The organism is Chthoniobacterales bacterium, from assembly GCA_035274845.1.
In the GTDB taxonomy this organism is placed as follows: Bacteria; Verrucomicrobiota; Verrucomicrobiia; order Chthoniobacterales; family UBA10450; genus AV80.
On the sequence record DATENU010000021.1, the window covers coordinates 1 to 57,671 of the forward strand.

48 protein-coding genes and 1 tRNA gene (1 of these 49 running past the window's edge) are annotated in these 57,671 nt (G+C 59.5%); 16 read left to right on the plus strand and 33 right to left on the minus strand.

Translation table 11 applies throughout. The features are described from left to right. The 3 genes from VJU77_15225 to VJU77_15235 form a co-directional block, all read right to left on the minus strand. The coding region (locus VJU77_15225) for a choice-of-anchor Q domain-containing protein (GenBank protein HKP04703.1) at nt 1-5,139 on the minus strand (5,139 nt) is incomplete at its 3' end. Nucleotides 5,140-5,421: 282 nt separating this feature from the next. Next, nucleotides 5,422-8,796 carry a hypothetical protein gene (locus VJU77_15230; protein ID HKP04704.1) on the minus strand — a complete coding sequence of 1,125 codons (3,375 nt, stop codon included), beginning with the start codon at nt 8,794-8,796 and terminating at the stop codon, nt 5,422-5,424. Between the two features lie 211 nt (nt 8,797-9,007). Beyond that, on the minus strand, nt 9,008-11,512 hold the full coding sequence (locus VJU77_15235) for a hypothetical protein (GenBank protein HKP04705.1): 2,505 nt from the start codon (nt 11,510-11,512) through the stop codon (nt 9,008-9,010). Nucleotides 11,513-11,643: 131 nt separating this feature from the next. Between VJU77_15235 and VJU77_15240 the strand changes: the two genes are divergently transcribed. Further along, the gene (locus VJU77_15240; GenBank protein HKP04706.1) at nt 11,644-12,039 is read left to right on the plus strand and encodes a carboxypeptidase-like regulatory domain-containing protein; all 396 of its coding nucleotides are present in this window, start codon (nt 11,644-11,646) and stop codon (nt 12,037-12,039) included. A gap of 23 nt (nt 12,040-12,062) precedes the next feature. Here the strand turns inward: VJU77_15240 and VJU77_15245 are convergent, their stop codons facing one another. After that, nucleotides 12,063-13,670, minus strand: coding sequence for an ATP-binding protein (locus VJU77_15245; protein HKP04707.1), 1,608 nt, complete (start codon nt 13,668-13,670; stop codon nt 12,063-12,065). A gap of 209 nt (nt 13,671-13,879) precedes the next feature. Between VJU77_15245 and VJU77_15250 the strand changes: the two genes are divergently transcribed. Further along, a complete protein-coding gene (locus VJU77_15250) occupies nt 13,880-16,114 on the plus strand; it encodes a M3 family metallopeptidase (protein HKP04708.1) in 2,235 nt (744 codons plus the stop codon). 146 nt (nt 16,115-16,260) lie between these two features. On the opposite strand, the gene VJU77_15255 is transcribed toward VJU77_15250, so the two are convergent. From VJU77_15255 to VJU77_15285, 7 genes are all read right to left on the minus strand, one after another. Beyond that, nucleotides 16,261-17,157 (minus strand): alpha/beta hydrolase, encoded by an 897-nt coding sequence (locus VJU77_15255; GenBank protein ID HKP04709.1) that lies wholly within the window; start codon nt 17,155-17,157, stop codon nt 16,261-16,263. 6 nt (nt 17,158-17,163) lie between these two features. Next, on the minus strand, nt 17,164-18,549 hold the full coding sequence (locus VJU77_15260; GenBank protein HKP04710.1) for an MATE family efflux transporter: 1,386 nt from the start codon (nt 18,547-18,549) through the stop codon (nt 17,164-17,166). Between the two features lie 26 nt (nt 18,550-18,575). Beyond that, nucleotides 18,576-18,962, minus strand: a complete 387-nt coding sequence (locus VJU77_15265) for a hypothetical protein (protein ID HKP04711.1) — start codon at nt 18,960-18,962, stop codon at nt 18,576-18,578. Further along, nucleotides 18,959-19,921 carry a pyridoxal-phosphate dependent enzyme gene (locus VJU77_15270; protein ID HKP04712.1) on the minus strand — a complete coding sequence of 321 codons (963 nt, stop codon included), beginning with the start codon at nt 19,919-19,921 and terminating at the stop codon, nt 18,959-18,961. The genes VJU77_15265 and VJU77_15270 overlap by 4 nt, the downstream gene beginning before the upstream one ends. A gap of 76 nt (nt 19,922-19,997) precedes the next feature. Further along, nucleotides 19,998-20,906, minus strand: coding sequence for an ornithine cyclodeaminase family protein (locus VJU77_15275; GenBank protein ID HKP04713.1), 909 nt, complete (start codon nt 20,904-20,906; stop codon nt 19,998-20,000). Beyond that, nucleotides 20,906-21,244: a hypothetical protein gene (locus VJU77_15280; GenBank protein HKP04714.1), complete on the minus strand. Its 339-nt coding sequence runs from the start codon at nt 21,242-21,244 to the stop codon at nt 20,906-20,908. Before VJU77_15280 ends, VJU77_15275 begins: the two co-directional genes overlap by 1 nt. A gap of 127 nt (nt 21,245-21,371) precedes the next feature. Continuing rightward, nucleotides 21,372-21,617, minus strand: coding sequence for a hypothetical protein (locus tag VJU77_15285; protein HKP04715.1), 246 nt, complete (start codon nt 21,615-21,617; stop codon nt 21,372-21,374). A 168-nt stretch (nt 21,618-21,785) separates the two neighbouring features. Between VJU77_15285 and hflK the strand changes: the two genes are divergently transcribed. Both hflK and hflC read left to right on the plus strand, forming a co-directional pair. After that, entirely contained in the window at nt 21,786-22,766 is a 981-nt protein-coding gene (gene hflK, locus VJU77_15290) for an FtsH protease activity modulator HflK (GenBank protein HKP04716.1), read from the plus strand. Continuing rightward, the gene (gene hflC / locus VJU77_15295) at nt 22,763-23,773 is read left to right on the plus strand and encodes a protease modulator HflC (protein HKP04717.1); all 1,011 of its coding nucleotides are present in this window, start codon (nt 22,763-22,765) and stop codon (nt 23,771-23,773) included. Before hflK ends, hflC begins: the two co-directional genes overlap by 4 nt. Nucleotides 23,774-24,066: 293 nt before the next feature. On the opposite strand, the gene VJU77_15300 is transcribed toward hflC, so the two are convergent. After that, complete coding sequence (locus tag VJU77_15300) at nt 24,067-24,567, minus strand: hypothetical protein (GenBank protein ID HKP04718.1); 501 nt, start codon at nt 24,565-24,567, stop codon at nt 24,067-24,069. A 406-nt stretch (nt 24,568-24,973) separates the two neighbouring features. Here VJU77_15300 and VJU77_15305 point away from each other — a divergent pair, with 406 nt between their 5' ends. Then, the gene (locus VJU77_15305) at nt 24,974-25,717 is read left to right on the plus strand and encodes a hypothetical protein (GenBank protein HKP04719.1); all 744 of its coding nucleotides are present in this window, start codon (nt 24,974-24,976) and stop codon (nt 25,715-25,717) included. Nucleotides 25,718-25,797: 80 nt separating this feature from the next. On the opposite strand, the gene VJU77_15310 is transcribed toward VJU77_15305, so the two are convergent. The 9 genes from VJU77_15310 to VJU77_15350 form a co-directional block, all read right to left on the minus strand. Then, complete coding sequence (locus VJU77_15310; protein ID HKP04720.1) at nt 25,798-26,160, minus strand: DUF1801 domain-containing protein; 363 nt, start codon at nt 26,158-26,160, stop codon at nt 25,798-25,800. Nucleotides 26,161-26,299: 139 nt separating this feature from the next. Continuing rightward, nucleotides 26,300-26,551, minus strand: a complete 252-nt coding sequence (locus VJU77_15315; GenBank protein HKP04721.1) for a hypothetical protein — start codon at nt 26,549-26,551, stop codon at nt 26,300-26,302. Between the two features lie 120 nt (nt 26,552-26,671). Then, nucleotides 26,672-26,902, minus strand: a complete 231-nt coding sequence (locus VJU77_15320; protein ID HKP04722.1) for a hypothetical protein — start codon at nt 26,900-26,902, stop codon at nt 26,672-26,674. Nucleotides 26,903-27,330: 428 nt separating this feature from the next. Further along, nucleotides 27,331-27,561, minus strand: a complete 231-nt coding sequence (locus tag VJU77_15325) for a hypothetical protein (GenBank protein ID HKP04723.1) — start codon at nt 27,559-27,561, stop codon at nt 27,331-27,333. Between the two features lie 157 nt (nt 27,562-27,718). Beyond that, entirely contained in the window at nt 27,719-28,081 is a 363-nt protein-coding gene (locus tag VJU77_15330; GenBank protein ID HKP04724.1) for a hypothetical protein, read from the minus strand. A gap of 159 nt (nt 28,082-28,240) precedes the next feature. After that, complete coding sequence (locus tag VJU77_15335) at nt 28,241-28,690, minus strand: hypothetical protein (GenBank protein ID HKP04725.1); 450 nt, start codon at nt 28,688-28,690, stop codon at nt 28,241-28,243. A gap of 137 nt (nt 28,691-28,827) precedes the next feature. Beyond that, a complete protein-coding gene (locus VJU77_15340) occupies nt 28,828-29,283 on the minus strand; it encodes a hypothetical protein (protein ID HKP04726.1) in 456 nt (151 codons plus the stop codon). A 370-nt stretch (nt 29,284-29,653) separates the two neighbouring features. Then, complete coding sequence (locus VJU77_15345) at nt 29,654-30,523, minus strand: hypothetical protein (protein HKP04727.1); 870 nt, start codon at nt 30,521-30,523, stop codon at nt 29,654-29,656. Nucleotides 30,524-30,612: 89 nt separating this feature from the next. Further along, nucleotides 30,613-32,322 carry a hypothetical protein gene (locus VJU77_15350; GenBank protein ID HKP04728.1) on the minus strand — a complete coding sequence of 570 codons (1,710 nt, stop codon included), beginning with the start codon at nt 32,320-32,322 and terminating at the stop codon, nt 30,613-30,615. A gap of 160 nt (nt 32,323-32,482) precedes the next feature. Between VJU77_15350 and VJU77_15355 the strand changes: the two genes are divergently transcribed. Further along, nucleotides 32,483-34,042 (plus strand): exosortase/archaeosortase family protein, encoded by a 1,560-nt coding sequence (locus VJU77_15355; protein ID HKP04729.1) that lies wholly within the window; start codon nt 32,483-32,485, stop codon nt 34,040-34,042. A 253-nt stretch (nt 34,043-34,295) separates the two neighbouring features. After that, nucleotides 34,296-35,180 carry an endonuclease/exonuclease/phosphatase family protein gene (locus VJU77_15360; GenBank protein ID HKP04730.1) on the plus strand — a complete coding sequence of 295 codons (885 nt, stop codon included), beginning with the start codon at nt 34,296-34,298 and terminating at the stop codon, nt 35,178-35,180. Between the two features lie 358 nt (nt 35,181-35,538). On the opposite strand, the gene VJU77_15365 is transcribed toward VJU77_15360, so the two are convergent. Next, entirely contained in the window at nt 35,539-37,035 is a 1,497-nt protein-coding gene (locus tag VJU77_15365) for an FAD-linked oxidase C-terminal domain-containing protein (GenBank protein HKP04731.1), read from the minus strand. Then, the gene (locus VJU77_15370; protein ID HKP04732.1) at nt 37,007-37,783 is read right to left on the minus strand and encodes an enoyl-ACP reductase; all 777 of its coding nucleotides are present in this window, start codon (nt 37,781-37,783) and stop codon (nt 37,007-37,009) included. The genes VJU77_15365 and VJU77_15370 overlap by 29 nt, the downstream gene beginning before the upstream one ends. A gap of 115 nt (nt 37,784-37,898) precedes the next feature. On the opposite strand from VJU77_15370, the gene VJU77_15375 reads away from it, so the two are divergent. After that, entirely contained in the window at nt 37,899-39,017 is a 1,119-nt protein-coding gene (locus VJU77_15375) for a DUF1698 domain-containing protein (GenBank protein HKP04733.1), read from the plus strand. 291 nt (nt 39,018-39,308) lie between these two features. Further along, on the plus strand, nt 39,309-39,656 hold the full coding sequence (locus tag VJU77_15380) for a hypothetical protein (protein HKP04734.1): 348 nt from the start codon (nt 39,309-39,311) through the stop codon (nt 39,654-39,656). A 339-nt stretch (nt 39,657-39,995) separates the two neighbouring features. On the opposite strand, the gene VJU77_15385 is transcribed toward VJU77_15380, so the two are convergent. Continuing rightward, nucleotides 39,996-40,547, minus strand: a complete 552-nt coding sequence (locus VJU77_15385) for a DUF2911 domain-containing protein (GenBank protein ID HKP04735.1) — start codon at nt 40,545-40,547, stop codon at nt 39,996-39,998. Nucleotides 40,548-40,631: 84 nt separating this feature from the next. Between VJU77_15385 and VJU77_15390 the strand changes: the two genes are divergently transcribed. Further along, the gene (locus VJU77_15390) at nt 40,632-42,146 is read left to right on the plus strand and encodes a M20/M25/M40 family metallo-hydrolase (protein HKP04736.1); all 1,515 of its coding nucleotides are present in this window, start codon (nt 40,632-40,634) and stop codon (nt 42,144-42,146) included. Between the two features lie 123 nt (nt 42,147-42,269). Here the strand turns inward: VJU77_15390 and VJU77_15395 are convergent, their stop codons facing one another. Then, nucleotides 42,270-42,941: a CADD family putative folate metabolism protein gene (locus tag VJU77_15395; protein ID HKP04737.1), complete on the minus strand. Its 672-nt coding sequence runs from the start codon at nt 42,939-42,941 to the stop codon at nt 42,270-42,272. Between the two features lie 111 nt (nt 42,942-43,052). On the opposite strand from VJU77_15395, the gene VJU77_15400 reads away from it, so the two are divergent. From VJU77_15400 to VJU77_15415, 4 genes are all read left to right on the plus strand, one after another. Continuing rightward, nucleotides 43,053-44,006, plus strand: a complete 954-nt coding sequence (locus VJU77_15400; protein ID HKP04738.1) for a TerC family protein — start codon at nt 43,053-43,055, stop codon at nt 44,004-44,006. Between the two features lie 45 nt (nt 44,007-44,051). Beyond that, on the plus strand, nt 44,052-44,456 hold the full coding sequence (locus VJU77_15405) for an exosortase system-associated protein, TIGR04073 family (GenBank protein ID HKP04739.1): 405 nt from the start codon (nt 44,052-44,054) through the stop codon (nt 44,454-44,456). 103 nt (nt 44,457-44,559) lie between these two features. Continuing rightward, nucleotides 44,560-45,633, plus strand: coding sequence for a class I SAM-dependent RNA methyltransferase (locus tag VJU77_15410; GenBank protein ID HKP04740.1), 1,074 nt, complete (start codon nt 44,560-44,562; stop codon nt 45,631-45,633). Between the two features lie 580 nt (nt 45,634-46,213). After that, nucleotides 46,214-46,471 (plus strand): hypothetical protein, encoded by a 258-nt coding sequence (locus tag VJU77_15415; GenBank protein HKP04741.1) that lies wholly within the window; start codon nt 46,214-46,216, stop codon nt 46,469-46,471. Between the two features lie 442 nt (nt 46,472-46,913). Here VJU77_15415 and VJU77_15420 read toward each other — a convergent pair whose 3' ends face one another. The 8 genes from VJU77_15420 to VJU77_15455 form a co-directional block, all read right to left on the minus strand. Beyond that, nucleotides 46,914-49,331, minus strand: a complete 2,418-nt coding sequence (locus tag VJU77_15420; protein ID HKP04742.1) for an ABC transporter permease — start codon at nt 49,329-49,331, stop codon at nt 46,914-46,916. Between the two features lie 222 nt (nt 49,332-49,553). Further along, entirely contained in the window at nt 49,554-49,736 is a 183-nt protein-coding gene (locus VJU77_15425; GenBank protein HKP04743.1) for a hypothetical protein, read from the minus strand. After that, nucleotides 49,736-50,215: a redoxin domain-containing protein gene (locus tag VJU77_15430; GenBank protein ID HKP04744.1), complete on the minus strand. Its 480-nt coding sequence runs from the start codon at nt 50,213-50,215 to the stop codon at nt 49,736-49,738. Before VJU77_15430 ends, VJU77_15425 begins: the two co-directional genes overlap by 1 nt. A 487-nt stretch (nt 50,216-50,702) precedes the next feature. After that, nucleotides 50,703-50,909: a type II toxin-antitoxin system HicB family antitoxin gene (locus VJU77_15435; protein HKP04745.1), complete on the minus strand. Its 207-nt coding sequence runs from the start codon at nt 50,907-50,909 to the stop codon at nt 50,703-50,705. Nucleotides 50,910-51,091: 182 nt separating this feature from the next. Beyond that, the gene (locus tag VJU77_15440; GenBank protein HKP04746.1) at nt 51,092-51,751 is read right to left on the minus strand and encodes a peroxiredoxin; all 660 of its coding nucleotides are present in this window, start codon (nt 51,749-51,751) and stop codon (nt 51,092-51,094) included. Between the two features lie 89 nt (nt 51,752-51,840). After that, nucleotides 51,841-52,761, minus strand: a complete 921-nt coding sequence (locus VJU77_15445) for an MBL fold metallo-hydrolase (GenBank protein ID HKP04747.1) — start codon at nt 52,759-52,761, stop codon at nt 51,841-51,843. Further along, on the minus strand, nt 52,758-53,231 hold the full coding sequence (locus VJU77_15450; protein ID HKP04748.1) for an MgtC/SapB family protein: 474 nt from the start codon (nt 53,229-53,231) through the stop codon (nt 52,758-52,760). The genes VJU77_15445 and VJU77_15450 overlap by 4 nt, the downstream gene beginning before the upstream one ends. Before the next feature lie 144 nt (nt 53,232-53,375). After that, nucleotides 53,376-53,448, minus strand: a tRNA-Lys gene (locus tag VJU77_15455). A 179-nt stretch (nt 53,449-53,627) separates the two neighbouring features. Here VJU77_15455 and VJU77_15460 point away from each other — a divergent pair. After that, nucleotides 53,628-56,372, plus strand: coding sequence for a DEAD/DEAH box helicase family protein (locus tag VJU77_15460; GenBank protein ID HKP04749.1), 2,745 nt, complete (start codon nt 53,628-53,630; stop codon nt 56,370-56,372). 9 nt (nt 56,373-56,381) lie between these two features. Continuing rightward, nucleotides 56,382-57,671 carry the 5' portion of a class I SAM-dependent DNA methyltransferase gene (locus VJU77_15465; protein ID HKP04750.1) on the plus strand. 441 nt of this gene lie beyond the right edge of the window, so only the first 1,290 of its 1,731 coding nucleotides appear in the window; the start codon lies at nt 56,382-56,384; the stop codon falls past the right edge of the window.

Consider the following 57,671-nt stretch of genomic DNA (forward strand, 5'->3'; position numbering starts at 1 on the left):
GATGTTGGGCGAGGATACTTCCAACACCCCTCCATCCCAATACGTCCCGCTGCTGAATTCCGTGTTGAAGTTGTTGCGGAAGGTCAACTGCGCACTGGCCGAGCTCACGATGATGTTGCGCGACACAAGATACTTGTCCGTCACCCCGTTCTGGTCGTCGACAAAGGCGTTGTTCGGCGGCGTGTCCGAGACGCTGGTCACCGTGATCCACTTCACCCCGTTATCCGGCGGATCACCCTGATTGGTCGCTGTCCAGCCTGCCGGCAGAGCCGGTGCCGTCACGCCATCGAAGCTCTCCACGCACGGAGGCGCCGGGGTCGGCGTAGCCGTGGGCACTGGAGTTGGTGTCGGTGTGGTCGGGCCAGGAGTCGGTGTCGGTGTGGTCGGGCCAGGAGTTGGTGTCGGTGTGGTCGGGCCAGGAGTCGGTGTCGGACCGGGTGTCGGCCCAGGCGCCGCGTTGCGGTCATACACTTCAACCATGCCGATCCCAGTGGTGTTACCCAGTCCGGCCAGCAACGCTGTGTAGGCATCCGGCGGCAAGGTCGCGGCGATCGCTGACTCCTTCGTATTGGTCGGGGCCAATCCGGCCGCGGTGATCAGCGCCGCTTGCGCCGCGTTATCCTGCCAATCGTTGTTTGAGATCAGCAGCGCTCCATTGGCATCGCGCAGTTCGAGGGTTGGGTTGGCCAGCGCCGGATTAACTCCAAAGGCTGCCAGGCTTGGTCCCAGACCGCGGATGATGACATTTCCATCGCCGTTGTTGCTTCCCAGCATGAAGCCCGCGATGACGATATTGCCACCCGTGCTAACAAAGGCGCGCGTGCTGATATTGGCCAGCTTCGCGCTAGTTCCCTGACTGATGTCGTAGACTTCGAAGAGCGCCACTCCCGTGGTGTTGTTCTTGCCCCGCACAATCCCGGTGTAGCTTCCCGGCATCAGGGTGGCGTCAATGGCCGACTCGAGGTCGTCAGTTGGCGGAAGGCCCGTAGCCGCAATCGCAGCCTCCTGGGTATCTCTCCAGTTGTCGTTGATCACCGTGGTGAAGCCACTTGGTCCGTGCAATTCCAGAGTTGGATTCGCCATCGCATTCGGAATGCCGAACCGTGTCAGCGATGGCCCAAGGGCCCGGAGCAGCACATGCTTGGCCCCGCTTCCGGTTATGATAAACCCACCAATGCCGACGCTATCGCCAGTCTGGACCAGCATTCTCGTCGAGAGATTGACGGCCTGTGAGGCTGCGCCGCTCGGAGTCGGTGTGGCGGTTGCGGACGGCACAGGTGTTGTCGTTGGGGATGGCCCAGGGGTGCCCGTTCCGGTCGCTGTCGCAGTCGGAGTCGGTGGCGGTACCGTCGCCGTCGCCGTCGGCGTTGCCGTCATTACCGGTGTGGCCGTTGGAGTCGGTGTCGGGCAAGCCTGACTCAATTTCAGGTTCGCCGCGGTCACACTTCCTGTATCAACGGCGGCGCCGTCGCGAATCGTCAGCGTCCACGTTCCGTTGATCTGCGCTGTGGTCAGCCCGCCAAACGTCGTGTTGAGCGAGGTCACCGGTGGCGGATTAGTCTGCCCGGTGGCTCCGGCCTGCGTCGTCCGGTAATCTCCCACCGTTATTGCGCAGGTGTCTCCGCACGCTGCCGCTGTCCCCACTGTCCAGATATTCATTCCAGCCGCGGCATCGGTGAAGTTATACAACCCGGCGTAGTTGGAGCTGTCGCCAAACGAGCCCGCGCTGGTTACTCCGATCCGGCTCACTGTCACCAGGCTCGATGTGCCTCCGGGCGAAGTCAGGATCATGTCCAGGTCACCCACGAAGCTGTGGGTCAGAGTCAGGTCCACTGCGACCGCGGTCAGCGGAGCAGTCCGGCCCGAAACCGCGAAGCTGATCACCAGCGGTGTCGTGAAGACGGGCGGCGTTCCACTGCCTCCATCCGGAATCGCTCCCACCCCGGTCCCCGCGAAGCTGAACGGCGTGCATCCAGGTGTCGGAGTCGGTGTAGCGGTCGGCGTGACGGATGGTCCAGGTGTTCCGGTCGCAGTCGGTGTCGGGCTTCCACCACCACACGGTATTCCTGAGGCTGTCACGGTGTAGCCTGGGCAAGCCCCGGCGGCACCGGCCGTGACTGCGTTAACCACAACCACCACCGTCTGGCCAGCGGGCAGGGTAAAGGAGAAGCTCTTCGGGTTTGTCGTCGCGTCCTGGCTGGCGCCAATATCGGCCAGATAATTCGTGCCGAGGCTGTTCGGATCAAAGCTGTTCAGATAAGCCGACGCGTGAATGAAAGGAGTTCCCTGACAAGCCGTATCGACAGTTATCGTTACGCATTGAGCTGACGCAGTCGTGTTCACGAACGGGATCGTGTCAAAAAAGAATGGACCGGTTCCACTGGGTCCTGGGAATGCATGTGGCGCCGCACAGGTGCTCGGAGGATCAGCGCGGAAGAGTCGCGCAGCCTCAGTTTGATCACCGGAGGCGAGACTTCCCATGACCGTGCAACTACCTCCCGGTGTGCCGGTAGGAGTTGCGGTCGCGGTCGCTGTTGGCGTCGTCGACGGTCCAGGCGTTCCCGTAGCAGTTGGGCTCGGTGTCACGCACGGTCCTGCCAGCGACAAAGTCCATCCACCTGCGATGGTCCCTGAGTCGCCACCCACAAAGTCCACCACATACAGGTTCCACGTCCCGTTGGGATTGGTCCCCGCGAAGGTCGAGGCGAAGGTCGCGGTCCCTCCGGCTACCGGTCCCGGCGTGTTGTAGGCCGTTCCAGGTCCAGGCGCAGGGAAGCTGTCTCCCGTGAAATAGGAGGTCGGTAGATACGTTCCCGGTCCCCACGCGGTCGTGCCCGGTAGGTTGGTCGCGCCCGTATCGCTCAAGGTGTAGGTCACATTCACCATGTCCGGATCGTCTCCGGCCCCGTCCTGAATGAGGAGCGCCGCGCCGGTAGGTCCGACCAGCACGATTCCCACGTCATCGGGGAAGGTGTGGCTAAAGCCATTGATCGTTACCTGCACACTTCCCGCTGTCGCCGGGATCGTGCCCAGGCCTGCAACCGTGACGCTCGATGGATAAGGCGTAGCCGTGGAGGCGTCATTAATTACGATGGGCGTCGCGTTCGTAAAGGTAGTAAGACCGCCGGAACAAGGTGTGGCGGTCGCCGTCGGCGACGCAGACGGTCCAGGTGTTCCCGTCGCCGTTGCCGTCGCCGTAGCTGTCGCGGTTGGCGTCGGTGTCGCGCCTCCTTGAACTTCCACGGAACCTTTTTCGCAAGCAGCCGCCACGGGACGCACAAACGCTGCTCCGCGTTGATCCCGGTTGATCGGCGAGCCGCAGTCGTTCGTTCCATTTGGGATTGTATTTAGAACAAGGCTTCCTCCCCCGGGAAGATGGGTAAGAGTCGGGCCGCCGTTGTTGGCCAACGCCCCGAGAGCGGGATCGCCCGCGATAACGTCATTGGCCATCGGGACGAAGGTGCCGCCGGTTGGATTCTCGATGTGATTGTAATTCTGCGAAGTGATGGTGCCGGAAATATCGGGACCCGCGCCGGCCGTGTTATCGGCCACGATCGTGTTCTTGATGTTGATAGTGCCCGCCGTGGAGCGGAAAAGACCGCCGCCGGCTGTGGTCGCAGTATTGTTATCAACCGTGACGAAATTAAGGTTCGCGGCAATCACCCCGGCCGTGGGCTGTTCGACAAAAAGACCGCCACCGTTGCCCGTAGCAGCGTTACCGCTGAGCGTGCTGTTGGTCACATTGAGCGTAATTGGCGAAGTCAGGGTCGAGAGGGTGTTCGAGAGAGCAATGCCGCCGCCATTAGTCGCTCCTGTATTGTTGGAGATCGTGCTGTTCAGAATATTCACGGTTAACTGCCCGCCATTCGCTGTGGCATTAATTCCGGAGCCAACGCTATTTCCCACGTTGCCGTTCATGGTAACGGTGTCGAGGGTAGCCGTCAGAGTGGCCGCGACGGTAGTGACGGTGAAGAATTGAATCCCCTGTCCTTGATGGGCGCCGCCGCCCGCGACATTGCCCGAATTGGTATTAAAGGTGCAGTTTGTCGCGCTAAAGGTAGCCGCCCCGACCGCCGATAAGGCACGGACGCCGTTTCCATTACTGCCACTCGTGCCCGAGCCGATATTGCTGTCAAAGGCGGTGTTATTGGCAACGACGTTGAAAACATTTTCCAGGTAAAGACCGGCGCCAAAACCAAACCCGCCTGCCTGGCTGGTGGCGCTGTTCCCGTTAATGCTGCTGTTGGTGAAAGTGAGGGTCGCGGCCACGATTGAGTCAATACCGCCGCCGAACACACTGCCGCCGCTCACCCGGACATTGGAGTTAGCCGTGACGGTCGTGTTGGTCAGGGTCAGGGCAGGACCGGCATTATGAATACCGGCGCCAATCGAGTTGCCAGACGTGGAATTCAGCTGGTTATCCCGAACGATACAATTGTTCAGGGTAAGGGTGCCGAGGTTTTCAATACCCGCGCCACGCGTATTTGCAGCCATGACGCCGGTAAATCTCCCGTTCCGAATAGTGCAATTATTGATGATAACCGTGCCGGAACGGATATTGAGGACGCGTTCGGTCGCGGCCCCCGCAGCAACATTGGCCTGCAAAATCGTCGTGGCAGCAGACACGCCGTTGATCGTGATATTGCTCGCGATGTCCCAGTCGCCGCCGGCGTTAGCGTCTTCGTTCGCCGCCACCAGGGTCTGCGTATACGGCACAGCGCCCAAGGTGATGATGTCGTCCCCCGCCAGGGCGTTTGCTTCCATGAGGGCGGCGCGAAACGAACATTGGGCGCTCGAATCGGCGCACGTTCCATCGCCGGGGTTCACGTCCACGGTGTCGTTTGTGGTATTCACCACGAACGTCGCGCCAGGCACTCTCGGCTGCGGAGGCTGCGCCGCCGCCTCCAGAGCGGCTTGATTCAGCATCGCCGCCTCTTCTGGGGAGATCGCGGACTCCATGGCCTCAATCGCTTGGCTGGATTGGGCGACCTGAAGCTCCGGTTTGGTCACGCTCTTGACCGGGCTGTCGGGCCGCGCAAGCGCGAACAACGCCAGGAAAAGGGCTGTGGAAAAAACACCAAAGCCGAACAAGACGCGAAGAGTAAAAAAGGCTGATTTAGAGGCGGGTTTCTTTTTCATTATTTTCCTCGATGTAGATTGCGTGATTGGCTCCAAGGAGAGATTCCTGGCCTGATGCCATCGACCTCACCTTTGGCAGCGTTTGTCCGTTTTAGAGATCGGACACAAATGCGGCAAGATTAATTTTTCGTTGGCGTAAAAATTTTTTTACAAATCTTTTGGCGGAAAATCCTGACGTTCGATGGCCGGCTCACGCGCGAGGCACGCGCGACGAGACCAAATCGGCGCACTCTCGGGCGCTCAGCGCGAGAAGGCATTCACCGCCGCGGCCGCGCGACGTCCTTACCTGAGGTCGTACAATTCGACCAGGCCGATGCCGATGTTGCCGTTCTTTCCGGCCAGGATCGCAGTGAAAGCGCCTGGCGGCAGCGAGGTGAAGATGCCCGACTCTTTCGGATCTGAGAGACCGAGGCCGGCAGCGGTCAGTTGCGCGGCGGAAACCGGATCGCTCAGCCAATCGTCGTTCGCGACGAGAGTTGTCCCATTACTATCGTGCAATTCCAGGGTGGGATCGGCCAAGACGGGACTGAGCCCGAATTGAGCGAGCGAGGGACCAATGCCTCGCAAGACCACTCGCGTGTTGTTCGGGTTCCCGCCCAAAATAAACCCGCCGATCATCACGTTGTTGCCGGTCTGGACGAAACCGCGAGTGCTGATATTGGACAGTTGAGAATCTGCGGCCTGGTTATTGTCGTAAATTTCCACCAGGCCCACGCCGGTAGTCTGGCCCTTCCCGACGAGGATGGCCGTGTAGGCGCCCGGGGGGAGGGTCGCCACGATCACGGCCTCGCGATCGTCACCCGGTTGGAAGACGCTGCCCTCGATCTGGCCTCGTTGCGGGCTGTCTTTCCAATTGTCGTTAGACGTGATCAACGACCCGTCAGCCCCGCGCAATTCCAAAACGGGATCATTGAGCACCGTGCCGGGAGGAATGCCGGCGTTCGCCAGAGACGGTCCCATTCCCCGCAGGATAACGGGCTTCCCTGTATTTCCGTGGATGATGAACCCGCCAATCATGACCAGGTCGCCGGTCTCCACCCGAAGCCGGGTTGAGATGTTAAGGGGCTGAACCGGTATCGCCGTCGGTGACGGCGTCGCGGTTGGTGAAGCGGTCGGATTCGGGGTCGGCGTTGAAGTCGCGGTGGGATTTGGTGTCGGCGTCGGTGTAAGCGGTGCCGGTGTCGGGGTCGGTGTTGCCGGTGTTGGAGTTGGTGTAGTCGGTGTCGGAGTTGGCGTAGCTGGTGTCGGAGTCGGGGTAGCCGGGGTCGGCGTCGGTGTTGCGGGTGTCGGAGTTGGCGTAGCTGGTGTCGGAGTCGGTGTCGCTGGCGTCGGCGTCGGTGTTGCCGGAGTCGGAGTTGGTGTAGCCGGAGTTGGAGTTGGCGTAGCTGGTGTCGGAGTCGGGGTAGCCGGAGTCGGCGTCGGTGTTGCCGGTGTTGGAGTCGGTGTCGCCGGCGTTGGCGTCGGCGTGGGAGTGGCGGTCGGCGTCGGCGTTGCTGGTGTTGCGGTTGGAGTAGCGGTTGGCGTCGGGGTGGGCGTTGCGGTTGGCGTCGCAGTCGGAGTGGCGGTCGGCGTCGGGGTTGGCGTTGCGGTTGGTGTCGCAGTTGGAGTGGCGGTCGGCGTCGGGGTGGGTGTTGCGGTTGGCGTCGCAGTTGGAGTGGCGGTCGGCGTCGGGGTGGGGGTTGCCGTTGGTGTCGCAGTGGGAGTCGCGGTTGGCGTCGCAGTCGGAGTGGCGGTCGGCGTCGGGGCGGGAGTTGCCGTTGGTGTCGCAGTGGGAGTCGCGGTCGGCGTCGGGGTGGGAGTTGCCGGCGTCGGGGTCGCGGTTGCCGTCGGGGTCGGTGTCGCGGTTGGAGTGGCTGTTGGAGTAGCGGTCGGTGTTGCCGTCGGAGTTGGCGTAGGCGTGGGAGTCGGGGTTCCACCCGCGATACAAGTTGGGAACTTGAATGAGCCTATTCGCGTTCGCCAATTGGCCGCATCGGCTTGCGCCTGGGTATCGTAGTACTGCGACGTGAACCAGAAGGTGCAATCATCGGAAGGATCCACGCTGAGCGAAGAATAATCGCCCCAGCGATGGCAGGCGGCGCCGCCACAATTGAAGAGCTGCGAGCCGCCGCCGGCCACCAGCTGTGTCTCGGTCTGCGGCAGGGTATTGAGCGGATCGCCCACCAGTCTTCCGGCGTAGGCAATGCTCGGAAAATTCGGGGCAGTCGCGTTCGATGTGCTGTAGCCCATGGCCATGTTGCCGTCCTTGTCCACGGCGAGGCCACCCATCCAGCGAAACAAAGTCGCGTCCGGCGCGTGGATTCCTTGCTGAACCGGAGTCGTGACGATCGTCCCGCCGGTTACGTTGATCTGGGCCCATTGCGGCGCGGTGGGAGCGCCGGTCGGCCGGACGGTGTGGACCACCCAAAGTGATTCCGCGGCGCCGACCTTGCGATACTGCACCTTTTGCATAATGCGATCGCCCAGGCTGTCGAGATTGTGAGCCGAGCCCGCGTCGTTTGGTTGCGTGACTATGTTAGTGCCAGGGGTCGGACCCGAGGCATGGGTGACCGTAGTGCCCGCGCTCATCGACCCGCCGCCCCCACAGTTCGCGCCCGGGGTAAACTTTCTGACTGAAAAAGCGGTGGTCGAGGAATTCGTAACGAAATAGGCCGGGGTCCCCGCCGCCGGTAACTGGCCGGGCTGTTTCCCCAATAAATCGGCCGGAAACAAAGAGAATGGCCCGTTCGCAGTGAAGCCCACGGAGGAAGTGAGGGCTTGCCCATTGTACATATTATTCTTGTTGAACGAGGCAAAGATATTGCCGACGTAGGTGCCGGTGGCCCCGCTGAAGCCGTTGGCTCCCATATATAAACAGCCGTCGTTCCAGCTCCCAAACTTGCCGTAGTCCGGCAGCGTGTTGGCGGGAACTACTCCCGTGTCCATCTGCACCGCATAAAGCCACCAACCGCCGGTAACCGGGTTGGAGGTTTTCGATGCCGCGAAGCATTGATACAGAGGGGGATTCCAGAGCCCGGTGGCCCCGTTGGCGACAAAAGCGAAGTTGGTCAGGATCCAGCGGTCCGCGATCTCGTCGTAAATTACGACGGGATCACCGAATGAATTGGTGTCGCAGAGGGTCCCGGTGGGGCCTCCCGAGAAAAGTGAATTCTCGGTGAACGCCGCCAAACGGGCGCCGGTGGCTTTGTCGTAGATGGCGTAAGCGTCGTTGACCGATTGGATGTAATGGTTCGGCCCGACGTCGCCGTTCGTATCCGGCGGAAACCCGGCCCCGGCGGTCCCGCCGGTGACGCTGTCCAATCTCGACAAGCCGAAAAAGTTTTGGATCGGCGCAGGCATCGGCGCCATGAGAATCGGGCCGAGAGGCGGCTTGGCCTCGGCTTTGTTCGGAACTCCGACTGGCGTCTCCGGGTATTTTAGCTCCTCCTCAAAATCAATCTCCCGTTGCGCAAAATTTATCTTAACCGGAGGCAGATTGCGGACGTCTCCATCGAACGACGCCGGCATGATTTTCGGGAGGGCGACCGTCCTGGCCGCCCCGACGACTCGATTGTCGTCCTTGCTCGCCGCGCCCGCTTGTGGCGCCAGGCTCCAGGCGAAGAAAATTACCGAGATGGAAACGAAAGCGAAAGCGAGGGCGAACCTAAAGCGCAGCATGGAAAGCGATCTCCTTAATCGAATCTGGAAAAGTGTCTAGGATATTTGCCCATTGATTTGGAATGCGGGAGACAGACCACCGGAGCGGGAATGATGCCGGTATGAAATTTTTTTGACGGCTTTGTCAAGAAACGGGCCGGCAGCTCCCGCGACGCTGCAAGACTTGCCTCGAAGCGCGAAGGTTGGGACGCGGAGCTAGTCGGTTCTCGTCCTACGGACATGTCGCACTGGTGAAGACGAGTGTGTCGACACGCCATCCCGGCGCCGCCGTGAACAGATCCGTCCCCATCCGCCAGCGCAGCGTGATGGTTTGTCCGTTCACGTTCGGTCCCAGGTTTGCCACCGTGGTGATGTATCCAGCCGAATTGCCGCTCCAGGCCAACCGTCCCGCCAGCGGGTTGCTCGCGGTGGTGTCAATCTCTCCAGTATAACCTCCGGAGGCAAAGCTTCCCCCAACCGCGGGATCGGTGATGTCGGTGAAGGCGCCCCCATTGATATTAGGCGAGGACACCTCCAGCACTCCTCCATCCCAGAACACCCCGCTGCTCATCTCTGTGTTGAAGTTGTTGCGGAAAGTCAGCTGCGCACTGGCTGAGCTCACCACGATGCTGCGCGAGATCAGATACTTGTCACTCACTCCGTTCTGGTCGTCGACAAAGGCGTCGTTAGGCGCCGTGTCGGGAACCGTTGCCACGGTCTTCCACTTGACCCCGTTATCCGGCGGAGCGCCTTGATTGCTCGCTGTCCAGCCCGGCGGCAGCGCCGGCGCCGTCACTCCATCGAAATTCTGGGTGCATTGCACGCCCGGATCCGGTGTGGGCGTAGGCGTGGCAACAGGAGTCGGTGTCGGCGTGGCTGTGGGAACAGGCGTCGGTGTAACCGAGGGCGTGGCAGTCGGAACAGGAGTCGGTGTGACCGAGGGCGTGGCCGTCGGAGCAGGCGTAGGCGTGGGTGAGACCGTGGAACAGGACGCGCCGATGACGACGAGCGTGTCGATGCGCCATCCCGGCGCCGCCACGAAAATATCCGACCCCATCCGCCAGCGCAGCTTGATGGTTTGTCCATTCATGTTCTGTCCCAGGTTTGCCACCGTGGTGATGTATCCAGCCGAATTGCCGCTCCAGGCCAACCGTCCCGCCAGCGGGTTGCTCGCCGTGACGTCAATCTCTCCAGTGTAACCTCCGGAGGCAAAGCTCCCCCCAACCGCGGGATCGATGATGTCGGTGAAGGCGCCCCCATTGATATTAGGCGAGGACACCTCCAGCACTCCTCCATCCCAGAACACCCCGCTGCTCATCTCCGTGTTGAAGCTGTTGCGGAAAGTCAGCTGCGGACCGGCGGAGCCCACCACGATGCTGGTCGAGATCAGATATTTGTCGCTCACTCCGTTCTGGTCGTCGACAAAGGCATCATTAGGCGCCGTGTCCGGCACGCTCGCCGTGGTTATCCACTTGATCCCGTTATCCGGCGGATCGCCTTGATTACTCGCTGTCCAGCCCGGCGGCAGCGCCGGGGCGGTAACTCCATCGAAATTCTGGGTGCATTGTAGGCCCGGATCCGGTGTAGGTGTGGGAGGAGGAGTCGGGGTAGGAACGGGCGTCGCCGTGGGAACAGGGGTGGCAGTGGCTGTGGCGGTGGGCATTGGGGTCGCCGTTGCCGTTGCCATTGCGGTGGCTGTCGCAGTCGCGGTAGCTGTGGGAACAGGAGTCGAGGTGGGAGCGGGAGTTGGTGTAGCCGAACCCCCCGGCGTCGGTGTCGGTGTCGCGGTCGGAGTTGGCGTCGGCGCGGGCGCCGCGTTGCGGTCATACACTTCGATGATGCCGATTCCAGTCGTGTTCCCGAATCCTGCCAGCAACGCGGTGTAGGCGTCCGGCGGCAGCGACACGGCGATGGCCGCCTCTTTCGCGTTGCTCGGCGCCAATCCAGCTGCACTTATCTCCGCTGCCTGGGCCGCGTTATCCTGCCAATCGTTATCCGAAATCAGCAGCGCTCCATTGGCGTTGCGAACCTCAAGGGTTGGATCAGCCAGCACGGGAGACAAGCCAAATGGGCTCAAGCTTGGTCCCAGCCCACGGACGATAATATCCCCATCGCCACCGCTGTTGCCGAGCGTGAATCCGGCGATCACAATATTGTTGCCGGTGCTAACAAAGGCGCGCGTGCTGATGTTCCCCAGCTTCGAGATAATTCCCTGACTGATGTCATAGACTTCAACGAGGCCGACGCCCGTGCCGTTGTTCTTGCCCCGGATGATTGCGGTATAGCTTCCCGGCACCAGATTTGCCTCGATGAGTGATTCGAGGTCGTTGGTGGGCCGCAGCACAAAGGGGGGATTCTGGGTATCTCTCCAGTTGTCATTGATAACCGTCGTAAATCCGCTCGGCCCATGCAGCTCGAGGATGGGATCCGCCAGCACGTCCGTGAGGCCGAACTGGGTCAGGGAGGGGCCGATCGCCCGAAGGATAACATGCTTGTTGCCTCCCGTGATAATGAAGCCGCCGATGCCGACGTTATCACCGGTCTGGACCCGCATTCTGGTCGAGAGATTAATGTTCTGTGAGGGTGCGCCGCTCGGAGTCAAAGTCGCTGTGACTGCTTCCCGCGATTCAGCCGCGGTGTTGGCTATCCCGACCCCAGCGATTAGAAATACGAGCGGAACCGCGCTCAGAAAAAGGAACCACTTCCGGTTCGACAACGATCGGTAGATTCGTTTCATGGTGTGCGCTTGGGGAAGGATGGGGTTGCGAGCGAATTTGCCGCGACGTGCGGGCCGGATGGCATTTTTATTGAGACCGCGGATTGGTGTCGAGGATATTTCGTGATAACGGGGAAATGTTAGATTCGCCGATGAACAAGATTAATTGCTTCGCGGCGAGCGTCGTCGGGTTGGGCATTTTTTGCTCTGTCGCGCTCGCGGAACCGACGCCTTCGCCGGCGGCACGCAGCGGCCTCGAAGGCGTCATCGTTATCTCTCCTGCGCGTCCCGGCCCGACCAGAGAAGGCGGTTCCGACTCCGCTCCGCTCGCGCACACCACTTTCATCGTGCAGAAGGCAGACGCGACGATCGCCTCCTTCACCACAGACGAGAAAGGCGCCTTTCGCGTTTCACTGCCGCCCGGCCATTACACCGTCTCCGTGAACTCGCCCGCCCGGAAAATCGGGCACTATGGTCCATTCGAGGTCGACGTTGTCGAGGGCCAGATGACGAAGGTGAACTGGACCTGCGACTCCGGTATGCGCTGACGCCGGGACGTCCCGCACCAAAATCAGGCCGCGGCCGCTTCGTTTCCGGAGGCCGCGCGGTAAAGCGCTTCCTCGATCACGCGGTAAAATTCCGCGATGTCCAGGGGCTTGGTGAGATAAGCACGGGCGCCGGAAGAGAGGAGACGTTTGATCTGCGGAGCGGTCGCATCGGCGCTGATGACAATGACGGGAATGTCCCGCGTGACCGGATCGGCTTTCAACTGGCCAAGCACCTGCCAACCGGGCAGGTCGGGCAAATGAAGGTCGAGCAGCACCAGGTCGGGTGAATGTTTACGCGCCAGCTCGAGACCGACCCGGCCTTGCATGGCGGTGATCAGTTCGATGTTCGGACGTTCCGCGAGCATTTGCTCGACGAGCGTGACGTTCGAGAAATTGTCTTCAATATAGAGAACGCGCCGCCCCGCATCAGGAGCAGGGTCTTCGGCGGCCACCGCGATTTTCTGGGCGGCAAGTTTCTGGAAAGGAGATTCAGCCTGGGGAAGTTCCAGCCAGAAAGTGCTGCCGTTGCCCAGCGTGCTGTTCACGCCGATGCAGCCATGCATTGCCTGGACGAGACGCTGACAAAGGGCGAGGCCAAGGCCAGTGCCTTCGACGGTGGATTGCTCCGCGCCGAGGCGATCGAACGGCGTAAAAAGCCGCGCTAATTTTTCCACCGGAATGCCGGCGCCTGTATCCCGGACCTGGACCCGAATCGAATTCCGACCGGATTCCGTGAAGGACAGAGTGACGCTGCCTTGCACCGCTGTGTATTTGACGGCGTTGGAGAGCAAATTCAGCAGCACTTGTTTGAGCCGTTGGCGATCGGCCAGGACATAGGTGGAGGTTTCCAGCGAAGACGAGGCGATGAGGCCAATGGCCCGTTCCGCGGCCAGCGGGCGCATGAGATCGACGGCTTCCGCGATCGCTTCCTCCACGCAGACCGGCTCCAGCGACAACTGCAAATTGCCCGCTTCGATCCGGCTGATGTCGAGGACTTCATTGATCAGGTTCAGGAGATGCCGGCCCGCGCTCAGGATGTAGCGAACGCGGCTTCGCTGGATTTCGCTGGACGATTGCCGGTCGAGCAATTGGCTGAAACCAAGGATCGAATTGAGCGGAGTCCGCAGCTCATGACTCATCCGGGAAAGGAATTCGCTCTTGGCGTGGTTGGCCCGGTCGGCTTCTTCTTTCGCCTGACGCAAAGCGGCTTCCGTCGCTTTTCGCTCGGAGATGTCTTCGACCATCAACAGAAAATGCTGCGGCTCGCCTTTTTCGTCGCGAACGATGCTGGCGGTGCGGCTAACCCAGAGGATTTCGCCGTTTTTGTGGACGTATCGCTTATCGCCGGTGGAGCGAGTCATTCCACCCAACAGGGTTTGGGCCAGCTGTCGGCCCGTCTCGATGTCGTCGACAAAGGTAATGTCCTCGGCCGTGCGCTGCGCCAGCTCCTCCTTGGAATAGCCAACCATGTTGCAGAAAGAGGCGTTGACCCGCAGAAAGCGCTCATCGAGCGCGAGCAACGCCATCCCAATGGGGGCGCCTTCGAACAATTCGCGGAAAATCGCGTCTCCGGGTGCCAGATCCTGGGTGCCGGTAGAATCGGATTCGGGGAGGGGGCCTAATGAAGTCATTCAGATGGAGAAGCCGTTTACGTGTGGAATGATTTTGTCCGCCTTTTGTTTAGCAAGCGGCGTTCCATAGCCGTGGCCAGGGCCGGATACATCGGCGTTGAACCCCCGGAAGGCCAAACGAGGCCGCTTGCACCGAGCGCTGCGATTGCTTTAGTGGAACACTTCGCTTCGCGGCCCCGAGGCGATTCACTTCAATCGCCGTCTATCCTATGCATCAAAACACTTCATCATTCGCTTCGGGTCTCGTCCGCTTCACCGCCATCGCCGGGCTCGTTCTGGGCGTCGCCTTCATCACCCCTTGTCGCGCGGCCAACCCTTCGCCATCGTCCTCGCCAGATCCAGCACAGAAAAAAAACGACGTGACCGCCAACCCGCTCCTTACCGAAAGCACCCTCCCGTTCCAGCTCCCGCCGTTCGACAAAATCAAGGACGAGCATTTCCAACCGGCCCTCGAACAGGGGATGGCGGAGGAGCTGAAGGACGCTGAAGCGATCGCGAGGCAAACCGACAAGCCGACCTTCGAGAACACCGTGGTTTCGCTGGAAAAATCGGGCCTGCTCTACGCCCGGGCCCGGCGCGTTTTCTCGAACCTGAACGCCTGCAATACCAATCCGAACCTGCAGAAGCTCGACAAGGAAATGGCGCCGAAGTTTTCCGCCCACGCGGACGCCATTCATCTCAACAGCGCGCTCTTCGCCCGGATCGAGACGCTCTTCAACGCCCGCGAATCGAGCAACCTTGACGCGGAATCAAAATGGCTGCTCGAGCGCTACTACAAGGATTTCGTCCGCGCCGGCGCGAAGTTGAACGAGGAACAAAAGACGCGTCTGAAAGCGATCAACGCCGAGCTGGCCAAGCTCTCGACCGATTTCGAACAGAACGTTCTCAAGGAAAAGAACGCCTCCTCGATCGTGATCGATAAAAAGGAAGATCTCGCCGGATTGTCCGACAACCAGATCGCGGCGGCGGCTTCCGCGGCCAAGGATGAAGGCAAGGAAGGTAAATGGGTGATTCGTTTGCTGAACACGACTGGCCAGCCTTCCCTGGCTGCGCTCCAGAATCGCGCCCTGCGGGAAAAGATCATGCAGACCTCGCTGGCGCGGAACAGCCACGGCGGCGAGTTCGACAACAAGGAAGTAGTCAGCCGCACGGCGAAGTTACGGGCCGAACGCGCCACCCTGCTCGGCTACGCGAATCACGCTGCCTATCAACTCGAGGACCAGACGGCGAAAGATGTTGGCACGGTCAATAAACTTCTCTCCGATCTCGCGCCGGCCGCAGTCGCCAACGCGAAGAAGGAAGCCGCCGACATGCAGGAGATCATCGACCAGGAAAAAGGCGGTTTTCAACTAAGCGCCTGCGACTGGGATTTTTATTCCGAGAAAGTGCGCAAAGCGCGTTACGCGTTCGATGAATCGCAGCTCAAGCCTTATTACGAACTGAACCACGTCCTGGTCGATGGAGTATTTTACGCCGCGACGAAACTCTACGGCATCACGTTCAAGGAACGGAAAGATCTCCCGGCCTACCTGCCTGAAGTCCGGATCTGGGAAGTGAGCGACAAGGATGGGAAACCGCTCGCGCTCTTCATCGGGGATTACTATGCGCGTCCTTCCAAGCGGGGCGGCGCCTGGATGAATCAATACGTCGGGCAAAATGGATTGCTCGGGACGAAACCGGTCGTGGCCAACCACCTCAATATTCCGAAGCCGCCCGCGGGCGAGCCGACCCTGCTGACCTACGACGAAACCCGGACCGCATTTCACGAATTCGGTCACGCCCTGCACGGGATGTTCTCGAATGTGAAGTATCCGCGTTTCAGCGGCACGAGTGTCCCGCGCGATTTCGTGGAGTATCCTTCGCAGGTGAATGAAATGTGGGCGACCTGGCCGGAGATTTTGAAGAACTACGCGAAGCATTATAAGACCGGCGAGCCAATGCCGCAGGAGCTGCTCGACAAGGTGATGGCCGCGGAGCAATTCAACCAGGGATTCAAGACGACGGAATACCTCGCCGCCTCGCTCCTCGATCAGGCCTGGCATCAGCTCAGCCCAGACCAGGTGCCGAAGGACACGCTCGCTTTTGAAGCCGAAGCGCTGAAGAAGGCCGGCGTCGATTATCCGCCGGTCCCGCCGCGCTATCGTTCGACCTATTTCTCGCACGCTTTCGCCGGCGGCTATTCAGCGGGGTATTACTCGTATCTCTGGAGCGAAGTGCTTGATGCCCAGAGCGTCGACTGGATGAAAGCGCACGGCGGTTTGAAGCGCGAAAATGGCGATCATTTCCGTGAGACGCTGCTCTCCCGCGGCGGCAGCAACGACGCCATGGTGTTGTTCAAGAACTTCACCGGCGCCGCTCCCGACGTGGCCCCGCTCCTGAAACGCCGTGGCCTAACGAAGACCGCGCCCGCCGAAGTTCCCGCGCCGCCAGTGCCGCCGAAGTAAAACTGTAGCGGCGGTCTCGGACCGCCGAGGGATTCGCGTTAGATGCTCGACGGTCAGAGACCGACGCTACAGCAGGATTCGCGTTAAATGTTCGACGGTCAGAGACCGCCGCTACAGAAACGTTCTTCCCCAAGCGCGTTCAGCGCTTAGTGCCGTCTAATAAACTCCGCGATCTCTCGCAACGCTTCGTTGGTCTCGGGCACGAACGGCGCGCCAAAATGCCAGCCGTGGGGAACGGCGTCATAAACGTGGAGCTGACTCGAGCCGCCGCTCGCGCGCACTTTTTCGTCCAGCGAGCGCGCATCATCGAGCAGGACTTCGTCGCGTCCTACCTGGAGCAGCATCGGCGGCAAGCCCGTGACATCGCCGAGCAACGGCGAGGCGAGGGGATCGAGGCGCGAATGTTCGCCCAGATACGCGCTCGAATAACGAAGGCAGTCTTCCGCGACAAACATCGGGTCGCGCTCCGCGTTCGCTTTGATGGACGCGCTGTTCCCAGTCATGTCCGTCCAGGGCGAAAGACAAACGAGACCCGCAGGCAACGGCATCCGCGAATCCCGCAGCTTCATGGCCAGGGCCAGGGTCAGGCCGCCGCCGGCGGAATCGCCCATTACGGAAATATTTCGGGGCTCGATCCCGGTTTCCAGAAGCCAGCGATAACCGGCCACGACATCCTCGAGCCCGGCTGGGAAACGATGTTCCGGGGCGAGCCGGTAATCGATTGTGAAAATGCGGACGCCCATTTGTCTGGCCAGCGGAGCGGTCAACGGCCGCCCGGTTTTCGCCGACCCCGAGATATATCCGCCGCCATGAAGATAGTAGATGATCCGATTGCTTGCCGCGGCCTTCGGGTCGGAGATCCATTCGCCTTTCACCGGCGAGTCAACGCGCTCGATCTTCATGCCTAACGAGTGCATCGAGACAATCCAACCGGGCGGATTGAACCGCCGCCGGGTAAAATCGACCAGGGCCGCTTCGCCGGGCGGCTTCCGTTTCATCGTCAGCCGGATCCACCAGCAGCCGAGCCGGCTTTGCAGGCTCATTGCTCCTCAGGCAGCGCTCGCTGACCCGGTCACCGCCCCGATATTTTCCTCGGCGGGAAAGACCAGTTTCTTTTGAAACTCGCGGCGGAGAAGCAGGAGATTCACGGCCGCCTGGAAGAGAACCGACCCAACCGACAGATACCAGACTTGTTTAATGTGGAAGTCGGGAAGCCGCGAGAGCAGCACGGCCGGCAGAATGAAAAGCAATAAGCGCGTGGCGGAAGCGATCAGCGGCGGCCAGGTATTGCCAATGCCCTGGAACACGCTCGATGAAGTGAAGATCAGTCCCATCGCGACGAAGTTAAGGGAGATGAGCTGCAAATATTCGGCGCCGACTGCGATCACATCCGGGTCTTTGGTGAACGCGCGAATGAAAACGCCGGCTTCGATCTGGGCAAAAATTGTCAGCAAAATCATGATGGCGGTGGTGATCCACGCCGCCGAATAAAACGTCTGCTTCACCCGATCGGCCCGGCGGCCGCCGAAGTTTTGCCCGACGACGGGCGCGACCGAGAACGCGACTGCGATCACCGGCAGGAACATGGATTGCATGACGCGGGCGCCGACTCCGAAGCCGGCCTGCGCGGCGGCGCCGAACGGGCGGATGATGGCGTAAACGACAACGATGTAGACCGCCATCAAGGCAAACTCGGCTCCCGCCGGAATCCCAATCCGCAGCATCGACCACCAGATCTTCATCTGCGGACGCCACTGCGAAACGCGAAAACGCAGATAACGAAAGCTGCGTTCGAAATAGACGACCATCAGAACGACCGCGATCAGGATGGACACAAACGTCGCGAAGGCAGCTCCCGCGACGCCCATTTTCGGAAACGGCCCGACGCCGAAAATAAAGAGCGGCGCCAGGATCATGTTGAGAATCACGCTCAACACCTGCAATCCCACGGCCGGCTTGATGATGCCCGTGGCCCGGAGGGCGGAGCCTAACGCGACCAGCGAGAATTGCAGCATCAACGAAGGGATGAACCACGAGAGATAGCTTTCCGCCAGGCTCGCCGTCAGGGCATCGGCGCTCATCGCGACGCTGTATTGATGGCGCAGGAAAAATGAGCAAAGCCCAAAGATCAGCGCTGCCGTCGCGGAGAGCACGAAGGATTGGTTAAAGCACAACTCCGCATGCGCCTGGTCCTTGCGGCCGGCCGCGTGCGAAATGACCGTGGTCGTTCCCACGCCCAGCATCTGGGTCAGCGCGACGACGAACATCATCAGGTTGCCGGAAAGCCCGACGGCCGCGATCGCTTCCTTGCCGAGGCGGCCGACCCAGTAAAGATCGGCCAGGAGATACAGGGTCTGGACCACCATGCTCACCGCCATGAAGGAGGCCATGTGCAGCAGGTGACGCGTCACCGAACCCTGGGTCATGTCTTTCATCGTGCTTATCCGGGTAAAACTGGGCGTTACGGTTTTTTTCGAAAGAAGGTTATGCCGCCGAGAAAAAGTCCGACCGCCAGCGGCAGGCACGCGACCATCCGGAGGCGATCTTCCCCATTGTCGAAAAACCAGGCCGCCATGCGCTGGGCGGTTTCGACACTAAGCAACGCGGTCAATGTTCCCGCGACGAAAATGATGGCGCCGATCACTCGCACCGTTTTCGGCATGGCGGTCGCGCCGGCGGCGACAATGAGCAGCGCGCCAATCAGCACCCGGACTCCCGCGCCGGTGTAAAGGCCCTGGGGCGAGAAGGTCCATCTCGCCAGGCCCGTCAAACCCGCCGGCCAGAGCACCCCGGTGAGACCGAGCGCGAGTAACAGAACTGCGATCAATAACACGATGGTTCTTTTCATATGGTTGTTCCGATTAGTTCGAAGAACTTCTGCAAATCGATGTTGCCGCCGGAAACAATCGCGACGATCGGGCCGTTCCCAGCCTTTCCAGTCAGGGCGGCGGCCAGCGGCAACGCGCCGGCGCCTTCGGCGATCACCCGTGCTTTCTCCGCCATCATCCGCATGGCTGCTTTTGTTTCATCGAGGGTGACCACAATGTAGCCGTCCACCAGCGGCTTCATTCTGTCCCACATCCGCGGAAACATGCTCTGCCCGCCGGCGCCGTCGACGAACGACGATTGCCATCCTTTGAAAACCTGCGGCGAACCTTTTTCGAACGACAACGCGGCCGGCGCCGCCGTCTCCGGTTCCGCGCCGAACACTTTCACCTCCGGGTTCAACGCTTTGATCGCGCTCGCCACGCCGGTGATGAGCCCGCCGCCGCCGATGCCGCCGATCACCGCCGCGGTTTCTGGTTCGTCCTCAAGAATCTCCAGGCCCATCGTGGCGTGGCCCGCGATGAAATTATCGTCGTCGAAGGGATGCACGAACGTCCCTTCCGCGCCGGGATAAGCACGGTCGTCGAGCGCGCGCCAGGCCACTTCGTACGGCACCGTGATCAATTTTGCTCCGAGCGCGCGCATCCGCTCGAGCTTCGCTTTCGGCGCGGTCTCGATGGCGACAACAGTGCTCGGGACGCCCGCTTTTCTCGCTGCGTAAGCCACGCCCTGGCCGGCGTTACCCGCGCTGATGGTCCAGACGCCGCGTTTGCGTTCTTCGTCCGAGAGCATCGCCACCGCGTTTGCCGCGCCGCGCAATTTGTAGGCGTTGATGGGCTGGAGGTTTTCGAGCTTCAGCCGGATATCGGGGAAGCCCGGCCCCAGCTCGAGCTTTACCAGCGGCGTCCGAACAATGGTTCCAGCAATTCGTTTCCGTGCTTCCTGGATTTCGGAAAGCTCGATGCGCCGCACAGCGTCCATTTCTCAGCTTATCGTAGAATCGCGTGCGACTTCAAGGAGCGGCGATTTGAAATCGCCGATTACGGCTAATCCGACGTTAGGACGGCGGTTTCAAACCGCCGCTCCTTGAAGCTTGCTCAGCTTCGTAAACCAATCTCGCCGCCGCCACATCTTCTACCGCCATCCCGAGCGACTTGAAAACCGTTGTCACACCCGGCTCGATCCGCTTCGTTCCGTTTAGAATTTCGCCCAATTCAGCGAAAGGCGTCGCGCCGGAAAGAATCACGTCGCCGGATTCCTTTCGCGCGCCTTCGTACGAATCCACGATCAGCACATTCTTCATCGCGTCATCATCCAATTCCCGCCAGTCCGGCCGCGACGCGCCGACGGCATTGACGTGCGTTCCCGGGTTGAGCCATTCGCCTTTCAGGATCGGTGTGCGCGCACTCGTCGCTGTGACGACGACATGCGCCCCGCGGACGGCCTCCTCGATTTCCATCGCCTTGATCCCATGCTCGGCCGCGAACGCCTCGGCTTTCTCCCGGTGATGATTCCAGACCCGCACTTCCTCGAACGGCCGCACATGCCGCAGTACCTCCAGATGCGCGCCGGCCTGCACCCCTGCGCCGAGCAGTGTCAGTACTTTCGCATCCGATGCGGCCAGCGCATCCGTCGCCACGGCCGACACCGCTGCCGTCCGCATCTCCGTAATGTAACGCCCATCCATGAGCGCGAGCGGTTCCCCCGTTTTCGGATCGAACAACGCGATGACCGCCATGTGCGTCGGCAGGTCGGTATTGCCGGGATAAAATGTAACCATCTTGATCCCCATCGACTCACCCGACGCCGGCATCACGCCGAAAAAGCCGCCATTCTGGGCGAGCACACCGCGTAAAGGTTGTTGCCACTTTCCCGCCGAGAACTCGGCCAGGACCTGACGCATCGCCGAGATCAACGCGTCGATCCCGAGAAGCTGCCGGACTTTATCTTCGTCGAAGTAATCCATCAGCCCGGCTTTTTAGCATCTTGTTCGAAGAACCGGAAGGCCGACCGGAGGAGGAGCATCCAGAGCACGGTGTAAACCGCGAACACAAGGTAATAGCCGGGCGACAAAAACATGTCGTCGCTCACGAGTCGGGTGCAGAAAAGTTTAACGGGATAACCGTAAACCAGGGCTGCGAAAAAAAGCGCCGCCGTGACCGGTTGGTACCATGGCCCAGAGCCCGTGGTGAACAACCCCATGGCGCCCGGAATGAACGGCAGCCCGAGCGCGCAGAGGAAAAGAAAAGCCGGCAAAAAAATCACGCCTCCGCGGACCGTTCGATAGATTCGTCCTCGCATCATTTCCCGGGTTGATTGCGAGAGAGCGCTGTGGCCACGGCGCTCAGTCGCCGTGAGCACGCTTCATAACAGGTTGCGCGACCGAACGCCGACACAGCGCCGTCGCTACAACTTCGTTTTGCGCCGCCGCTCAGGTGGTCCGGGCCTGGAGTCCCTCCGCCAGCTTGCGCATGGCGTCCATGCCGGCGGGACTGCAGTAATCGGCCGGATTTTGGGGCGGGAATTCGTCCCGCACCGCGATGCAGCGCTGGCGAATTTTTTCCAGCTCCGGATCGTCAATCCGGATGGAAGTGAACCCGTCCCAATCCCATTGCCGACCGGTCCCGTTGACGAACCCTTCGATCGTGGTCGCGACTTCTTCGGTTGTTCTCTTCATGGGGTCTGAAAACCTATTCGAATCTCGACGGCAAGGCGAGTGTTTCTTAAATCCGGTTTTGGCAGGCCTTTCCGTCGATCGGCAACTTTGCGCTTCGCTTGTAGCTGCCGCCCGTTTAGCTTTCCCGGAAATCGCCGTGCCGCTCCGAAGCCGGCGTTCTTCGTCCCGATGAGTAATCAACCGCCCGCCGTCATAAATCTGAACCTGCCGCGGCCTCCGATGCGGCTGATCGGGGTCGCCGTGGTGATCATCGCGGCGCTCATCGTTCTCTGGACTTCGTATTATACTGTCCCGGCTGAATCGGAAGGGGTGGTGCTCCGTTTTGGCAAGTTCCTCAAGACCGTCGAGCCCGGTCTGCACTTCAAGATACCGCTCGGCGTCGATGAAGTGACGGTGCTGCCCACGCGGCGGCAGTTGAAACTCGAGTTCGGATTTTACACTTCCGGTTACACAAATCCCGACCAGCCGACCATGCAGCAGGTGGAGGAAAAATCGATGGTCACCGGCGATTTGAACGCGGCCCTGGTCGAGTGGGTGGTCCAATACCGGATCGCTGATCCCAAGGAATACCTGTTCGATGTCCGCAATCCCGGCCAGACCCTGCGCGATCTCTCCGAGGCCTCGATGCGCGAAGTCATCGGCGACCGCACGGTCGACGAAGTCATCACCATTGGCCGCCAGGATATCGAGATTTCCGCCCTGACCCGGATGCAGGAGCTCGCCACGCGCTACAAGCTCGGGGTCCGGGTCGATCAGGTGCAGCTGAAGAACGTGAATCCTCCCCGGGAAGTGCAGGCCTCCTTCAACGAAGTGAACCGCGCCCAGCAGGACCGGGAAAATGCGATCAATGTCGCCAACGGCGATTACAACGAAGCGGTGCCGAAAGCGCGCGGCCAGGCCGACCAAACCATTCGCGGCGCGGAAGGTTACCGTTTCAAGCGCGTCAACGAAGCGGAAGGCGACGTTGCTTCGTTCAACGCGATCCTGCAGCAATACATCAAAGCGCCTGAAATCACGCGCACGCGTCTTTACCTCGAGACGATGGGCGAGGTCCTCCCTTCGATGGGACCAAAGATCATCATCGACGATTCCCTGAAGCAGCTGTTGCCGATTCTCCCCCTCTCAACCAAACCGCCGGAGGTGAGATGAACAAGCGCGGTTGTCTCTGGATGGCGATTATCTTCGGCGCGTTCCTGGCGTTCCGGCTTGTGCTGGGCTGTTTTTATACCGTCCACCAAATCGAGCAGGTGATCATCACCCAGTTCGGCAAGCCGATCGGCGAACCGATTACCGAGCCCGGGCTGCATCTTAAGCTCCCGCTGATTCAGGATGTGAACCGGATCGACAAACGTTTCCTGGAATGGGACGGCCTGCCGGTGGCGATTCCCACTCGGGACAAAACCTACATCCACGTCGACACCTACGGCCGCTGGCGGATTTCCGATCCGATGACCTACTTTGTCCGGTTGCGCGATGAACGCAGCGCCCAATCGCGGCTCGAAGATATTCTGGGAAGCGAAACGCGGAACGCGATCGCGAAGCATGACCTGATCGAGATCGTGCGCACGGACAAGGAGCGCAAGCCGCTCCATGACGAGAGCCTGAAAGCAGGCCCGGTCGGAATGGGGACGATCGGGGTGCTGCCGCCGATCGCTTTCGGCCGGTTAAAGATCGAGGACGAAATCAAGAAGGCCGCAGCGGTGAAATTGAAAGAATTTGGCGTCGAGCTGCTCGACCTGCGTTTGCGCCGGGTGAATTACAACCCGGACGTGCTCGACCGGATTTACCAGCGCATGATCAGCGAGCGCCGGCAGATTGCGCAGCGTTTTCGTTCCGAAGGCGAGGGGGAAGCGGCCCGCATCGCCGGCCAGAAGGAGCGCGACCTGAATGAGATCCAGTCCACGGCCTATCGGAAAGTGCAGGAAATCCGCGGTGAAGCCGATGCGAAAGCGACGGAGATTTATGCGCGGGCCTATACCCAAAACGCGCAGGCGGCGGAGTTCTACACTTTCATCAAGAGCATGGAAACCTATCGCCGGATTCTGACGAAGGAATCGACCCTCATTCTCGCCACGGACAGCGATTTGTTCAGCCTGCTCAAGCGCGCCGGCGCCAAGCCAACGACGACGCAGCCGCCGCTGGCGCCGACGCGCTAGCATCAAGGAGTGGCCATTTGCAATCGCCGGGCGCCAAATTCGAAATTCAAATTTCGAAACCCGAAACAAACCCGAATTTTAGGAAATCACCGAATGGGCAAAACGATTGGCGATCGCCGCGAGCTGCGGGCATTAGTTTCAAGGAGCGGTGATTGGCAATCGCCGTTTTTCCGTGGCGCCGCACGGCAATTTCGAAAGCCGAAACAAACCGGCCGCGACAGTCTCGAACATTCCGAGTTCGAAGCTTTGATCATTGTTTCGAGCTTCTAATTTCGGATTTCGAGATTTCCTCCTTACTTCTTCTTCGACTTCGGCTTCGCCCCGTTCGCCAATCCCAAATGCCGCATCATGATCGAGCGCGCATAAATCAGGTTGGCCGCGCCGACCGTGTCATTTTGGGCAAGGGCGAAGGCGTCTTCACTTCCGTCCGGCAAGCCAAAGATCACAACGTAAATATTCACGTTACTCGCAAGACGACTGGAGGTGGTGTCCGAAGCAACCTCCATGCTATTCGCCATTTGCATCGCGATCTTGTCATAAACGCCGTTGGCCTCCGAGTGGGACACGCGCGCCCCGCTAACGTGGTTGTTGATAATCTGGCCACGCACCAGAACCCACGCTTTGACCGGCGCGCTGATCAGCTTCGCGTACGCTTCCGCCGGCATATACACCCGTAACCCGGCGATCGGCATGCCGGGAATGTCCGCCATCGACCGGGCGCTGCTCGTAGTTGGCGAAGCCGCGACGCCCAAAACAAAAATGAGCGCGAGAGATTTGAAGAAATAACTTTTCATGAGGTTGCTTGGTCTGAGGAGAGTGAGCGGTGTGTTGGTTAAGGTTCGCAAACGTCCGCGGTCTGCGGACGCCTTTTCGATACCTTGACGGTTTCGCGCCTGCCTGACAAGATCGGCCTCGCGTCGTATCCCATTGGCCATGACCGAACCCGCGAATCCTTCCGAGCCAAATCTCCCAACTCCGGGCGATTCCACGCCACCCCCGCCACCGCCGCCGCCGTTTACGCCGCCACCCGCTTCCCCTGAACCTCCCGTTCCTCCCGCGCCGCCTCCGCCGGTTCCCCCGCCGGCTCCCCCGCCGCCCCCGTCGCCCGTGCCTCCGAGCCCTCCGCTTTCCTCAACCCCGCCGCCGCCGCGACCGCCCATCTACACGCCGCCGCCCGGTCAGCCCCCAAAAAGAAGTCCCATGCCCTGGCTCCTCGGTGGCTGCGGATGCCTCACCCTCATCATCATCGCGATCGTCGTCGTGACGATGGCTACCTACCGCGCAAAACAAAAAGTCTCTGAATTCAAAACCGACTTTAAGTCCGCCCTCAAATCGATCGACGAGAAGGAGACCGCTCCCACCACTCCAACCACCAGCGGTGACAACGAGACCAGATCGCCGAAGGCCGGGTGGAAGACGTATACGAACGTGAAATCCAGTTTGCCCGAGAGCCTGCAAGCGAACTTTGTCGCTTTCAGTTTCGATTATCCCAAGAGCTTCGAGGTTCAACCGCAGTCGAACATTAACTTCGTCAAGGTCGAGAAATACACCGGGGCAGGGAAGGGGAACACGGCGGAGAATTTCGCCGTCGGCTACGCCTGGTTTAACCCGCCGGATAGGCAGAGCGACGCCCTCTACGACACGTTGCTCGACGACCTCGGGAAGCAGCTCGGCGGGAGTTTTCACAACTACCGGGAGCTCAAGCGCATGCCGGAAACCGTCGCCGGAATAAAAAGCCGCGCCGCATTATTCCAAGCGGACTTCAACGATCCCGGCAAAACCCAGATCTGGGGCAAGACCATCGTCGTCCATCCTTCCGGGAAAAAGAATGGCGTCACCATTCTCCTTCTCGGCACCTCTCTCGGTCGCGACGTCAAAAGCGCCGACGATCTCGGCGTCAAAGGCGAGAGCGCCGATATTTTGCGCTCCTTCCGCTTCGAGTAAGGCGGGCAATTCTTTTTTGGAGGGCAAGCGCTCCCCTTGCCAGGTGGTGCGCGCAGCAAGCGCAGCGGTCGCCGCTCTCGCTACCCCTTCAAATTCTCCCTCACCCTGAACTTCACAATCCTGCCGATCAATCCAATCGGGATCGGCTTATCGAACGGAAATCGCACCGTGCATTTTGCCCCCGTAAAGGGAGCCAGCTCCTTCTTGAACTTTCGAATGGCCGTATTTCTCGGATAAAAACCGATGTGCTTCTTGAAGGCCGCAAAATAGACGAGGACCCCGTTCAAAAAAAACGCCGGCATTTGATAGCTGATCCTTTCCTCCGCGGCCGGCGCCGCTTTGCGAATTGCCTCTCTCACCTTTTCCAACCGCTCCCGGATCTCAGCCGGGAACCCCGCGATGTATTCGTCAACGCCTCTCGGGCCTGGATTAGCGGTCTTCATTGTTCCATTCCTCCACTGCTCCATCCTCTACACCATTCACCAATCACTAGTCACCAATCACTATCACTCCATCACCCCGCCGTTCGCTCCCCTTCGGCGAGCTCCGGGCCTTGAGCTGGTCGAAAATGGCATCGCATGGTTAGACGTTTGGCGATTCATCTTGTTTAACGAACTCTTCGTGAAAGTAAGCGATCTCCTCGACCGAGAAGCCATCGAACCGTCCAGCCTCGAAACAAAGATTGCATAGACCGAGCGGCTTGTGTGGCTCGCGGTAGGCGAAGACGAAATGCTGCGGAGACTTGAATCGTTTACCATCTACCTCGAGTTCGACGACATGCGTGGAGGGCTGCGCTCCGCAAACATGGCAACGGTGGATTTTAGCGCTGCTCATTACGTCTAACGAGAAAAAGATGAGCGACCGCCGCCGAGAGCGAGCGTGAATCGCAGTGAACGGGTCTTTGTTTCAAAGATCGAAGATGCACAGCGGGAGGCGGTTCGCTCCACCGCATGGTTAGATGGTTGGCGTGCCATGTTGTTTGCGGCGAATGATGCGCCGCCTAATCCAGGAGAGGAGGGCCAGCCAGGCGAAGATACAAACGACCATCACAATCATCGAGATCATCCCGGGAACATCGTGCCCCGATACACCAACGAGCATCCACGTGGTCGGCAACGCGAGAACCATGCTCACGAGATAAATGTAGGTCGGCGTTCGCTCCAGCGACTGGTTAGACGTTCTCACTCGACCAGGCGTGCGACAAACTCGCGGACACTTCGGGCAATTACTCTCTCGGCCTCCGCTCGGTGATCCCAATAGCGAATCGTGCCATCACAATGCCGCAAAAAGAAATTTCCACTGAAGTCGGCGCCAACAATAGAGACTTCTTTGCCTCGCCACCAAGGCGCTTTCAGCGGTCGCCAATCCGCCGCGCGAAGCAGGAATACCACCGGGATGTCTGCTCGCCCATCACGAAAAATATTGTTCACCGGCAATAACCTGATCGCGCGGTCAATCGCCTCGTCTGCGTTCACGTCTAACGAGAAAAAGATAAGCTGCGGCCACTGGAGGCGGAGCGGTGCAGCAAGGAGAGTAAACTAGCTCTGCAAAAGCCCCCTGAACTCATCCGCGCGGTGGACGTTAGCTTCATCGGCTGGTTAGATCCGAGCGGGTCAAACTCTCTTGCGTGAAATCATGAAACTGCAAGCGATAAGCGCGACCCCGATCAGAAATGGAACAAGCGAAATGTGCCCGAAGCCTACCATGTGATCGATGCTCACTCCCGTAGGCGTAATCTCCTCCTCCGTGTGGAACGACAAGGTGGACAAGAATTTGACAGCACCGATGGCGAGGAAAATCGCTCCGATGATGCGTAGTGCGATGGTGAGCCAATGCGAATTCATTTGCGTGGCATCACAGCATCTAACGAGAACAAGAGCAGCGACGCCTACTGAGAGCGAGCGTTGATCGGAGGTGGAATGGGTTAGTCATGTAAAAAGTGGAGCGAGCGACTGGCAGGCGTTCGCTGCATCGCTTGGTCGGATGACTGGGCTGCAATGCTCATCGCGCTCGAATAAAATATGTTTTTAGTTTGGTGCTGCCGCCGAATGAATGCGCGTCGATCGTGTTCTCGACCATGAGACCGGATGATTCCTTCGAGATGTGCGCGGTGATGCGATAGCTCGAATGCCGCTCGACTAGTCGGAGCGACTCACCCGCGGAGAGTCTGAAGATCTCATGTGGCTTGGCGAGCCGGGGCTCTGCAGGAGGTGATTCGACGAGCCAATGCGCATCCGCAGGAAGCGTGGCTTCGATCGCGTCCCCCCGTCGGACGACGGACTTAAACGGAAACAACTTCGAGCCTGCCGCGAACATCGAGGCAGCTACGAGAGTTGTCAGCACGACGAGGAGTGCGCGAGTCATCTAACGAGAACCAGATGAGGACGGCTGGCGGGAGAGCGCGTGGCTGCGGGTTGAGGGTGGAATTTCATGGAAGGTCAGGAATCAAAGCTGCCAGCCGTTCGGTCCCCTTCGGCTTGCTCAGGGCCTTGCGTCTGTTGAAACGGCATCGCTTGGTTAGGCCTATTTGTGGTGACTGTCGAAGTACTTCCCAACCAGATTGCCTTCTTCGACACCGGTCGTGTGCAAAATCGACCAATCGATCAATCGCGCTTCGGGAAAAGCGAGAAGCTGTCCTTTCCTATATGCTTTCACGAGGAGCACGTCGCTGTCGATAACGCCGCGGATTTCTCCCCCGGCAATCTCGCGCACCACGACATATACGTCCTCGGTCCTCGCGCCGTGGTCTCCATAGAGACGGGTCAGGACGTAGAATTTCTCTCCCGCTGGCAGACCGGCAAGAAATCGTTTCTTCGCTTGGGGAAAAGTGGCTTTGGCTTTCGCGGTTATAGGCTTGAGCGCTCGATCGAGCGCCTGGGCCGCCTTGTCGCCATGGCCCTCGACCAGCCGTTCGGGTGGGTGCGCAAATGCACAAGACATCGCTACACAACAAAGAACAATCGTGATTTTCATGATAAGCGTTTTCGTAGGCCTAACGAGAACAAGATGAGCAACGGCGACCGAGAGCGAGCGTGGAGACAAGACGAGTCGCCGTTCGCTCCCCTTCGGCTTGCTCAGGGCCTTGAGCCTGTCGAAACGGCACCGTCTGGTTAGATGCTTCCGTTGAATTCAAGATGAGTAAACACTCTCGTCGCTGGATCGAACTCTACCCCCCAGAACACATCGCCACCATCACATATGACCATGGCCTCTCTCTTCCAACTCCTACGCAAAGGCGGATGAACTAACACAGTCTCGGAAAATGCATTTACATAGATGAGCTTCTTTCCGTGTGACACGATGCCTATGTACTGTCTGTATGAATGGCCGAGATTAATCGTGTGCCCGCTTTTACGGAGCAGCTGAGGCAAAGTCTTCTCAGATGCTGCAACATCGGCAGGCAATGGCAGCCAGAAGCCGGTCACTTCTGCAGGGTCGGTGCGAGAACACTGCTTGATGATCTTCGGCCCTTCTGATGTCGGCAGAATCGTTACGTGGCCGGGCAGATCATCTGCCGCCTTGGCAATCGCAACGGATGCAAAGAAGACAAGAAAACGCGCCAGCATCTAACGAGAATTAGACGAAAACACGTGCACGTGCACGTGGGGTTTCGTCGAGGTTGGGAAACTGTCTTCGGGGCTGTTCATTTGAGGGTCGGGCCGCGAAGAAGGGGGGAATGTCCCTCCCTGGATTCGCCGCACTATACTCTGTCCCTGATTAATCACCAAACCGGGAACCGGCTCAAGGTTGAACTGGTCGATCTTCCTTTTCCTGGAGCGCGCAGCTACCGCGTCCGGGTCAACGGCAATGGGCGCAGAAACTTCCGGTGGCGAGCAAAACAATGGTCGCCAAACACCTTCGTGGATGGCTGGTCAGGCACTGACGAGATCAGCTGGAAAGGACCTTTCCGCTGAGATCACGGCATTGGGCGCCTGATTACGGATGCACAATCACGCCGCCCGGCGTCGGATTCGCGGAAACGACGGCGGTCTCGGCTTTGCGGGCGTTGATAACAAAGGTGTTGTTGTCGCCGAGCTTCGACCACGGGCCGTGCGGCACTTCGCTGAACTCGACGAATTTCCAGTCGGTCACGTCGGTCTCTTCCATCCCGAGGTAATCCCGGACCGCAGGTGAAACGTCGAGGCCGGCGCCCTTGTTCAAATTCGGCTTGGGCCGTTCGTTCCCGAAGACGTATTGCCAGTGGTCGGTCCGAAACGGGCCGGCGTCTTCCCACTGCGCGTAGGCGACTTTGTTCCCTTTCCGGATCGCGATCCATCGGCCTTTGCAGGTGGAAACTCCCGGGCCTTGATACGCCTCCCTGAACCACGGAACAACGCGCGGCGCTTCGGGCCTGTGCCCCTCTCTGGATTTGTCGTTGTAAGGCAGCGCGCAATAGAATGGGTTCTGGCGCGGCGTGAACTTCGCCGGAATGAAGTCGCGCCGGTGCGATTTCTCGGGATCGTCGAACCCGCCGTAGTTCTTCGTCCAGTTCCCGTCCCATGAGCTGGAGCGGTTCGGGACCGGATTGTTCGCGCTCGGTTTTTCTCCGATCCAGAAGACCGTCGTGACGATTTCCTTTTTCCAGGGGAAACGCTCCGCCGGTTGGGCAAGAGGAGGATCGGCGCTCACCGCCGGCGTGAAGGAGATCGGGTCGAGCCTGGCCGAGTTGTCATCCTGCGGCTTGCTCGATTTTTTGCTCAGCTTCACTTTCGTCGAAGGCACCGCGGCCGGCGCGCTATGGGTGAAGAGCGCCGAAATCGACGACAGCAAAACTGCAATAGTGTGAGTGAAAGTTCCGGGTTTCATCGGAGAGCTGCGCCGGGCCATAGAACAAGCGAGGTTGCCTAATCTGAATCGGCCCGCGAGATGTGTGCGGGCGTAATATGGCCCAACTTTTAGGGTTGCGCCAGCGAACGGCGCGCCTTTTCGATCAGGGCTTTTTCCTGGGGCAGAAGATTGGGCGCTTTCTCACCGAGATCGAGAAATTCCGGGGCGCGTGCGGCTTCGCCCGCCCCCACCAGGATGACGCCGTAATAAGCGGCGATCTCCGGCTGGTGAAGCTGCTCATCCGTCAGGGTATTGAGCACTTTGAGTGCTTTCTTCGAGTCGCCCTGGGTGTGCAAAGCAAAGGCATAAGTCGAAGCGTAGGCGGCATTCTTGGGATCCTTTTCGTAAACCTCGCGCGCGATTTTTTGGCCGCGCTCGGCGTTCAAGCCCAGGAGGAGCGCCAGTTGCGCGAAATTATTCTGCACGTTCTTGTCGTCGGGGTGCATCTCAAGGTTGTGGAGCATGACGCGATAGAGGTTCTCCGTGTCCGCTTTTTTGGCGAAATACTGGGAGAGCGTGCGCAACGCTTCGTCGCCCTTGATCGGGTCCTTGGTGATGAGCCAGAGCAGCTCGATCGCTTCACTGCGCCATCCCCATTTTTCGACGGTCTCCGCCAGCATCATGATGTGGCGCGAATCGGCCGCGACCTTTTTCATGGACTCAGCCCACTGGGCGTTGGAATCGATCGTGTTGCCCTGTTCCCGGAACGCGCGGGCGGCGAGAGCGTTGCGGAGAAAATCCACCGTGCCCCAGTTGCCGGAATTGGTGAGGCGCTGCAAACCGCGCCAGTCCTTTTCCGTGACCAGCGCATCCGCGAGCGCGATCTGGACCAGCTTCGAACCGATGAGGCCCGGCGGCAGTTTCGCGCTCCAGGCGACCGCTTCCGCGGACATTTTGTGGGTGTTCATCCACGAAATCAGGGTGCCGACGCGCTCGGGTTCTTCCATCGAGGAGGTTTGCATCTCGGCGAGGAACGGGCGGAATCCCGAGTCGAGGGTGGCCTGGAGGGCGCTGAGCAGAAGGAGGCGATCGTTAAACGTTTTTCCGGGGAAACTGTCCAGTTGCCGGGCGAGTTCGAGAGCGTCCAGAGCGTTGCCCTGGCGCAACTCGTCTTCCGCCAGGTAGCGGGTGGCTTCCCGGCGGGTGGCCGGATCATCCTGCATCGCCTTCAGAGTCTCTCTCCCCTTGGAGCGAATCGCCGGGTCGTTCGCCCCGAGGCGCAAAGAGGCCAGGCGCATGAGGTAATCCTTGTTCGCGGGATCGAGCCGGTTCGCTTCGCTGAGCTGCTTTTCCATCTCGACGCCGTCGCGTTGGGCGAGAGCGATGTCTGCCAGCAAGGCGTGATAATCCGCGGTATTCTTCGCGCTCTCCGGCAACTTGGACATCGCCACGTCGGCCGTCGACCGCTCGTCGAAGCGGACCGCCGCGCGCGCGAGAAGGATCAGGTCGTTCGGTGTCGCCTGGCCCAGCTCCATGACGCGGCGGCGCCACTCCAGGGCGGAGCGCAACCCGGCTTTCTCGCTGAGTCGCGCCATGATTCGACATCCCTCGGCGCTCTCCGGATTGATCTGAAGCAGGCGCCGGGCATCGAGACTGGCGCGCCGGTAATCGCCCTCGTTGACGAGAGCGTTGGCTTCCGCGATCAGGCGACGCTGCTGCCAGGCGCGAAACTGTTTGTAAGCCACCACGCCGCCGACCGACAAAAGGACGATCAGCCCAACGGTCCAGGCGATCATCTTGATGATCGAGCGCTCGATTTTGTCGTGAGGATGTTCCAAAGTTGAAGAAGCTTTCTATGGCCGGCCTCAATGTCAACGTGCCCGCGGGCCGGCGAAGTGAAATGAAACCAGAAATTGCCTCCGAAGCAGCCGGCGAGCCACGACTTTGGCGGAGCGGGTCCCGGCTCGTATCCTGCTGAATCGGGGGCCGCAATCCAGCATGAACGCCGTCGTTACTCAGGAGCTGCCCAAAACCGCGAAGATTCCGCGGACGATCGATTGGATCGCCGTGGCCATTTTCGGCCTGGTCTGGCTCGAGCTGGCTTCGCGGCTCCGTTTCGAGTGGTCGATCAATCCGCAATACGGCTACGGCTGGGCGGTTCCGCTGCTGGCGGCGTATGTTTTTTGGCGGCGCTGGGAAACCGCGCCGGCCCCATCGGCCCCGCGAGCCACGGTCCTCTTCGGGGCAATCATCATTTTCATGGCGTTGCTCCTGGCTCCGATCCGTCTCATCCAGGAGGCGAATCCGGACTGGCGTCTGCTCAGTTGGTCGATGGCGATTTGCGCCGCGATCATCTCCGCCGCCGGCGTGTATCTCGCGGGTGGAATGCGCTGGGTGCGGCACTTCGCTTTTCCCATTCTCTTCTTTTTTGTCGCAGTTCCGTGGCCGACCGGTCTCGAACAGCTGGTCATTCAGGGCCTGATGCGCGCCGACGCGCTCATCAATGTCGAATTCCTGAACGCGATCGGAACCCCGGCGGTGCAATTGGGCAACGTCATTGAAGTCGGCTCCGGCTTTGTCGGCATCGACGAAGCCTGCACCGGCATCCGCTCCTTGCAGGCGACCTTCATGGTCTCGCTGTTCCTGGGAGAATTTTACGATTTCTCGCCGCTGCGCCGCATCGCGCTGATCATCGCTGGCGCCTTCCTCGCTTTCTTCTGCAACCTCATCCGCACCTTTCTTCTTGTCTGGCTCGGCGCGGAGCGGGGGATCGGGGCGATCAAGAGCTGGCACGATCCGGCGGGCCACACGATTTTGATGATCTGTCTGCTCGGGCTTTGGGGCCTGACTTTTCTGCTGCGCGGGAAAACTCAGGTGCCCTCCGCGCCGGCGGCGTGGTCGAGCCCGGCCTTCCGGGTGTCGCGTGTCGTTCTAGTTTCGCTCCTTGTTCTCACCCTCTTCGCCGAAGCCGGCACCGAAATCTGGTATCGGGTCAACGAAGCCCGCATGGCCCAGCTTGCCCCATGGACGATCGCCTGGCCGACGCAAGCCACGAATTGGAAACAAGTCCCGGTCGCCGAGAGCGCCCAGGAACTCCTCCGTTACAATGAAGGGGGCGGTGGCGATTGGACCGGACCCGATGGCCATAATTGGAGCATGTATTTCTTCAAATGGCTCCCCGGCCGCACGGCTGGTTTGTTCATCAAGAACCATCGCCCGGATATTTGCCTGCCGGCGAGCGGAATGAAATTGCGCGGCTCGGTGGGAAACAAATTGCTGACCGTCAACGGCGTTCCCTTGCCGATCCGCTCTTACGCGTTCGAGAACGGCGGACGGCCGCTCCACGTTTTTTATTGCTATTGGGACGGCACGCCGCCGAATCCCGAGACGTTGAATGAGGAAAACTGGACCGCCTCCGGCCGGCTCGAAGCCGTGAAACGCGGAAAGCGCGACGTCGGAACCCAAATGCTGGAGATCGTCGCGTGGGGCTACAGCGACGAAACGAAAGCCGAGGAAGCCGCGGTGGAGCAACTGCGCCAGATCGTAAAGCCGGGCTAGCGCTGTAGCCACGCCGCTCGGTCGGCGTGCTGGGTCGGCCAATTTCGAAACTCGCCGTAACACAGCTCGCGCAGCGAGCGAGGCCGGGCTTTCCAATCCGAAGCTCGAAACAATTCCCAAATTCACGGCCGCCGAAATGTTTCAAACGGCAGCTCGCGCCGTTTCGATCATTCCTGCTTTTCGCTGATTCGAATTTGTTTCGAATTTCGTGCTTCGATATTCGATTTTGCCGCGACCGCGGCTACCGTTCTCCATGCTCCCCCGAGTTCTCCTCCCGCTATTTGTCTCGACGTTTTTCGTCCCGACACTCTTTGCTCAACCAAACCCGGCGCCTCAATCCGCCTCGTCCATCACCGCTACGTTTTGGAACGTGCAATGGTTCCCGGGCCGTCGTCCCAATGCTTCGCGCTGGGAAGAAGATCGCCAGGTCCGCGCCGTTCATCGCGATCTCACCTCGCTCAACTCAGACTTGGTCGCCCTCGAGGAAGTGCGCAATTTCGAGCAGGCGGCTCTCGCCGTGAAGCCGCTGCCCGGCTTCAAGGTCGATGTCTGCTCCAACTTCCCGGCTCGTGAAGGCCAGGTGGAAGCGCAACAGGTCGCCATCACGAGCCGGCTCCAGCCGCTCGCCGCCTGGGCGGAATCGTGGAAACCGCGAAGCGCGCTCCTGCCTCCCCGCGGTTTCGCGTTCGCCGCTTACCAAATCGCGCCGCGCCAGGTTCTCCTGGTTTATGCCCTTCACCTGAAAAGCAATCGCGGCGAGATCCACGAAGACATGCGCATTCGCGAAGAATCGATGCAGCAGCTCCTCGCTCACACCAAGGCGATGAAACAAGCCTATGAAAAACTTGGCGCGCTTACCTGGATGATCGGCGGCGATTTCAACACCGCGCCGGACGATCCTCGCTTCGGCCGGGAAAAAACAGTGCCCGCGTTGCTGGCGCAGGATTTCCGATGGGCTTGGGAAGGAATTCCGTTCAAGTCGCGGATCACCGTGCCTGCCGATGAGCGTTATCCCGCCGCGTCGTTCGACCAGATTTTCTATCGCGGCGCGACCCTGGCGAAGGCATGGCTCGTCAGCACTTCGCCGCAATCGAGCGATCATCGCGCCGTGAGCGTGGCACTAAATCCTGCGCCGTAACGTCGGTGGCTCAATCGGCGAATTCCGAAAATTCGAAATCCGAAGTTCGAAACAATTCCCAAAATTCAAAACCCCCGAAATGTTTCAAACGGCAGCTCGCCATTTCGATCATTCCCGCATTTCGCTGATTCGAATTTGTTTCGAATTTTGTGCTTCGATATTCGAATTTCCCCCGGACACGGCTACAGAAACGGCGGTTTCAAACCGCCGCTCCTTGATTGTTTAGCGCTTGCGTCCGCCCACCTCGGTCCGAGCGCCCGAAAACTTGGATGCTCCCCTCGAAACTTGACGGCTTTAAGCCGTCAAGATGTCTGCGCGCCGCGGAGAAAAAAATTCGTTAGCGCTACAACGAGGCGCTCTATAAAAACTTTCCCGGGTTCAGAATGCCGGCCGGATCGAGCGCCTGTTTGAGGGCGCGATGCGCTTCGCGCGCAACGTCGCTCGTCGCCTGGGGCCACCAGCGTTTTTTCGCGAGCCCGATTCCGTGTTCGCCCGTGATCACGCCGCCAAAGGCCAGGACTTGCGCGAACAATTCGTCGAGCGCGTGCTCTGCCTTCTCGCGGACGGCGGCTTCGCGGTTGTACCGGTCCGCCATGATATTGACGTGCATGTTGCCGTCGCCGGCATGGCCGAAGCAGGCGATCGGAAATCCGGAGCGCTTCGAAAGTGCTTCCGCAAATTCCACCAGATCCACCAGGCGGCTCCTGGGCACGACGATGTCCTGATTCAATTTCGTCAGTCCGGTGGCGCGAAGCGAATTGCTGAACGCCCGGCGCAACGCCCAAAGCCTTTCGCAATCCGGCTCCGTCGTGGCGATTTGCACCGCAGCCGGATTTGATTCGTCCACGAGCCCCCGCAGTTTTTCCATCTCAATCTGGACCGCCTCCGGTTGTCCATCGAGTTCGACGAGCAAGTGGGCATTACCGTCAGGCACCTCGCCCGCGTTCGCATCGCGCCGGGCGGCTTCGAGCGTGAAATGGTCGGCCAACTCGAGAGAGGAGGGGAGGAATCCCGCGGCAAAAATCCGCTGCACCGTTTGGGCCGCTTCCCGCATGCTGCCAAACGACGCCGATAACGTCGCGCGCGCCGGCGGCATCGGGAGCAGTTTGACGGTGATCTCGGTCACCACTCCCAGCATTCCTTCCGAACCGACGAACAATCCCACGAGATCGAAGCCGGTTTTGTTTTTGTGAACCCGTCCACCCGTGCGCAGGACTTCGCCACTCGCCAACACCACCTCGAGTCCGACCACGTAATTGCGGGTTACGCCGTATTTCAGACAACGCGGGCCGCCGGCATTCGTCGCCACGTTTCCCCCCATGCTGCAATCCTTTTTGCTCGCCGGATCCGGCGGGTAAAAGAGCTTCTGCTCCCGCGCCTTCGCTTGAAGATCCGCGGTAATGACTCCGGGCTCCACGACGGCGATCGCATCGGCAAAACTGAGGTCTTTGATCCGGTTCATCCGCGCCAGGGAGAGAGCAATCCCGCCCCGCACCGGCACGCATCCGCCGACGTAGCCGTAGCCAGACCCCCGCGCCGTCACCGGGATCCTATTCTCCGAGGCAAATTTGAGCAGCTTGCTCACCTGCTCCGTCGATTCAGCAAAGACGACTACTTCCGGCGCGTGGCTCGCGAACCACTTGTCGCCGCCGTGCGTTTCCAGGATCTCCGGCGCGTCGCTGACTGCATCCGCACCAAGCAGCTCTCGTAATTGCTCAGCAACCTCCATCACGCCCGCTTCTTCGTAATCGTGCTCGTCCTCGTCCTCCTCCTCGGTTGGGTTGGGGGTTCGATTACGAGCACGAGTAAGAGGAGGGAAAATCCCATCACATTCCCATGATCTGGTAGCCGCCATCGACGTAGATGACCTGCCCCGTGATCGAGGCCGCGCCGTCGCTGGCCAGAAAAACTCCCATCGCGCCCAGCTCAGCCGGCTCGCAACTGCGCTTCAGCGGCGCGTGCTCCTGGTAATGCTTCAGCATCGCCGAGAAACCGCTGATGCCGCGGGCCGCCAGGGTATTGACCGGCCCGGCCGAAATGCAATTCACTCGAATTTTCTTCGGGCCAAGATCGTAGGCGAGATAACGGGTGGAAGCTTCCAGGCTCGCCTTGGCCACGCCCATCACGTTGTAGTGCGGCACCACTTTCTCAGCCCCGTAATAGGTCATCGCCACCACGCTCCCGCCGTTGGTCATGAGCGGCGCCGCTTCCCGCGCCAGCGCCACCAGGGAATACGCACTGATGTCGTGGGCCGTCCGGAACGCCTCTCGCGTCGTGCTGAGAAAATCACCCTCGAGCGCCTCTTTCGGCGCGAACGCCACCGAGTGAAGCACGAGGTCCACATGATCCGTCTCGCCGCGGACCTTTTTGAAAAACTCGGCGATGTCTTCGTCCTTCGAGACGTCGCACGGCCAGAGCGGCGTCCCTTCCCCGAATTCGCCTACCAGCTCCTCGACATTTTCTTTCAGCCGTTCGCCCTGGTAATTGAAGATCAATTTCGCGCCGGCCGCGGCCCAGGCCTTCGCGATTGCCCACGCAATGCTCCGTTTGTTCGCCACGCCGAAAACGACACCGACCTTTCCCGCCAGAACTTGCTCAGCCATAACGCGTCACGATACGCACGTTTCGCACGCCGCAAAGCCGCCGCGATGCGCGCTTCCGGTTTTCGTCCGCCTCGCTATTATCCGCGGTGACCATGCGCAAAACTCTGTGACCAACATGACGCGCGACGAAATCCTGAGCGGGTTGAAAATGCTCGAGCCCTGGTTCCACCGGATCGATCTCGGCGGTGGAATTTTCACCAAAACCGAGAGCGTGATGGGCGAACCCGTCGATCACCCGCGCGAGTCCTGGGAAGTCATCCGGCAGTGTCTGCCCGCGGACCTGGCCGGAAAGAGCGTGCTGGATGTCGGTTCCAACGGCGGATTTTATTGCGTCGAAGCGAAACACCGCGGGGCCGGCCGCGTCCTTGGCGTGGATGGACAGCGGCAGCATGTGCGGCAGGCGCTTTTCGTCCGGAAAGTCCTGGGGCTCGACCTCGAGTTTCGCCGCTTTTCCGTTTACGATTTGCAGCCGGCGACGGTCGGCATCTTCGACATCACTCTCGCGCTCGGGCTCGTCTATCATCTGAAGCACCTCGTCCTCGCGCTGGAGCGGCTCTATGACGTGACGAATGAATTGCTCATCATCGAGACAGCCATCATTCCGCCCGAGCAAACGCCGCCCTCCTTCGTGCAGGCGCTGGGCGAAATCCGGCAGACGCTGCATCCGCTCGTTTATGCTGAGAATCCTCCGGAAGCGAAGGAGCAGGTTTACAACTGGTTCCTGCCGAGCCCCGACGCATTGCGCGCGCTGTTGCTGAATACGGGATTCGAAGAGGTGCGCGTGTTCAGCGTCGTTCGCGACCGCGCCGTTCTCGTTTGCCGCAAACGGGCCACCCGCAGCGCGCCGAACGTCCACGATTATGTCGCCGCACTTGCCTTCGCCGCTCCACCCCCGGTCACTGTGCCGGCGGGTGAAAGGGTGACGTTCAAGCTTCGGGCGACCAATGCCGGACATGCGCCCTGGCCGGCGGTCGGCGCGCCGGAGACGAAGGGAATCGTCCGTCTCGGCGCCCATCTGCTCGGCGCGGATGAAGAGGAAATAAACTGGGACGGCGGCCGCGCGATTCTTCCGCGGGACGTGGCCCCCGGTGAAACGGCTGAGCTCGAATTCGTTTTCCGCGCGCCGGCAAAACCGGGCGACTACATCATCGAGTTCGACATGGTCGCCGAACACGTCACCTGGTTCGAAGACTTCGGGCCGGGCGTGTTACGGCACCGGTTTACGGTCGGTTAACATAAACCAGATCAGACTCGGTTGCTGAGCAACGCCTTCAGGTTTGCGAAGGTAGGGTGCCTCTTAATTTTCCATATTACTTGGCCACGAATAGTTCGGAATGACACTGCTGCGCCAAAAAGATATTGCGCTCCGGTTTTGTTCGGGCGACGCTACGCCGAACTGATAAAGGGCTTTTGGGAGGTGTGCCCGAAACACCGAAATATCCGCCGTGTGAATCCTGCGGGTGCGACGCAATGCGTGGCAGCGGTGAAGACCTTTGAGCGGCGTGCCTTACGCACGTCACTCAAAATGAAACCAACACAAAAAACACAGTCTAATCCCGTATTAGGTGATTGTGCTTCGGGCGCACTTCATAGCAGTCCAGGAAAGGATCTTTCGATCCATTCCGGTGCTCGCGCGAAAACGAAGCATTCAAGTGAAAGGAGCGGCATAAACGCTCCGCAAGGTAAGTTCATCGTTTATTCGCAACTGGTCATCGCTAGTTTTATCGGATTAATGTTTATTGCGCACTCATTGAGCCTGCCGCAATTACCTTATTCCATCCTGGGTATTCAATTGTTTCTCTGTTTCATTTCGTTCCATCCACATCTTGCAAAAGATGTAGCTGGTTTCACATCGCGGCTTTTCCGCCATTGAGATTTCGGCTTTCACGTCGATAGCATTCTGGTTTCAGCGCCCATGTAAGATTTCGGCTTTCACGCCGATAGCATTCTGGTTTCAACGCCCACGCAAGATTTCGGCTTTCGCGCCGTCACTATTCTGGCTTCAACGCCAAGGTAAGATTTCGGCTTTCACGCCGTCACTATTCTGGCTTCAATGCCATGAAGGTTTCTTGAGTGCGCCCTTTTTACAAAGAAGAGGGCGCGCCGCTCAAAGGTTTTCACCACCAATTGTCTTGGCTGGCATTCTTGCCTTACCGAAAACTGTGGCGGCCCTTCCCGCCCACCTATTCACTATCCGCCTAGTCGCGCGCGATTACTTTTTGCCCTTCAGAGTCACAGAATATTGCGCGTTCTCCCAGCAAAACTTGAGGGATCCGCCGCCCGCCGGATTCGATTCAATCTTAATGGTGAACTGATCCACCGCTTTATCGGCGGCGTCCTTTTTCATGTCGACCCGCACGAGGTCCTGTGCCTCATCGTATTTCGTTCCCCATTGGCCGGTCTGCTTGTTGATGATCAGTTTCGCGCCCTTTTCATCCGGAAGTATGAACAGCGAATAGGTGCCCGCCGGGACCGCTGTGCCGCCGATGTCGAACGCCTGCTTCGTCGTCAGGAGAGTCGCCTCGTCCGCGCCGGCTCGCCAGACCTTGCCGAAAGGCACGAGCTCTCCCCAGATTTTGCGCGGCGCGCCGCTTTTTGGATCCTTGGTGTAGGGACGGCCATAAACAATCGTCACGTCGCTCCCATCAATCTGGCCGGTGATGGTTTCGTGGGGACTGACCCGCGGTTTTTCATCGGCCATTGCAGGCAAACCGACGGCGAGCGCAAAAAAAAGAAGCAGAAGAGGGCGGCTGAATGGTTTCATCTTTGGAACGTGCGCTGGCCTGGAGGCCCGCGCCAGTCAAAAAGCGCGCGCAACCCGGGCCGGGCACGCTATTCTTACGATCGAATGAAACCGGCTCTTTTTGCGGCTCTGCTCCTTATCAGTTCATCGGCCCTGGCCACTCCCGCCGGACTCGTGGCCGAAACGCACAACTGGCGGCTGAGTCATGAAGCCGAAATCCTCACGGAATTTGTCGAACTCCTTTCCATTCCGAATCTGGCCAGCGACGCGCCGAATATTCAGAGAAATGCCGAAGCCATTCGCGCGATGTGCGAGAAGCGCGGACTGACCGCAAAATTGCTGACGCTCGAGGGCGCTCCGCCGGTCGTCGTCGCCGAACTCACCGCGCCAAATGCCAAACGAACGGTGACGTTTTACGCCCATTACGACGGGCAACCGGTTGATCCATCGCAATGGAAGGGCGAACCTTGGAAGCCGGTGATGCGTGACGATGCCGGGACCGAGGTCGACTGGCGCACGGCGCAGTTCATCGACCCGAGATGGCGCCTCTTTGCCCGCTCCTCCGGTGACGACAAGGGCGCGATCGTCGCCATGCTCGCCGCGCTCGACGCCCTGCGCGGAATGGGCGTGAAGCCGGTCATCAATCTTCGCTTCTTTTTCGAAGGCGAAGAAGAAGCCGGTTCACCGCATCTCGCCGAATACCTGAAAAAATTTCCCGAAGTTTCGCGTCCTGACGCCTGGGTTTTTTGCGACGGGCCAGTGCATCAGAGCCGGCGCATGGAGCTGGTCTTCGGAGCCCGCGGCACGATCGGGCTCGAGCTCACCGTTTATGGGCCGATCAAGGCGCTGCACGACGGTCATTACGGAAACTGGGTCCCGAACCCGGTCGTGCGTCTCACCCACCTCATCGATTCGATGCGCGACGAGAACGGCCGGATTTCGATCAAGGGGTTTTACGACAATGTGCGTCCGCCCACCGCCGCCGAGAAGGAAGCTCTCGCGAAAATTCCCGATGTGGAAGCCGATCTTCGCCGCGAATTCCAGATCGCGAACACGGAAGGGGAGGGAAAGACGCTGAATGAATTGATCATGCAGCCCGCGCTGAACCTGCGCGGAATCGAAGCTGGCCACGTCGGTGGGCAGGCGGCCAATCAAATTCCGACTGAAGCGCGGGCCTCGATCGATTTTCGTCTCGTGCCCGATGAAACGCCCGAGTCGATCAAGGGACTCGTCGAACGCCATCTTACCGAGCAAGGCTACACGATCGTGCGCGACACACCCGACGCCGCGGCGCGGCAGAGCAAAGCAAAGCTGGTCAAGGTCGGGTGGGATTCCGGTTACCCGGCCTCACGGACTCCGCTCGATCTGCCGTTGTTCCGGGAGTTGGCCGACCTCATGTTCGCGGCCAAGCACGAGCCTGTTCTGCTGCCGACGTCCGGAGGCAGCTTGCCGATTCATCTTTTCGAAGAGGCGAGCAAGGCGCCGGTCATCGTTTTCCCCATCGCGAATCACGACAACAACCAGCACGCCGCGAACGAGAACATGCGTCTCCAGAATCTCTGGGACGGCATGGAAGTCTTCGCCGCATTCTTCGCCGAGCTCCGAGACGCGGTGCGGTAATCTTCTGGAGCCGCTTCGCTATGCGAAGCGTTTGGGTGTAGCGACGGCGCTCTGTCGCCGTACATTCGCGTCGAAGCTAATTCACGCATCCTTACGCCGACAGAGCGGCGTCGCTACAACAGATTAGCACGCGATGGCGTGCCGGCGGCAGACGCCGGAGAGCATTTCCCAGAGGGCATCGAGGACGCGATTCACGGCGGCCGAAACGGGGGCGGCGTTGTCGTTGTTCACGTACTCGGAAAGCATCTGGCGCTCGGCGGCGGAATGTTCGCGATCGGCCTCGACGTGGACGCTGAAGTATTCGTAATCGCGCGGGGTGGTGACGTTGTAGTTCTCGATCAAACCTTTGATCTTCGACTCAGAGACGGCCGGGATCTGGCTTTCGTAAGCGTAGAGGGCCGCGAGGCCTTCGGCGGTTTTGCCTTCGGAACAGGCGGAACGAAACGTCGCGATCAGGTTTTGCGTTTCTTCCCATTTCTCCGCCGATTGAGCATCGGCCTTCGACACGCCGAGGCATTCGGCGAATTGGAGCCAAAGCTCGGGATGGTTCGGCGAGCCGGCTTCTTCGTCCATCAGGTTATCGAGGAGCTGGCGGCGGGTCGGTTGATCGTCGCACTTCGCGTGGACCGCGGAGAGATAAGTCGGGAACGCCGCCACGTGGTGGTAATATTGGCGCGCGTAATCGGCCAGCGCGGCCCGGCTCAATTCGCCGCGGGTCCAGGCAAGATAAAAAGGGTGGGTGAGCAGATGTTTGGCGGCGATTTGGCCATCGATGGTGTCGAGATGTTTGTTCATTTGGGTTCTCCGGATGGGTTGTCTTAATCCCGGCTTTGGCGGACTGCGAACCTTTTTTTTGGACCGTTCGATTTTCCGCAGGCGCTTTGCCATTGCTACCCGCTGCTCCGCATGGAACGGTCTGCGGCTGTGTCCACGAGCATCTGGTTTTGGATTGCCTTCCACGTGGGCGTTTTCATCGCGCTCGCCGTCGATTTGATTAGTTTCAAACGGCGCGACCGCGAACTGAGCATGCGCGCGGCCAGTTTGCGCAGCCTGATCTGGGTCGTTCTCTCCCTCGGTTTCAATTACCTGGTCTGGAAATCCAAAGGGGACGAGGCGGGGCTCGATTTCCTCACCGGCTACATCATCGAGTATTCGCTCAGCGTTGATAACATTTTTGTTTTCGTCCTGATTTTTTCCTACTTCCGGGTCCCGCCCCAGTCGCAGCACCGGGTCCTGGTCTGGGGAATTCTCGGGGCGCTGGTCATGCGGGGAGTAATGATCTGGCTGGGCGTGACCCTGGTGGAGCGGTTCCATTTTGTTCTCTACATCTTCGGCGCCTTCCTCGTGCTCACCGGCGTGCGGATGCTCTTCGATCGCGACGCAAAGCTCGATTTCGAGAAAAATTTCTTCATGCGCTTGTGTCGCAAAATGCTGCCGATCACTCCGCAATTTCACGGTAACCATTTCACCGCGCGGATTGACGGGCGCCTCATGTTCACGCCGCTGCTCCTGGTTTTGATTCTGGTGGACGTGATGGACCTGGTCTTCGCGGTCGATTCGATCCCGGCCGTCTTCGCGATCACGACCGATCAGTTCATCGTCTACACTTCGAATATCTGCGCCATCCTGGGGCTGCGGTCGCTCTACTTTCTCCTCGCGCGCATGATCGACCGCTTCATTTATCTCAAGACCGGGCTCGCTCTCATTCTCGGATTCGTCGGGACAAAAATGATCCTGGCCCATCGCCTTCCGATCCCGAACTGGATTTCGCTAATCATCATCGTCCTCATCCTCGCCCTTACGATCACGATCTCGATGCTGGCGACTCGGAGGTTAAACCGGATGACGGACCGAAACTGAAGTTGCTTTCCGGGAGCGAAGTCGCTTAACTGGATTTACCCCCCTATGAACAAACTTTTCTCTACTGCTCTCGTCCTCGGGTTTGCGACCATCGCTTTTGCCGATATCCAGGATCCTCCTGCCAATCATTACGGTCCGACGCGAAAGCTCGGCCGCGGCATTTCGAACGTCGTGTTCGGGATCGCGGAGCTGCCCGCCACCATCTGCAAAATCAATGAGCGGGAAGGAAATTCGGCGGCCGCCGGCTACGGCGTCGTCCGCGGCTTGGGCCGAAGTTACCTGCGCTTCCACGCGGGACTCTTCGAGATCTTCAGCTTTCCCTTTCCGGTGAATCGCGGGAGTTACTACCCGATTCTTCGGCCTTCCATTCCTTACATCCAGGCCGGCTACGAAGAGTTCCCACCCGAACTCGGCAACGAATCGAAATATCCGTACGTCCGGATGTATTGAACTGTAGCCGCGTCCCTGTGGGACGCGTCGCTGCGGATGTACGGCGACAGCGCCGTCGTTACAACTCATTGCGTCGCCCACAGGGCGACGGCTACAGTTCCCGGTGCGCACCGTTGAAGTAAAAATCGAAGACGTCGGTTTTGGCGGCAAAGGCGTCGCGCGAACCGAAGGGAAGGCCCTCTTCATTCCTTTCACCATCGAAGGCGAGCGGGTCTCCGCGAAGATCACCCGCGAGAAGAAGCAATTCGCCGATGGTGAGCTGGTTGAATTGCTGGAGACGTCGCCGGAGCGGACGAAGCCAGAATGTCCGTACTTCGGCCGCTGCGGTGGATGCGCCTATCAGCACATGACGTACACGCACCAATTGAAAACCAAGGCGAAACAGGTCGAACAGGCGATGCGCCGAATCGGGAAATTGTCGGAGCCGCCGATGCAATCAATGGTCCCGTCGCCTCTGTCCTATGGCTATCGGAACCGGATCACGGTCCACGCTGAGAATGGCGTCGTCGGATTCTACCGACGCGATATTCATCGGCTGATGGATATCACGCATTGCCCGATCGCGATGCCGGAGGTCAATGAGGCCCTCGCCCAACTGCGCCGGAGCCGGGTGCGTGATGGCCATTACACCTTGCGTGCGCATTCCGGTCCGCGGGTTTTCGAACAGACAAATGACGCCGTGGCCGAGGCCCTGGCCGGACACATTGCCGGCCTGTTTGCCGGCGACGAGAAATTCCTGATCGACGCTTTCTGCGGCGCCGGATTTTTTGCGAAACGGTTCGCGCCGAAATTTGAGCGCGTAGTCGGAATCGACTGGGACCGCTTCGCGATCGAGGCGGCGCAAAAGGAGGCGAGCGCGAACGAAGCTTATGTGGCGGGCGACGTAACGACGGAATTGCGCTGGCTTTTGGAAAAGAGCGATCCCGCGCTGACGGCCCTCATCGTCGATCCTCCGGCGACCGGCCTTACCGCCGAAATTCGCCAGGCCATTCTCGATTCAACCCCGCGCACCATGATTTACGTCTCTTGCAATCCCCCGACGTTGGCCCGTGATCTCGCCGCACTGCAGGCATGCTTCTCCGTGAGCTCCATCACGCCCTTCGACATGTTCCCGCAGACCGCAGAGATCGAGATCCTCGTGCATCTCGAACTGGCGACCGCGTCGCATTTGGGTTAAATCGGCGAATTATCGCGCGTGCGCGCGGACTGCCATCGTCTCGCAATCGAGCATTAACGCCCAAGCCATTCCAGTAGGCGAAACGCAAAGCATCGCCTGCTGTTCGGGGTGGCGAATTGAAGAAGCTTGGGAACCTCCTCTGAGGCATCCCGTAGTCACTTTCATGGAGGAGCCAAGTCCGCAGAGAAGATTCGCGGTCCAAGCTGCGGCCAGAGTCAATGCTCTGGCAATTTCGCAGCGGCGTCCGCCAAATCAGGTAACACAGAAACAAATGCGGCCGAATCGCCGCAGCAACATAGAAAGATAACGTTTATGGCATTCAATAATGTCGGGTTCGGAACCATTGGTCCCGGACAAACACAAAGATGGTTTTACAGATTCGGAGGGGCTGACCATGGAGCTCAATACTGTATGGCCCATCCCCTAAATCCTGGAGGAAGCTTACAGGTCAATGACCAGACCAAAGAAAGGAGGAACGACGGCACGATCACATACTGGGTGACCATTAAGAACATCGGCGGTGTTACGACAAACTTTAGTTTGTCCGGAGGAGGCTTAACTTAGCAACCAGGAGCGCAAAATGAAAACAAGTATTATCGTTGATTCGGCGGGCAACTTGATTGGAATAGGCCATTCAACGCCTCTTTCAACCGAAGATAAAAAAAGCAATGTTCAAATGGAATCCGGCGTAATTGCTCAGCCCGGGCAGACGCTCCATGAGGTGGATGTACCGGAGGAGCTGCTTCGTCTTGAAGGGCCTCACCTCCTCAAGGGGCTCTTGGATCTAGAGCCTGTGAAGAAGTCACTAAGCACTTTAATCACAGCCGGCCAGGGGTAACAGCGCTAGCGGAAAGTGTCGTATGCGATGACTCAGGCATCTCTCTTCGGCTAAGTTAAGCCGGTCGAGCGACCTGCCCTCATCATATTCTTCCGCAGCGCTGCGATGTGAAAACGCGCGGCTGGTTCAATACTAGCCGCGCACCGGCCCTTCGCCGGTGACGCGCTACGGCTCGCACTTCTGAAATCAAGCCGCGGCACCACGACGATGAGCTTGAGCGCGAGCAAACCGGTCACGATGAACGCGATCGCTACGGGTTGCCGAGGGACATGTTCCCGCAGACCGCCGAAATCGAAGTGGCGGCGCACTTGCGTCCCCCTGTAGCGGCGGTCTCAGACCGCCGAACTTGCGCGGAAGGCGACGGTCAGAGACCGACGCTGCGGAAGCGCGAAAAGGCGGACAGAAGCACGGAAGACGACGGTCTGAGACCGACGCTACAGCGCTACTCTGTCCGCAACGCTTCGACCGGATTGAGATGGCTGGCGCGGCGCGCTGGGAACAAACACGCCAGCAACGCCGCGAAGGCGAGCACCGCCACCGTCGAGCTCAGCAGCAACGGATTGTAGGGCGATATTTGGTAGAGCTGCGCCGCGACCAATTTTCCAAGACCGATCGCAGCCGCCAGGCCGACGACCAATCCGAAAATCACGGGCATCATTCCCTGTTTCACCACGAGGCGCAGGACATCGCGCGTTTGCGCGCCGAGCGCCATGCGCACGCCGATCTCGCCAGTGCGCTGTTCCACCGTGTAGGCCACGGCGCCGTAAATTCCCACCGTCGCCAGCAACAACGCGACGGCGGCGAACACGCCCAGCAACGTCATCATTAGCTTCGCCTGGCCGAGGGCTTGCGCCATCACCTCGGAGACCGGTTGCGGCTGAACGAGGGCCAGACCGGGGTCGATCGTCTTCAAAACTGCCTGGACCGTTTTCGTGACCACGTCCGGCGGTAACGGACTGCGGACGGTGATCGTCATGAACGGGAAATTTTCCTGCGCAAACGGCCGATAGAATTCCATGTCGTTTTGCTGATCCAGCCGAACGGAGCGGACGTCGCCGACGACGCCCACGATCTCGACCGGCACGCTGCCGCTCGTGATGAGCAACGTTTTGCCGACCGGATTCTCATTGCCGAAAACCGTTTTCGCGCCCGTCGCGCTAATCAGGATAACGTTCGGATGATCGGCCACGTCCTGCTCGTTGAAATCGCGGCCTGCGATGAGCGGGATGCCGAGGGTCCGAAGATAGCCGGGCGTAATGTCGTTCGAGGGTGCGCCCTTGCGCTCGGCCACCGGGGGGACGTTGCCTTCTGGGCGTGTGTAAAGCGTCGCGCCGCCGCCGCCGAAGAGCGGAATACTGCCGCTCACGGACGCATCCTGGACCCCGGCCGTAGCGCGAAGCGCGCTGGTCATTTGGTCGGCGAAACGGTTACGCGCCGCCACGTCGGGATACTGCGCCTGGGGCATCACCGTCAGGGCCGCCCAAAGATTCTCGTGCTTGAAGCCGGGGTTCTGATGACTGAGAGCGACGAAACTCGCGATGAGCAGTGACGCGCCCGCAAGGAGTGTGACCGACAATGCCACCTGCGCGCCCACCAGCAATTTACGGAAACGCTGTTGCCGAATGCTGCCCGCGGTTCCGCGTCCGCCTTCCTTCAGCGCATCCACCAAATCCGCGCGCGAACCTTGCCACGCCGGATAGAGACCCATCACCAGTCCGGTAAGGAGCGAAAGGCCAATCGTGAAAGCCAGGACCGGCATGGAGAGCGCAGTCACCGTGCCCACCTCAATGGGAAGAAAGTTCGCGGCCAGTCTCGGAATCAGCGGGACCAGTTGCCAGGCAAGCACCGTCCCAAGAATTCCGGCGAGCAGGCTGATCAGGACACTTTCGAAAACGAATAGCCGGAGCACGCTCGAACGCGATGCTCCCAGCGCCATCCGCAGCGAAATCTCGCGGCGCCGGCCGCTAAATCTCACGAGGAGCAGGTTGGCCACGTTACTACACGCAATGAGCAGGACGAACGTCACCGCGGCGAGCAGGGTGATGAACCCAGGCCGAAGATTCTCCGTCACTACTTCGGGCAACGGCTTCGAGATGGTGCCCGATTTGGCGTCGATCTTTTCCGGATATTGAGTGCGATAGCTGTCGCCCAGCAGCACCATCGCGGCCCGGGCCTGCTCGACGGTGACATTCGGCTTCAAGCGCCCGACTGCGCGAAGAAAGGCCGTCCCGCGCATCATTCGTTCATGCGAGAACCCAGGGATGATAAATGGCTTTGTCGTCCAGATGTCCGCGTTCGGACCGCTCCACGAAATTGGCAGCGTCGCGATCACGCCGACGATCGTGTGGGCGACGCCATCGAGCGTCAGCGCGCGGCCGATCACGTTTGGATCGCTCCCGAGCCGCGCTTTCCAGAAGCGTTCCGTGATCACGGCCACATCGGCGCCTTCCTCTTCCTCCGGCAGAAAAGTCCGGCCGCGGGTTGCGCGCACGCCCAGGACATCAAAATAATTCGACGTCGTCTTGAACAACGGCACCTGGAACGGATCGCCCAGTCCGGTCACCGTCGTGCCCAGGCCGTTTTCGCCCGCGAACCCATCGAAGACCTGTTGCCCGTCGCGGTAATGCATGAAGCGCGGCGCGCCCAGCGGAAAATCGACGGTTTGATCCTTAAAATGCGAAAAGACCTGGAGGACGCGCCCGGGTTCCCGGAACGGCAACCCCTTGAGAAACAGGTCGTTGATCAGCGAAAAGATCGCCGTGTTCAGCCCGATCCCGAGGGTGAGGGTGAGCACCGCCAGGAGCGTGAACCCCGGCGATTTTTTCAATTGGCGCAGCGCGAACCGAAGGTCAGTCATCATATAAGTACAAGGATTTTGTGGTTACGGGGCCGCAAAGATAAGATGCACCAAAACGGGCCATTGGATTCAATAAATAAACGCCGACGGTGTGGAATTCCGTCTACGGCAGCTGCCCCGTTAGGAGCGAGATTGGCAAGCGATGCGCTTGCCCTACAATTCGGACCGCCGGCCTTTATATCACGCCGGCTGTTTGACGATCCTCAGATAGGGTTTGGGGACGTTTCAGCCGTCGGGGAAGAGGGTTTTGGCGTCGGCATCGGAGACGGAGCCGGCAATGATGACGTCGTCGCCGTTCTTCCAGTTCACGGGGGTGGCTACTTTGTGTTTGGCGGTGAGCTGCATCGAATCGAGGACGCGCAGGATTTCATCGAAGTTGCGGCCGGTGGTCATCGGATAAGTCAGCATCAGCTTAATTTCTTGTCCGGCCCGATGATGAAGACCGAGCGCACGGTGGCGTTGGTGGCAGCGGTGCGTCCTTCCGAAGTCCCCGGCTCCTCCGCGGGGAGCATGTTGTACATTTTGGCCACGGCGAGATCGGTGTCGACAATCATCGGATACTTCACGGCCGCGCCCTGCGTTTCTTCGGTGTCGGCGGCCCATTTGCTGTGATCGGCCACGCCGTCGATCGAGAGGCCGATCAGCTGGGCGTTTCGCTTCGCGAACTCGGATTCGATCTTGGCCATATAGCCAAGCTCCGTCGTGCAGACCGGCGTGAAATCTTTCGGATGAGAAAACAGGACGGCCCATTTGTCTCCGATCCACTCGTGGAAATCGATCGGGCCGTGGGTGGTTTGCGCGCTGAAGTTCGGGGCGGCGTCGTTGAGCTCGTGAAGCGCCTCTATGCGACGTCCGATACCGATATTGTCTCCGAAGTCCAAAAGCACATAGGGAAGATTGATGTTACTCAGGCGGGGTTAGCCGCCGATATACTGCGGACTTGCGGTTTGAATCATAAACTTCGGCTCTACCGAACGGCCTAGGGTCACGTGCGCGAAAAGGCACCGATGGCGGTCCATCACGGTCGGGAATTTCGTCGGTTGCGAGAAACGGCGGATCAGGCATTCCAAATTCTCGATCAGAGTGAACATCGGCCGACTTATTTATCTTGAACAAATTCGTCGACGGTAAGGCCGGCTGCGCGAATTAGGCTGCGCAGGGTGCCCCGCGCGACTTCCTTGTGATCAGGTACTGAGAGCGTGGCACGAGCACTTTCCTTAACCAGGACGATGTGGTTTCCGGGACGAGCAACGCGCCACCCGAATCTCTCGAACGCGCGAACGACTTCTCGCCCGCTCATGACTGGAAGCCGCGGCATCAGTCCAGCGTTGGACTTGGCCAGCAGGAGGGCAAATACTTTTTGCGCCAGTTCTGCTAAACTGGGACTTCGACATCCGACGTCTCGAACGTCAACGGCATCCCGCGCTCGGCGCGGACCTCGAGGCAAGCCGTAATTGCGTCCTTGATGTTCTTCATTGCTTCTTCGCGCGTGCTACCCTGGCTCACGCAGCCCGGGATTGCCGGGCATTCAACGATCCACGCCTTGTCTTCGTCCTGATAAATCACCGTCGGGAACTTCATTGCTACTGTGTATGCACAATAGCATACGTTGTATGCCTTTCAGCATACGGGGCTCAAGGAAGTTCGCGAGGTTGCGAGACGAGGCAGCCGTTGTGGGGCGAGCACTCCGCTTGCCGGGCCCAAAGGGTGGCAACCGGTGCGGTTGCCCTACAATTTCAGCTCTCCGACTTCCGACCTCTGAATCAACCAGGTTGCTTGACGATCCGCAGATAGGGTTTGGGCGCGTTCCAGCCGTCGGGGAAGAGCGTTTTGGCGTCGGCGTCGGAGACGGAGCCGGCGATGATGACGTCGTCGCCGTTCTTCCAGTTCACCGGGGTGGCGACCTTGTGTTTGGCGGTGAGTTGCATAGAATCGAGGACGCGCAGGATTTCGTCGAAGTTCCGGCCGGTCGTCATCGGATAAGTCAGCATCAGCTTAATTTTCTTGTCCGGCCCGATGATGAAGACCGAGCGCACGGTGGCGTTGGTGGCAGCGGTGCGTCCCTCCGAAGTCCCCGGCTCCTCCGCGGGGAGCATGTTATACATCTTGGCCACCGCGAGATCGGTGTCGCCAATCATCGGATACTTCACGGCCGCGCCCTGCGTTTCTTCGATGTCGGCGGCCCATTTGCTGTGATCGGCCACGCCGTCGATCGAGAGGCCGATCAGCTGGGCGTTTCGTTTTGTGAACTCGCCCTCGATCTTGGCCATATAGCCAAGCTCGGTCGTGCAGACCGGCGTGAAATCTTTCGGATGAGAAAACAGGACGGCCCATTTGTCTCCGATCCATTGGTGGAAATCGATCGGGCCGTGGGTGGTTTGGGCGCTGAAGTTGGGGGCGGTGTCATTGATGCGAAGTGACATGGAGTCTCCTTTGGTTGATTGCGTCGACAAGAAAGAGCCTGTTTCCGGGAGATCGATATTGCCCCGATCGCTCGGGAGATTTCCAGCCTTTAATAAATGTCGAGGTCGTTGGCAGAGACCGCGTCGCCCTGGTAGAGGGAGTGCATCTCTTTTAGAAGGCCCTCTTCGGTGTCTTTGTCCCCGCCGAAAAACATCTGGTGATAGAGGACGAGCTTTTTTGGTTTCGCTTTGGTGGCGAGTGTCGCCAGCTCTTTGGTGGAGGTGTGAAAGCTCGTGATGTAATTCCGCCAGTCGTCCTTGGTCTTTTCGTAGCCGAGCTGCGTATAAACTTCATGGAGGAGAACGTCGCAGCCGTTGCAGTTTTCGATGACGCTGTCGCTCGGCGCGCAATCACCGGAAAGCACGATGACTTTGTCCGGCGTTTCGAACCGGTAACCGTAGGCTTCTTTCCAGGAACCGTGGTGAACAGGAAACGCTTTCACGGTGACGTTCTCGTCTTTGTAAACGACGCCGGGTTTGATCTCGTGCGCGTTCACTTTGTAACCAGTGCGATTGCCGTGCTCGAGTCCGTCAGTTCGAATGGCGATGTCTTCGCTGTAGGCGGCGAGGAGATGGTCGGTCATCGCTTTGAGGCCGGCCGGACCATAACTTTCCAACGCATCCTTACGGCCGAGCACCCAAGGACTGAAAATGAGATCGGCGTAACCCAGGGTGTGATCGGAATGAAGATGAGTGACGAAGAGGGTCTTGAGTTTCGGCATGACCAGGCCGGCGACACCTTTCCGAAGCGCGGCGGAAGCGCGGCGAACGACGCCCGGACCGCAGTCGATCAGGTACGGGGTGTCGTTAACCACAATCGCGACCGACGGTCCTGAGCGCTCCGGATTGGCGGCGGGATTGCCAGTGCCGAGCATCACAACCTGGGTGCGCGACGGCGCAGGACTGCTCGGAGCCGGCGTTTGCGCGACGAGGATCGATGCGCCGCAGAGAAAAATGGCGAGGGTCTTCACACGCCGTGATCAGGAGGATGCTTCCCATCGCGCTTGATCAGATGCTCGATCCAAAGTTCGATCGGCCTTCCGAAGAGCAGAAGGAGCAAAGTAAAAACAAACCCCATTCCCAGGAGCGCCCAGTAGCCGAGGCCACAGACGATCCCCAGGACCGCGCAAAGCCAGATGGTGGCTGCGGTCGTTAGGCCGGTGACGTGCCCGGCGGGATCGCGCATGATTACGCCCGCGCCCAGGAACCCGATGCCGGTGAGAATGCCTTGGACGACACGACCAATCGCGTTCGGGTCCGCCGCCATGACGCCGCCAGGCGCATTGAGCACCATGATGGTGGCGAGCGCCGATCCCAGACTGACCAACGCATGCGTGCGGAGCCCGGCCGGCTTGCCACGCAAATCGCGGTTGAGGCCGAACAACGCGCCGAGCAACAGCGCGGCGCCGAGACGAAGGGCCGCTTCCAGGTTCCAGCTCACGGTCAGACATTGAGCCGGAAGTGCGCGTCGAGAGGCAAGCCTTTTCCAACGAGAGGCGGTTTACCACCGCAGCCAAAAAACGGCGGTTTCAAACCGCCGCTCCTTGACGCCGATCAACCCAGCGACCGGAAACGAACAGGATTTTGCACCGCGTTGGAATCGAACCAACAACCCAGTGATTAAGAGTCACTTGCTCTGCCAATTGAGCTAGCGGTGCGTTTTTTTGAAGGATCGCAAAATTACCCACCGCGGCCGATTGCACAAATACGTTAGCCCTTTATTTTTTGACTCGAAAAATGCGAACGGGAAAGCCGCATGACGCCGAGCGACAAAATAAAGAGAGTGCGAGAATTTCAGACTGCCATTTCCGCCAAAGTCTCTATTAAGCTTTGACTGATGGCGAGCCCCAGGACAGAAGCTGAGACGCGTGAGCAAATTGTTGACTCTAAGCTTGCGGCCGCCGGGTGGACCGAGAAAGAGCGGAATGTAATTGACGAATTCTTTCTCGGGACTGGCCTGCGCGTCTCGGAGGGACCAGGGACGAGCGAACAAGGCAGAGAGTTCGTCGATTACGTTTTGCGTGGAGCTGACGGGAAGCCGTTGGCGGTGGTGGAAGCGAAGTGTAGTAGCCGGGACGCGCTGGCGGGCCAGCGGCAGGCCTCTGATTACGGAGATAGAATCCGGGATTGTACGGGATTTGATCCTTTTGTCTTCCTAACCAACGGGAACGATATCTGGTTTTGGAATCGTGGACGCCACCCCCTGCGCAAGATCGCTGGATTCTTCACGCGTGATGATCTGGAGCGGTTAGCCTTTCAGCGACAGCATTCGGATGCGCTCGAAAACTTCGGGGTGAACTCCACCATCGCGGGCCGTACATATCAAGTCGAAGCGGTTAAGCGCATCACGGAGGCAATGGGACGAGCACAGCGTAAATTCCTACTCGTCATGGCTACGGGTACCGGCAAGACCCGCACCGTCGTCGCGCTCATCGACCTGCTTATGCGCGCCAAATGGATTCAGCGGGTGCTCTTTCTCGCTGACCGCCGTGAGTTGGTCCGGCAGGCGCTGGGCGATCTCAAGGAGCATCTGCCGAATGAAACTCGCGCGCGAATCGAAGCGGGCGAAGTCGATGCCGGCGCACGGATTCATATCGCGACCTATCCGAGCATGATGCAGGTCTATCAACAGCTTTCGACGGGCTACTACGATCTCATTATCGCCGATGAAAGCCATCGTTCGATTTACAATCGCTATCGGGCGCTCTTCGATCATTTTGATTCACTTCAGCTCGGCCTTACCGCCACGCCGACTGACTACCTCGACCACAACACGTTCGATCTCTTCGAGTGCCCCGACGGCCTGCCAACATTCTATTACCCTTTCGAGAAAGCCGTCGAGGAAGGCTATCTAGTGAACTACCGAGCGCTGGAAGCGCAGACTTCGTTTCAACTCGAAGGCATCAAATCCGGCGAGTTGCCGCCAGAGGTGCAACGCCAGTTGGAGGCCCAAGGGATCGACCTGAATGAAATCGAATTCGAGGGCAGCGATCTCGAGCGAATTGTCACAAACACCGGAACACATGACGCAGTCGTCCGGGAGTTCATGGAGAGATCGCGGAAAGACGCTCGAGGCACCCAGCCGGCCAAGACGATCATCTTCGCGATGGGTCATCGGCACGCCGTGGAGCTGTGGCAAAGTTTCAATCGTCTTTACCCTGATCTCCAGCGCCAGGGCTTTGCTGAGATCATCGACAGCCACATGGAGCGCGCCGACAAGACGCTCGACGACTTCAAGCACCGCGACATGCCTCGGGTAGCTATCTCCGTGGACATGCTCGACACCGGCATCGACGTGCCCGCGATCCAGAATCTCGTCTTCAACAAACCCGTCTTTAGCCAGGTGAAATTCTGGCAAATGATCGGACGCGGCACTCGGCTCTGGAGCGATCCCGAAACCGGCGCGTCGAAGGCCGATTTTCTCATTATCGATCACTGGAATAACTTTAGTTACTTCCAGATGAACCCCGAAGGAGAGGTGGCGCATGCGAGCGAACCGTTGCCCGTCAGGTTGTTTCGCTTGCGGCTCGAGAAACTTAACCTTCTCCGCGCACAGGATGATACACATCCAGTTGCCTCTGCGGTCGCGCAATTGCAGCAGATGCTCGCGCCGCTGCCGCGCGACAACGTCAACATCCGTCCACACCTCGACGAACTAGCGGAACTGCAGGAAGCTCGCGCGTGGGAGCCCTTGCCGCCCGATCGCATGCGGCATCTCAGCGAAACGATCGCGCCCCTTCTGCGTTTTTTGCCCGTTGTGTCCCTCGCTGTTATGACTTTCGAAATCCGCACCGAGAAGCTTGCGATCGAGCATCTCTCTGGGCGGGATATCGATTTGCTCCGTCAGCAAGTTGTCGAGGATTTGCGGCTGCTCCCGCAGAGCTTGCGGGAAGTGCAGGCCCAGAGCGAAAAAATCGCGCAGGCGCTCAGCCCGGCGTTTTGGAATGGACTGACTTACGATCGGATCGAAGAGCTGCGCACGAACTTTGCGTCGCTTATGCGCTTCCGCCAGCGTCCGCGCGAAGAGTTAATCCGCCTGGACCTACCCGATGAAATCGCCACCCGCCGCTGGATCATCTACGGTCCCGGTGGGGAGGGGGCCTACGCGGAAAATTACCGCGAGCAGGTTGAGGCGCGCGTCCGCGAAATGGCCGCGCAAATGCCCGCGCTTGCCAAGCTGCAACGGGGCGAATCGCTCACCGACGCCGATCTCCAAAGCATCGCGAGTGGCCTGAATCGTCCCGATCTTTTCATCAGCGAAAGAACGCTTCGCCAAGTCTATGAATGTCCCGAGGCGGATCTGGCAGCCTTTCTTCGTCACATGCTCGGCCTCGCACGGCTCCCAAGTCGCGAGGAAAAGATCCGCGACGCCTTCGACGGCTTTATTGCCGCGCATCCACACTTTAGCGCGCTGCAAATTCATTTTCTCCGCGCGGTGCGCGCCGCGGCTATGCGCCGTGCTAAACTCACCGGTGAAGACCTTGCGCAACTTCCATTCAGCCGCATCGGCGAAGCACGAAAACTCTTCAGCGAAAGCGAGCTGACAGAGATTCTCGACCTCGCTAATCGTTTAGCCGCATAATCTCTCCCCATGCTCTCACCCAAGCTCAAAACCGATATCAAGAAACTCTGGGATAAGTTTTGGTCCGGCGGCATCGCTAATCCGCTCACGGCGATTGAGCAAATCACGTATCTCGTTTTCTTGAAACGCCTCGAAGACCTTGATAACCAACGCGTAGAGGAAACATTCAAGAAAGCCGCGTCTCAAGCGGTTCTGAGCGATGCGCTTCGGCGGATGCTCAGTCACGTTTTCCGATCGGTCGAAACAGAAAACTTTCGCTGGAGCTACATCAAACAACTCCCGAGCGAGGAACGGCTCAACCATGTGCGCGGTCCTGTGTTCGATTGGCTGAAAAAAATTGAAGGTGCGGGCGACCGGATGCGGGATGCCGTCTTCGTCATTCCGAGCGCGAATCTTTTGCAGAGCGCCATAGAGATCATCGATCACATTTTCGTTCCGTCGCAAAATCAAGACACGCTGGGCGACATTTACGAATTTCTTCTATCCGAAATCGCTGAGGCAGGGAAAAACGGCCAGTTCCGCACGCCGCGCCACATCATTCGAGCCATGTGTGATCTGGTGGACCCGCGTATCGGCGAGCGGATTTGCGATCCAGCGTGCGGTACCGCTGGCTTCCTTGTGAATGCCTATCAGCACATTCTCAAGCGCCATACCAACCGGGAAACACTTGAGTTTGAGGCGGATGGTACACCGCTTAATGCCTACGGTGACTTACTCAGTCGGGACCAGCACGTCGAATTGATGCAAAATCATTTTCACGGCTTCGATTTCGATCGCACGATGGTCCGGTTGGGCTGGATGAACCTTGTCCTTCATGGCATGGAGAATCCGAAAATAAGCTATGCCGATTCACTCGGAAGCCGCTTTAACAACGACCTCAAAGTCAACGGTGGTTACGAGGGGGATTACGACGTCATCCTCGCGAATCCACCCTTCACGGGCAGCATTGACAAGGAAGACATCGGTCGGAGTCTGGCCGACCTCGGCTCCGCTAAGACCGAGTTGCTCTTCGTCGAATTGATTTTGCAACTTCTGCGGGTCGGAGGACGTGCGGCGGTCATCGTTCCTGAAGGCGTGCTCTTCGGCTCCACTGGCGCCCACAAAATACTGCGCGAAAAACTTGTCACCGAAAATCAGCTCGAGGCTGTGATCTCGCTTCCCGGCGGGGTGTTCCAGCCCTACACTGGGGTGAAGACTTCGATTCTCGTTTTCACGAAAGGCGGCAAGACCGACGAGGTCTGGTTCTACGAAGTCGCGGCCGATGGTTTCAGTCTCAATGCTCGTCGGTCCCCTCAGCCG

Bases quoted from the DNA above. Each gene is read 5' to 3' on its own strand.
- VJU77_15230 (HKP04704.1), bottom strand. From the start codon at position 8,796: ATGCTGCGCTTTAGGTTCGCCCTCGCTTTCGCTTTCGTTTCCATCTCG.
- VJU77_15235 (HKP04705.1), bottom strand. From the start codon at position 11,512: ATGAAACGAATCTACCGATCGTTGTCGAACCGGAAGTGGTTCCTTTTT.
- VJU77_15240 (HKP04706.1), top strand. From the start codon at position 11,644: ATGAACAAGATTAATTGCTTCGCGGCGAGCGTCGTCGGGTTGGGCATT.
- VJU77_15245 (HKP04707.1), bottom strand. From the start codon at position 13,670: ATGACTTCATTAGGCCCCCTCCCCGAATCCGATTCTACCGGCACCCAG.
- VJU77_15250 (HKP04708.1), top strand. From the start codon at position 13,880: ATGCATCAAAACACTTCATCATTCGCTTCGGGTCTCGTCCGCTTCACC.
- VJU77_15255 (HKP04709.1), bottom strand. From the start codon at position 17,157: ATGAGCCTGCAAAGCCGGCTCGGCTGCTGGTGGATCCGGCTGACGATG.
- VJU77_15260 (HKP04710.1), bottom strand. From the start codon at position 18,549: ATGAAAGACATGACCCAGGGTTCGGTGACGCGTCACCTGCTGCACATG.
- VJU77_15265 (HKP04711.1), bottom strand. From the start codon at position 18,962: ATGAAAAGAACCATCGTGTTATTGATCGCAGTTCTGTTACTCGCGCTC.
- VJU77_15270 (HKP04712.1), bottom strand. From the start codon at position 19,921: ATGGACGCTGTGCGGCGCATCGAGCTTTCCGAAATCCAGGAAGCACGG.
- VJU77_15275 (HKP04713.1), bottom strand. From the start codon at position 20,906: ATGGATTACTTCGACGAAGATAAAGTCCGGCAGCTTCTCGGGATCGAC.
- VJU77_15280 (HKP04714.1), bottom strand. From the start codon at position 21,244: ATGATGCGAGGACGAATCTATCGAACGGTCCGCGGAGGCGTGATTTTT.
- VJU77_15285 (HKP04715.1), bottom strand. From the start codon at position 21,617: ATGAAGAGAACAACCGAAGAAGTCGCGACCACGATCGAAGGGTTCGTC.
- hflK (HKP04716.1), top strand. From the start codon at position 21,786: ATGAGTAATCAACCGCCCGCCGTCATAAATCTGAACCTGCCGCGGCCT.
- hflC (HKP04717.1), top strand. From the start codon at position 22,763: ATGAACAAGCGCGGTTGTCTCTGGATGGCGATTATCTTCGGCGCGTTC.
- VJU77_15300 (HKP04718.1), bottom strand. From the start codon at position 24,567: ATGAAAAGTTATTTCTTCAAATCTCTCGCGCTCATTTTTGTTTTGGGC.
- VJU77_15305 (HKP04719.1), top strand. From the start codon at position 24,974: ATGCCCTGGCTCCTCGGTGGCTGCGGATGCCTCACCCTCATCATCATC.
- VJU77_15310 (HKP04720.1), bottom strand. From the start codon at position 26,160: ATGAAGACCGCTAATCCAGGCCCGAGAGGCGTTGACGAATACATCGCG.
- VJU77_15315 (HKP04721.1), bottom strand. From the start codon at position 26,551: ATGAGCAGCGCTAAAATCCACCGTTGCCATGTTTGCGGAGCGCAGCCC.
- VJU77_15325 (HKP04723.1), bottom strand. From the start codon at position 27,561: ATGAATTCGCATTGGCTCACCATCGCACTACGCATCATCGGAGCGATT.
- VJU77_15330 (HKP04724.1), bottom strand. From the start codon at position 28,081: ATGACTCGCGCACTCCTCGTCGTGCTGACAACTCTCGTAGCTGCCTCG.
- VJU77_15335 (HKP04725.1), bottom strand. From the start codon at position 28,690: ATGAAAATCACGATTGTTCTTTGTTGTGTAGCGATGTCTTGTGCATTT.
- VJU77_15340 (HKP04726.1), bottom strand. From the start codon at position 29,283: ATGCTGGCGCGTTTTCTTGTCTTCTTTGCATCCGTTGCGATTGCCAAG.
- VJU77_15345 (HKP04727.1), bottom strand. From the start codon at position 30,523: ATGAAACCCGGAACTTTCACTCACACTATTGCAGTTTTGCTGTCGTCG.
- VJU77_15355 (HKP04729.1), top strand. From the start codon at position 32,483: ATGAACGCCGTCGTTACTCAGGAGCTGCCCAAAACCGCGAAGATTCCG.
- VJU77_15360 (HKP04730.1), top strand. From the start codon at position 34,296: ATGCTCCCCCGAGTTCTCCTCCCGCTATTTGTCTCGACGTTTTTCGTC.
- VJU77_15365 (HKP04731.1), bottom strand. From the start codon at position 37,035: ATGGCGGCTACCAGATCATGGGAATGTGATGGGATTTTCCCTCCTCTT.
- VJU77_15370 (HKP04732.1), bottom strand. From the start codon at position 37,783: ATGGCTGAGCAAGTTCTGGCGGGAAAGGTCGGTGTCGTTTTCGGCGTG.
- VJU77_15375 (HKP04733.1), top strand. From the start codon at position 37,899: ATGACGCGCGACGAAATCCTGAGCGGGTTGAAAATGCTCGAGCCCTGG.
- VJU77_15380 (HKP04734.1), top strand. From the start codon at position 39,309: ATGAAACCAACACAAAAAACACAGTCTAATCCCGTATTAGGTGATTGT.
- VJU77_15385 (HKP04735.1), bottom strand. From the start codon at position 40,547: ATGAAACCATTCAGCCGCCCTCTTCTGCTTCTTTTTTTTGCGCTCGCC.
- VJU77_15390 (HKP04736.1), top strand. From the start codon at position 40,632: ATGAAACCGGCTCTTTTTGCGGCTCTGCTCCTTATCAGTTCATCGGCC.
- VJU77_15395 (HKP04737.1), bottom strand. From the start codon at position 42,941: ATGAACAAACATCTCGACACCATCGATGGCCAAATCGCCGCCAAACAT.
- VJU77_15400 (HKP04738.1), top strand. From the start codon at position 43,053: ATGGAACGGTCTGCGGCTGTGTCCACGAGCATCTGGTTTTGGATTGCC.
- VJU77_15405 (HKP04739.1), top strand. From the start codon at position 44,052: ATGAACAAACTTTTCTCTACTGCTCTCGTCCTCGGGTTTGCGACCATC.
- VJU77_15415 (HKP04741.1), top strand. From the start codon at position 46,214: ATGAAAACAAGTATTATCGTTGATTCGGCGGGCAACTTGATTGGAATA.
- VJU77_15420 (HKP04742.1), bottom strand. From the start codon at position 49,331: ATGATGACTGACCTTCGGTTCGCGCTGCGCCAATTGAAAAAATCGCCG.
- VJU77_15425 (HKP04743.1), bottom strand. From the start codon at position 49,736: ATGCTGACTTATCCGATGACCACCGGCCGCAACTTCGATGAAATCCTG.
- VJU77_15435 (HKP04745.1), bottom strand. From the start codon at position 50,909: ATGAAGTTCCCGACGGTGATTTATCAGGACGAAGACAAGGCGTGGATC.
- VJU77_15440 (HKP04746.1), bottom strand. From the start codon at position 51,751: ATGTCACTTCGCATCAATGACACCGCCCCCAACTTCAGCGCCCAAACC.
- VJU77_15460 (HKP04749.1), top strand. From the start codon at position 53,628: ATGGCGAGCCCCAGGACAGAAGCTGAGACGCGTGAGCAAATTGTTGAC.